Source organism: Veillonella faecalis, from assembly GCF_024677885.1.
In the GTDB taxonomy this organism is placed as follows: domain Bacteria; phylum Bacillota; class Negativicutes; order Veillonellales; family Veillonellaceae; genus Veillonella; species Veillonella nakazawae.
The window spans coordinates 461373-519043 of sequence record NZ_JALBWL010000002.1 but is presented as its reverse complement, the minus strand read 5'-3'; the positions used below and the strand labels follow the sequence as shown (position 1 = coordinate 519043).

The window sequence follows — 57671 nt, the reverse complement described above, 5'->3', positions numbered from 1 at the left end:
ATTGATAATGCGCAGAAATTATTATTCTGCAGCTTCTGCAGGTTGAGCTTCTGCAACAGCTTTGACAGCGTATGCAACGTTGCGAACAGGTGCTTGCAATACGGAAAGCAACATGGAAAGCATACCTTCGCGGTTTGGAAGAGATGCAATTGCTTTAACGCCTGCAGCGTCCATAACTTCGCCTTCAACGATACCAGCTTTAACTGTTACAACTTCTTTCTCAGTAGATTTGATGAATTGTTCAATTACACGCGCAGGTGCAACAGCATCTTCTTTAGAAGTAGCCAATGCAGTTGGACCTTCCAAATGCTCAGCGAAACCTTCAAGATTCAATTCATTTGCAGCAATGCGAGTCAAAGTATTTTTGATTACTTTGTATTCAACACCTTCAGCCAACATTTTGCGGCGAAGATCAGTTGCTTGCGCAACAGTCAAACCAGAGTAACCAATCAATACAGCGCCTTTTGCTTCAGAAAGAGTTTCTTTCATTTGAGCAACGATTGCTTTCTTTTGTTCAGTGACAGCCATTAGATTACCTCCTTGTAGATTTTTTGGTGCTCTATGTACTATCTTAGCGTAAAAAACGACCCCATCGCACGCGATGAGGTCGAACTAGTCCTAGATTGTTCTAGTGTCAGCCTCAGCGGGCGGATTTTCATCCATTATACATACCAGCCGTCTACAGCTAAGAGACATATGTGATTATTGCTCTTTTGTAACGTTGCTCAATTTGAACACGTTCAAAGGCACACCAGGGCCCATTGTAGCGGACAAGGTTACAGATTTAATGTATTGACCTTTAGCTGCTACAGGTTTAGCCTTGATAATAGTATCAACGATTGTACGGTAGTTGTCAAGTAATTTTTCTTCATCGAAGGACGCTTTACCGATGGAGCAAGAAATAATACCTGCTTTATCAGTACGGTATTCGATTTTACCAGCTTTGATTTCGTTTACTGCACGAGCAACGTCTGGAGTTACTGTACCAACTTTAGGGTTTGGCATCAAGCCTTTAGGACCCAAGATTTTACCAAGACGGCCAACTTGACCCATCATGTCTGGTGTAGCAACTACTACGTCGAAGTCGCTCCAACCACCTTGGATTTTAGCTACTAACTCTTCAGAACCTACGAAATCTGCACCAGCTTCTTCAGCTGCTTTAATATTGTCGCCTTTTGCGAATACAAGAACGCGTTTAGTTTTGCCAGTACCATGAGGCAATACTACTGCACCACGAACTTGTTGATCAGCGTATTTAGGGTCGACATTCAAGTTGAAAGCGATTTCAACTGTTTCATCGAAATTTGCAGTTGCAGTTTTCTTAACCAACTCGATTGCTTCTACTGGTTCGTAGAACTTACCAGCTTCAATAAGTTTTACTGCCTCAGCGTATTTCTTACCTACTTTTGCCATTATAATATCCTCCTTATGTGGTCAAACGGGAATTCCCTCCCACCGATTTGCGCTTATGCGCAAGTCGTACGCTTATTAGTCAACGATTTCAATGCCCATGCTGCGAGCAGTACCTTCTACCATGCGCATACCTTGTTCTACGGTATTAGCATTCAAGTCAGGCATTTTCAATTCAGCAATTTCACGAACTTTATCGCGACCTACTTTTGCTACTTTATCACGGTTAGGTACACCAGAACCTTTTGGGATACCTGCAGCTTTTTTCAATAATACTGCAGCTGGTGGAGTCTTAGTGATGAAGTCGAAGCTACGATCTTCATATACGTTAATAACTACTGGGATAATTAAGCCAGCTTGTTTAGCAGTACGTTCGTTGAATTCTTTTGTGAAAGCAACGATGTTAACACCTGCTTGACCTAGTGCAGGACCAACTGGTGGTGCTGGAGTAGCTTTAGCGGCTTCAATTTGTAGTTTTACTTGTTTAACTAATTTCTTAGCCATGGGTAATTAAACCTCCTATGCTTATACTGTGGTGGTAACGGATATATATCCTCCCACTGGCAACCAAAATCGATTGCTCTTTTTAGAGTCATAATATATATATTAAAGAGCTTTCTCAATTTGAGAGAACTCTACCTCTACCTCGGTATCTCGGTTGAACATTTCCACATTAAGTTTCAATGTTCCTTTTTCAGGGTTAAGTTCGGTAATAACACCTAGTTTATCTTCAAAGGCCCCGGACGTAATGCGTACCGTTTCACCAACTTCTACATCGATGTTGATGCTTGGTTTCTTATCCAAGCCCTGAGACTTAAGTATATGTTCTACTTCGGAATCAGAAAGTGGAACTGGTTTAGTGGCAGAACCAACGAAACCTGTTACACCTGGTGTGTTGCGTACAACATACCAAGAGCGGTCGTTAACTTCCATTTCAACCAATACGTACCCAGGAAATATCTTACGTTTTACTACTTTTTTAACCCCATCTTTTTCATCTATTTCGTCTTCAAGAGGTACCAAAATACGGCTAATCACATCTTGTAGACCCATAGACTGAACTTTAAGTTCAAGAGTGGTTTTAACTTTATTTTCGTAGCCTGAATAGGTATGAATTACATACCACTTCTTATCTGCTTCCATGAAATGGCCCCCTTATCCAACAAAGTGCAACAACGTATTAAAAAGTTGGGCAAAGACTGCATCAAGTATATAGATAATAAAGGCGATAAAAATCGTCACTAAAAATACTACTATTGTATAATTGATGAGTTCTTTTTTTGTTGGCCAGACTACTTTTTTAAGTTCAGCTTTCACACCGCGGAAGAATTTTCCAAATCCACCACGCTGCTGCACTGCTGAGTTAGACTTTGCCATTGTTTCACATCCTCAAATCAACAGGTAATGAATGATAAGAATTATTTTGTTTCACGGTGTAATGTATGTTTACCGCAGAATTTGCAATATTTCATCATTTCAATACGATCAGGATTGTTCTTTTTGTTCTTGTTCGTTTGATAGTTACGTTGTTTGCAATCTGTGCAAGCTAAAGTAATGGCATTACGCATCCGGATACACCTCGCTTTGTATTTACTAAATCTGTCTCTTGTACTCGAAAACGCTCGACTACATACTAAAGAAATATATCATACGTAGCAAGCTATGTCAAGAATTTTGAGCAACTCAAAAAAGCCAGGCACATGTACCTGACATGGATAGTATAACAAAAAATGGCGTTCCTTGTCTATAAAGGAACGCCATTAATATGGTACTAAATTATCACATATTTTTCATACAATTTATGCCGTTAATGCATAGAATTATATTATGTCTGTCAATTAGGATTTCTTCGGAAATAGAACTTTCACAATTTGCCAGAAGAATGCTACGGCACCAATGATTAGTATTGTATCACCAATCATACGAAGCCAACGTAAGTTTTGTAACAATGGTTGTTGCATAAATTCTTCGCTACGTGCAAACCACAAGCCATGTGTAATGCTTGCCCACGCTTGGATAAGACCAATCGGCAATAAGCTAATGAGCACCATTAAGGCAAGGCCTATATTGAGAGCCCAGAAACCGAACTTCATTAGCTTATCGTTAAATTCTACTTCAGGTCGGATATAGCGAGCAATAAGGAATACAAATCCTAGACTTAAGAAACCATACACACCAAACAATGCTGTGTGGGCATGTACTGCAGTTGTATTAAGACCTTGGATGTAGAACAAGGATACAGGCATGTTGATCAAGAATCCGAATACCCCTGCCCCCACTAGATTCCAGAAGGACACGGCAATGAAACAATACACAGGCCATTTTAGACGATGCATCCAAGGAGCACTATGAAGACGTGTATAGTTTTCAAAAGCTTCATAACCTAAGAGTACAAGTGGTACTACTTCTAACGCAGAGAAGGATGCGCCTGTTGCCACGATAGTGGATGTAACACCTGTGAAGTATAAATGATGGAATGTACCAGGGATACCACCGATGAGATAAATAGCCCCAGAAGAGATGGCCGCAACTGTACCAGCACGGTACGATACAAGCCCTAATGTAACAAAGATAAATGCCATCAATGTAGTGGAGAATACTTCGAAGAAGCCTTCAACCCAAAGATGGATTACCCACCAACGCCAATACTCCATAATCGCCAAATGGCTATGTTCACCATAGAATAACCCTGGACCATAGAAGATACCTACCATGATAACGGAGAATATGAAGGCTGCAATGAGGTTTTTATCTCCTTTTTGCTTGAATGCACCAATAATGCTACGTATCATGAGTACAAGCCAGAATAAAATACCAATGTATTCAATCCACTGCCAAATACGACCTAACTCGATATATTCGTAACCTTGGTGTCCGAGAAGGAAATTCCACGCTGCTGGAATTTGATGTGCTACGCCTAAATATGTACCAGCGAAGGAACCTACTACAAGAACTACAAGAGCCCAGAATAAGATGTCCACCCCAAGCTTTTGATATTTAGGATCTTTACCACCATTAATGATTGGTGCCAAGAATAGACCAGCACTCAAGAATGCCATCGCAATCCAGAACAAAGATGCCTGAATATGCCATGTACGTGCAATAGAATAAGGGAAATATTGCGCTAATGGAATACCATAGAACGCTTGACCTTCTACAGTATAGTGGGCAATAATCCCACCCATCCCCAATTGGAATAAGAACAATGCTAGGATTGTAAACAAATATTTACCTAATGCACGTTGAGATGGCGTTAACGTGATCTTGCTAATTGGATCTTCTGTTGGTGGAACCAATGCATGGTCATCATCCTTTTTACCAAAGGCCCATAACCATACAACTACACCAATGCCACATAATAAGATAATAACACTCACAACAGACCATGCGATACTTTCAGGTGTAGGATTATGATCCAACAAAGGTTCATGTGGCCAGTTGTTTGTATACGTTGCATCTGTACCAGGACGTTGTGTAGATGCCATCCAAGTAGTCCAGAAGAAGAAGCGTGCCATATCAATGCGATCTTGTAACTCAGGTAACGTGTTATCCTTCATCGCAAAATGATCACGAGTCAATGTTAAATCAGGATTATCACCGTACAACTCAACAAAATAACGACCAGTTAAATTCATTGCCGTAATTCGTTCTGGAGATAAAACAACAGTTCCATCTTCACGGACTGCACTACCTAAATACTCTTTTTTCACAACTTCTTTAACAGCTGCTTGTTGTACAGGTCCCAATTGGTCATAAAGAGCTCCAAAGGCCTCTTGAGATTTAATATCCAACATCACGGATACTTCTTTATGTAACCAATCTGCTGTCCAGTCAGGCGCTTGATATGCGCCATGACCTAAAACGGTCCCTACCGATTGACCACCTGTAGATTGCCATGCCGATTGACCATGTAAAATATCTTCCTTAGTGAACAAGACCTGTCCATCTTGAGATACATACGCAGTCGGCACTGGCGGTGCTTGATGATACACATCAGTACCTAGATAACCAAGAATAGAAAAACCAATAATAAGAACGGCTACTACGGCTATCCAATACTTTTTGTATTCACCCATCACATTACCTCCTTTTCTATAAAAACACAAAAGGAGAGCCTTTGCTCTCCTTGAGGTAATAATAGCACTATTAGTAGAATAATTCTGTATCTTTGGTTACAAATACAATAAACAATATATAAATTAATACAAAAATAGGACCCCAATTGGGGTCCTATTTACTACAAAGATTATGAATTAACCTTCGATTTCAGTTACAACGCCAGCGCCTACTGTATGGCCACCTTCGCGGATCGCGAAACGAAGACCTTCTTCGATAGCGATTGGAGTGATCAATTCGATATCCATTGTTACGTTATCGCCAGGCATACACATTTCTACACCTTCAGGAAGGTTTACAACACCTGTTACGTCTGTTGTACGGAAGTAGAATTGTGGACGGTAGTTGGAGAAGAATGGAGTATGACGGCCACCTTCTTCTTTAGTCAATACGTATACTTCTGCTTTGAATTTTGTATGTGGTTTGATGGAACCTGGTTTAGCCAATACTTGACCACGTTCGATGTCTTTGCGGTCTACACCACGAAGCAATGCACCAACGTTATCACCTGCTACTGCAGAATCCAAAGTTTTACGGAACATTTCAAGACCAGTTACTACGTATTGTTCAGCTTTTTCTTTCAAGCCTACAACTTCTACTGTGTCGCCTACGTTTACTTGACCACGTTCAACACGGCCAGTTGCTACTGTACCACGACCAGTGATTGTGAATACGTCTTCCACAGGCATCAAGAAAGGTTTGTCAGTATCACGAACTGGAGTTGGGATGTAGGAGTCTACAGCTGCCATCAATTCGTCGATTTTAGCTACATATTGAGCGTCGCCTTCCAAAGCTTTCAAAGCGGAACCTACAACGATAGGTACTTCGTCGCCAGGGAATTCGTAGGAAGAAAGAAGTTCACGAACTTCCATTTCTACTAATTCGATCAATTCTTCATCGTCAACCATGTCAGCTTTGTTCAAGAATACTACGATTGCAGGAACACCAACTTGGCGAGCCAACAAGATGTGTTCGCGAGTTTGAGGCATAGGGCCGTCAGCTGCGGAACATACCAAGATAGCGCCGTCCATTTGAGCCGCACCAGTGATCATATTTTTAACATAGTCAGCATGGCCTGGGCAGTCAACGTGTGCATAGTGACGGTTTTCAGTTTCGTATTCAACGTGTGCAGTGTTGATTGTGATACCGCGTTCACGTTCTTCTGGAGCTTTATCGATCATGCTGTAATCTTGGAAATCAGCTTGGCCTTTTTCAGCCAATACTTTAGTGATTGCAGCTGTCAAAGTAGTTTTACCATGGTCAACGTGACCGATTGTACCAATGTTAACATGCGGTTTCGTACGTTCAAATTTTTCTTTTGCCATTAGGATTGTATCCTCCTTCACAAAAACAAATTACATTCTAGTATTAATATAATATATTAACCCTAATTTATCAATGGAATATAAGATTCCCTTATACATTATTATACCATATATAGAAAAACTTCTAAAAATACAAATATTCTTCTAAAATAAAAAAACTGACAAATGTAATCCTTACACTCATCAGCTTCAATTTATATTTTATGGAGAAATAAAAAAATCCTCACCAATGTGAGGTTTAATGGTGGCGGCACACGGATTTGAACCGCGGACACACCGGGTATGAACCGATTGCTCTAGCCAACTGAGCTATGCCGCCATGTATGGAGCTAGTGACCGGGATTGAACCGGTGACCTTATCCTTACCAAGGATACGCTCTGCCGACTGAGCTACACCAGCACAATGAACGATCATTTCACTGTGAATTTTTGTGGTTGCGGGGACAGGACTTGAACCTGCGACCTTCGGGTTATGAGCCCGACGAGCTACCAACTGCTCCACCCCGCTATAAATGGTGGAGGGAGAAGGATTCGAACCTTCGAAGTCGAAGACGGCAGATTTACAGTCTGCTCCCTTTGGCCGCTCGGGAATCCCTCCAAAATAAAATGGAGCTGGCGATAGGAATTGAACCCACAACCTGCTGATTACAAGTCAGCTGCTCTACCAATTGAGCTACGCCAGCATCATTACGACAAGATGTATTTTATCATCCGTCCCACTAAGTGTCAAGAACTTTTTAAAAACTTTTTTGAAGTTTTTTCGTTCACTGCGGTATCCCTTAGTGCTTAATCATAATAACATGAAACGATACCCTATGCAAGTATTTTTTCTAAACTTTTTAAACTTCATTTTTTCCTCATTGGCAATCATAGATAAAGATAGATAATTGCTAATATAGCCACTATTATCCGATAATACCCAAAGGAGGATAAAGACTGGTACAGCCATGATAAACGAAAAATCAGCAGCAGCTCTTCGAGTACAACCGATTAACATGCCCCCTGCAATGGTAGCGCCAGACCGCGAAAATCCAGGCCACAAACAGAGCATTTGATAGAGCCCAATCTGGAAGCATTGGTATATAGATAAATTATTTACAGAATCTACCAGTCTTGTAGTCACTCGTCTTTTTTCTGCATAAATCATAAAAAGGGCGCCTACCAAAAGACCTATTATCACAGGAATCGGCCCAATAATAATCATATGCCCTGTACTAGATACAGGAATACATTCTGTTATACCTTCTATAACACCTAAAATGAGGGCAATTACATATTGGTCCATGATATCACCTGCCTTTTATATGCGGTCATAACTCATGGCAATATATAATGCCCTCAACAATCAATATAACTCTATTAATCAATAACCATAACACGATCAGGTTTAGTGATTGTCACTACCGCATGTTTTGGATCATTATTGTGTTCTAAGTATAATTGATCACCTTCGAGATGACCACGCCAACCTACAACAATCGGATATGTTTTACTAATAGTCTTTAATAGTTCAAGAGGATTTAAATTTAATATCGGTGCAAACAATACATTAATACCATCGATAAGAACAACTTCTGTATCACTGCGACTTAATGCACGACGAATTACTTCTTCTGCAAGTTGTGGTCTTTCATCACGAGGTACTAATAAAAACTCTTCTTCAATAAGTTGTTTTGCCTCTAAGTACTTCCAACCTTTTTGTTCAGATAACTCACGAATCAACAAACTTTTACCAGAACCAGGACCACCAACGATAAACAATATACGTTCATCATCACCTTGAATTTGTTCCCAACGTTCTCTTACATCTTGAACTGTAACCATATCCCTTGCCTCCTCGCTGTAACCGTTCCTACTTAACTGGACGGTCAGATAACATAACGGATTTGATATATTGGTTTTTATCATCTAGGGCAAACTGCAAATATGAGTCGCTTGCCGCTGGATTTTTATATTCATATACAGTAGATGTGCCCGCATTTGTTGTAGATTCAACAATACGAGTAGGCATACCATATACAAAGAGCAATAAGTATTTAGTATCCCCCATCGCAATGCCGCGACGAGTAGGTGTGTAAATATTTAATAGAACACGATTGATGAGATTTTTTTTATCAACACTCACGCCATATTCGTTATAGCCAATAAATGTGGACCCAAACAACATACCTTGATGTTTCCAATCATTATTGGGATCATTAACAAAATAATCATTTAATTTATAGCCACGCAACACAAAATCATCAGCAGTCAATTTACCTGCTTGAAAATCATATACTGGAGCTTTAGGCAATCCAAATCTTGGCCATACTTGCCCACTAATCATATCAACAGCCTCTACATTGCTTTGTTTGATGGTGAAAGCAATATATTCTTTCTGTTGTCCTAGCATAGATTGTTGTTGGCTATTATTATTTGTATTCTCTATCGAGCTATTAAATTCCTTTTTTCGAGACCATGAATTTTCGGAATGACCTTCATATAGGAAAATATAACTTTCATTTTTCAAATCACGCCACATCGCAATAGGGCTACCATAGGCAAATACCAATTCCATGCGCGTGCTACCAACACCAATATCGCGTACAGTGTGGATGCCTTTTTTCGTACTATGAATATTAGTAATAGTATTCGGTTCAAAGAAATAAGTAGCACCTTGACCGCGTAATTGATTATTTACTAAACGCTCTTGAGCAGGTCCCGTGTAAACGGTCACCTCCAAGTCTTTCATATAGTACGTCGTAAAGTTATCACGAACCACTGTTTTTTCTACATCTTTAGGCGCTACAAACTGATCTCCTAAGCGATACCCATCAATAGCATAATCATCTTCAGACCCTAAAGCTGGCAAATTATTAGCCGTATAAGACTTACCAATATCAGCCAAGTTATTTTGCGTTACGCTAGGTAATGGACCTTCATTTTCGCTAGCTGCTTGCCAAAACTGTATGGAATCACCAAACTCGGTAACTGCCATTTGTTCAGCTAGCCATCCTGTTTTAGTGTTTTCCTTTTTTGTCTTTGTATCGATTTTAACAGCTTTAATCGGTGCATTATCTATATACGCAACAGACTCAGCCGCATCAATTCCCGCTGCTTCTACAGTTGTCTTATCATCCGTATGTGCAACATCATTTGCATTCTCTGTAGATTCCACCGCAGTTTGTTTCACAGTCGAAATAGCCGGCTCTGCTGCATACCCTACCGATGTAGCAGATAAGCCTACTAAAAGTGCCGCTACGATACGGCTCTTAATAGAATGATTCATCGATTACTCTCCAATTGTGCACGCAACCATGTCAACCATGGCTCAAGTCCATTATGGGCCGTGCAACTTACTTCAAAAATCTCTCCTGTTGGATTCAAATTACGTATATCTTGTATGGCCTTATCTTTTTTGAAAGGTACATAAGGCAATAAATCTATCTTATTAATGAGGATAGCCTTTGACTCTTTAAAGATTAATGGGTATTTAAGAGGCTTATCCTCACCTTCAGTAACAGATAATACAGTTACCTTCATGCTTTCACCAATCTCAAATTCTGCAGGGCATACAAGGTTACCTACATTCTCGATAATGATCATATCCAGTTCATCAAGATTTAAATCACCTAGTGCATCTTGAATCATTTGTGCATCAAGATGGCAACCTCCCACTGTATTGATTTGAATAACAGGAACGCCTAATTCATGAATCCGTTCCGCATCCTTAGCAGTAAATAAATCACCTTCAATAACAGCAAGGCGGTAATCTTTTTTCAAATCATGTAAAGTTGCCTCTAACAGAGATGTTTTACCAGCCCCTGGAGAACCTAATAGATTGAATACAAAAATATTTTTTTCCTTAAACAACTGTTGTAAGGACTCTGCAATGGCATCATTTTTTGCCAATACATTAGTTTTAACTTGAACTTGCATGTCCTAACCTTTCTATCAATCGATATCCATGGAGGTCACTTGTAGTTCGCGGCCACCAATGGTTTGTACGAAATGACTGTCACAATAGGGACAGATAAACTTATAATTTTCTACAGGAAATGTTTTATCACAATCCAAGCACTTTCCTTCAATAGGAATCGTGTTAATTTCTATACGAGAACCTTCTGCGGCAGTCCCTTTTGTAACGGCTTCCCAGCAAAATAGGAGAGAATCTGGCTCTACTCCACTCATAAGGCCCAAATCGAGTTGAACGGAATGAATCACAGATGCATCGTGTTGTCGTAACGTATCGAGGGCTACATCAAGTATACCTTCTGCTATAGACATCTCATGCATGGTATGCCTCATATACAGCTTCAAGCATCATAGTAGTCGTTACAGAGCCTACACCACCAGGCACTGGAGTAATTGCAGACGCAATATCTTTTACCGCTTCATAATCAACATCGCCTACCGTCTTACCTTCTAGTTCATTAATGCCTACATCGATAACAACAGCACCTGGCTTAATCATATCTGCTGTAATCATATGAGCACGACCCGCTGCAGCAATAACGATATCGCCTCGTTTTACTTGCTCTGCCAAATCAGGAGTTCTAGAATGGCACATTGTAACCGTACCATGTGCACCGAGAGTCATAAGAGCTACTGGTTTGCCAATCACTTGGCTACGACCGATTACTACCACATGTTTCCCCTCTACAGGAATATCGTAGTGATTTAAAATTGCCATGCACGCCTTAGCAGTACAAGGGGCAAAGCCCCCTTTGCCAGCAGTTACAAGGCCAATATTATACGTAGTTAAACCATCGATATCTTTTTTAGGATCTAGCATATCGATAAGAGCCTCTGTATCAATGTGTTTAGGCATCGGCATTAACGGTAAAATTCCATGAACAGCCGCATCATTATTTAATTCTTGCAATGCTGTCACCACTTCATCCTGTGTAGCCGTTTCAGGTAATTGTTTTAATACAAAGCCATAGCCAAAATTCTTTGCTGTCTTTTCCATAAATGTAGCGTACATATGAGCACCGTGGTCTTCACCAACAAGTAATACTGCCATAGTAATTACAGAGTCCCCTACTGCTGCAACTTTTTCTTGTAAAATCGCCTTGTGAGCATCTGCTACTGCTTTACCGCGTAATTCGATCATAAGTATCTCCATTCATTTAAACTATCTATAAAATAAGGCGCCTCCGGAGAGGCACCTAAGTCTCTTATTCTATTATATAACGAACTGTCTATAATTTCTAATTATGACCGAATTCGTTTTATCTACGGAAATGAACAGTAATTGCTGTACCAGCCTGAACAGTTGTACCGCTACTTTCATCTTGAGATGTAGCCGTACCAGTTCCATCCGGTTTAAAGGCAAGTCCCGCCTTATGTAACCAATCACGCACTTCACCATAGGTAAAACCAGTAAAGTTAGGCAATGTAACAGAACCATCACTTCCCGGTTTTGGTTCAGGTAATGTATTAGCAGCTTTAACAGCTACTGGTGTACTTTCTTTAACATACGGACTCATTTGGTAATACCGTACAAGTTGAGATACGATGTCCTTAAATACAGGGGCTACAATTTGACTACCATAATAAGAACCCTTTTGTGGGTCATCAATAACGACAAGAACTACAAATTTTGGATCCTCTACAGGGCCAAAGCCAATAAAGGACGCAATGTATTGTCCGTCGAGATAACCGCCATGTTTGGTATCTAGTTTTTGCGCCGTACCAGTTTTACCAGCAAAGTGATAGCCTTCTACCATCGCTTTTGTACCGCCACCTTCAGATACTTCTTTTTCTAGAATATCTACGATGGTTTTAACAGTTTCCGCAGGAACTGGTTGGCCTACAACAGATGTTTCTGTCGTACTTGTCACATCCCCTTGAGAATTACTATAGGACTTGATAATATGCGGTTTCATCATAGCACCGCCATTAGCAAGGGCACCAAAAGCGCGAACCATTTGTAATGGTGTAACCGCAATACCTTGACCAATAGACATAGTCGCAACGTCTAGCTTACTCATATCCTCTGGATTATACAAAATACCTGCTCCTTCACCAGGCAATTCAATACCTGTTTCAGAACCAAAGCCATAATCACGTACATATTTCGAGAGAATATCTGCCCCTGTTAATGTACCAATTTCAGCCATACCAGTATTAAGAGAGTACTTCAAAATATCTAGCAAACGAACAGGACCATATCCCTCACCATCCCAGTTTCTAATGATATGTCCATTGGCAGCGAAGGCCCCTTTATCGTTATACACAGTGTCTAACTTCCATTTGCCTGCTGCAAGAGCTGCAGATGCAATGATAGGTTTGAATGTAGAACCTGGTTCATATAAATTGGTAACCGCAATATTTTTGAAAGCCTCTTCACCACTTTGGTTGTAGTTATTAGGATCATAACTTGGACGATTGGCCATCGCTAATATTTCACCGGTCTTTGGATCCATAACGATAACGCTGGCATGCTTAGCTCCTGTATCAACCATCGCCTTATCAAGAGCGCGTTCTGCAATAAATTGAATTGTTGCATCGATGGTTAAGGTTACGCTTTTACCCTTATCTGGTAAAAATTTAGATAGTACGGAACCAAAGATGGCATTCCCTTTATTATCAGTAGCTACAATTTCTTGTTGTACGCCCCCCTTTAATTCGTCATCGAGAACCATTTCTAGACCATCAAGCCCTTTATCATCAGTGCCGACAAAGCCTAATACTTGTGCCGCTAAGACACCATTTGGATAATAGCGCTTAGATTCTTCAACGAAATTAAGGCCTGCAATATTATTATCCTTAATAACTTGTTGTACCGCTTTTGATTTGTCTGCATCCATCACACGATTCAACCAGACAAAGGCGGTATCCTCTTGCAAAGCTTTTACAATATTCTCTTTTGACATCGTTACATACGGTGAGATGAGCTCCGCAATCTCTTGAGGAGACTGTTTAATCATCTTCGGATCCGCATATAAAGATTTTGTAACTACACTCATCGCCAATGGCTTGCCATTACGGTCATAGATTGTACCCCGCGGCGATTGTAATTTTCTATCTACTTGAACTTGTAATAAGTTTTTCTTCTCTAGGTCAAAGGTATCAAAGACCTGTAACTGTGCTAAACGCCCGATAAGGACGAAGGCAACGGTCATGAGTATGGCAAGGCACCACGTAGTGCGACTCCAATCACTCATGCGTAATAACGCTTTATTTAATAACTTCATCATTTCTCCACTGGACGGCGTAACTTATGGTCTAATGCATCATATAATGCATCTGGTTCATTGGGAATCACCCCATTTTGTACCTGACCTAATAAATACTGCAATCCTTCCCCCACTTTTTTCCCTGCAAGCTTAATAACTCGTTCGTCATAATTTAAATCCTTTGTATGGATAGGCATCTCTAGGCTAAGATCTGCCATACATTCACCAAAGGCTAAGGTGCCATCAGTCGATGCATAAGGCTTCCCACAGCCTAATACATCGGCAGCACAAACCTTAGATAATTGTTCCCATGCAATTCGCATAATTTGACTATCTCGAAACTCACCGCTGCGAGCCTCTTTACGGATCCACTTCTTCTCATTAGCTTCCCCATTTTGTACAAAATAGTGAAAGCGCATATGATTTTTTACAATCCAAGCTACACGGCGCACAAAACTCTTAGGGTAACCTAAACGAGTAAGTAATGTTTCTGTCATTTCAGCCCCTAATGTATCATGACCACGATCTGTGAGGCGACCATTCACCACAGCACGCACCGTAGGCATCCCCTTTGCTACATCGTGTAACAGTGCACCCCAACGTAATGTTAAATCTGGTTCTGTATGAGATACAACGGCTAATGTATGATACCAACCATCAAATTCGTGAAAGTCTTTTTCTTGTGGTAAATTCACAAGATGGTATAGCTCTGGTAAAATAGGCACTTCACGAGCGACGCCATTTTCTACAACGCGACAAGAACACTCGGCCAAGCGAGATTGTACTAATACATCAAGGCCCTTAGCCACAGCGGGCTCTAACATGAGTCGGTCCAGTTCACTACGAACTCTCTCGAGAGATAATCCGGGCACACGATGAAATGCCTTTGGCATAGCTTCTAATAAGTCTTCGGTAGGTAAGAAATCTAGCTTTGCCACAAAGCGGCATGCTCTAAATAATCGCAATGCGTCTTCTTCAAAGCGTTGCTGTGCATTGCCAATGGTTCGCAATGTCTTATGCTTGATATCTCGACGTCCCCCTACTAGGTCTATGACCTCACCAAAACGATTCATCGCCATGCCATTGACCGTAAAGTCGCGACGCAACACGTCTTCCTCCAAGGTATCGGCATAAGCGATTTCTTCTGGTCGATGACTATCCGCTCCATATCGTTCAGTGCGATACGTTGCAATTTCATATTGCTTTCCTTCTAGTGTAGCTACTACTACACCAAAAGATTTTCCTACTAAGTCTGTCGTTTGAATATCTTGACCGCGTAGGACTTCAATTACCGTATCAGGGCGTGCAGACGTCACAATATCAAAGTCATGAGGCTTTTGATGCATCAAAATATCACGCACTGCTCCGCCAATGATATAGGCTTCATAACCTGCTTCTTCTAATACAGTCAATATTCGATTGGCTTGTTCCATCATGCACACTCCTTTCTGAACTAGTCTAATCTTTATTTTACTACAAATGAAAGCATGAAAAAAGTGCAATCCTATAAGGATTGCACTCGTTCTGCAATAGCTGTACCCGTCGGTGTTACCGCAAGGCCGCCATCACTTGTTTCACGCAATGCGGCTGGCATAGCGCGACCGATATTATTCATTGCTTCAATAACTTCATCTGGTGGAATTTGACTTTCAATATTCATCAAAGCCAATTCAGATGCAGTAATGGCATGAACTGCATAGAAACCATTACGTTTAACGCACGGTACCTCTACAAGCCCTGCTACTGGATCACAGGCAAGGCCCAATAAATTTTTCATACACAATGCGATAGCATGTCCTACTTGACGTGGCGTACCGCCCATCATTTCTACAATGGCACCGGCAGCCATACAAGCGGCCGTACCAATTTCTGCTTGACAACCGCCAACGGCACCGGCCACACAAGCGCGATTCGCTACGACATTGCCAATGCCAGAGGCAGCCAAGAAGCCCTTTACCATAGTTGCTCTATCTAGCTTGTAATGGTCCGCTACTGCTTTCACCGCGCCAGGCATAACACCACAAGATCCAGCCGTAGGGCACGCAACGATGCGGAACATTTTTGCATTCGCCTCGTTTACAGCAATAGCATAGGTCATCGCCTTGTACGCAATATCACTCATAAATCTTGGTGCTTGGCCATTAAGCTGTGCCGCCTGACCACCGGACATACCAGAGGCCGTTTTTTCTGCATAGTCTATACCATCTTGAATAGAACCTTCAAAGATGTCTAAACGATGCTCTATTTCACGAATAACCGCTTCTTCACTGCGGTCATAATTCTCTAATTCATAACGCAGTACTACATCGCCAAAGGAAATGTTATTTTCCTCAGCTAGGCGAATAATATCTGCAATTGTATCGTATGCATAACTCATCATTCGCCCTCCTATAACGCTTCAAAGGTCATGACATCTTGAATGCCTGGACACTCGCGCATAAACTGAACGGTAATTGGATTTACCACCGTATCGGTAGTAATGACCATCACTGCATCCTTGTGCTTACCCTTCCGAAACACGCGCATGGTAGCGATATTAATATCGGACTCACTCAATGCTTGGCTCACCAAAGAGATGGCGCCAGGTCTATCTTCATGGAATACAACAAGAGTAAACTCATCGCCAGTAATAGACATATCATTGCCATCTACTTCGGTAATCATAATTTGACCGCCCCCAAGAGATCGACCAATCACAGTCATATGACGATTATGTTCATCGTACATATCAAAACGAACTACATTAGGATGACCTACATCAAGAGGAGACTCAATAAAATTATATTCCATGCCCTCTTTCTCAGCTAATTTATGAGCAACACGAATATTCGTATCATCCTCTTTAAAACCTAATAAGCCCCCAATCAAGGCACGGTCTGTACCATGGCCTTTATAGGTCTTAGCAAAAGAGCCATATAAGGTTAAATCTACCTTTTTAGGTGTGGAACGGAAAATGCACCGCGCCATCTTACCTAGCCGCGCAGCACCAGCTGTATGCGAACTAGACGGGCCAATCATAACAGGCCCTATAATATCAAAAATACTATTCATACACGCCTCTATATACACATGAACAATGTGAAAAAATCTTACTGTATCTATAGTATAACAATCGATATTTAAACATGTCTATATGCACATTAGAGGCATATTTGTTTGCCTACAGAGGACTACCACTCTTGTAAAAGCTGTTCTAAAAGCTTGTATATTGATGGGACTTATGTTCTACAAACGTTTTACTAATGGGCACCACCTATTGAGGGCCGACTTACGCGTCGTATGGAGGCATGAGATAGGTGGTGCCCATTAGTAATCTAGTTGTCGTAATAATGTCGGACCCCATCAATATACAAAATCTAATAGATAGCTTTTACAAAAATAGTAAAAAACGCACCTTAGGCGAACCTAAGGTGCGTTATTTATAACAACAGTCCTAAATCATAAAAGAGAGGGGAAGTAGGACTGTAGTTAATAAGTTAATGGATCCTATTAGCCCAAGATAGCTTTCATGTCAGCTTCTGGAGTTGTAATTGGATGTAATTGGAATTTTTCTACCAAAATGTTCAATACATTGCTGGAGAAGAATTTAGGCAAGGAAGGTCCGATGTAGATGTTGCGGATACCCAATGCCAACAATGTTAACAAGATACATACTGCTTTTTGTTCGTACCAGGACAATACCAATGTTAATGGCAAGTCATTTACGTCACATTCAAATGCACCAGCCAAAGCTACTGCTACTTGAATAGCGGAGTAAGCATCGTTACATTGACCCATATCAAGGATACGAGGGATACCACCGATTTCACCGATGTTAAGGTCGTTGAAGCGGAATTTACCACAAGCCAATGTCAATACTACAGTATCATCTGGAGTTTGTTTTACGAATTCTGTGTAGTAGTTACGGCCTACTTTAGCACCGTCACAACCACCAACTAAGAAGAAGTGTTTGATTGCGCCAGCTTTTACAGCGTCGATTACTTTATCAGCAATACCCAATACTGTACCGTGACCGAAACCAGTAGTTACTTCGTGACCACCGTTGATGCCAGTGAATTCTTGAGCTTCTTTGTAGCCGCCCAATTCGATTGCGCGTTCAATAACAGCGGAGAAGTCTTTAGTGCCATCAGCTTTTTCTTCTACGTGTGCACAGCCGTCGAAACCTACCATATCTGTAGTGAAGATATTAGCTCTGTAGTTTTCTTTTGGTGGCATAATGCAGTTTGTAGTGAACAAGAATGCGCCAGGAACGTCAACGAATTCTTTTTGTTGGTTTTGCCATGCAGTACCGAAGTTACCTTTCAATTGAGGATGTTTTTTCAATTCAGGGTAAGCGTGGCAAGGTAACATTTCACCATGAGTATAGATATTTACACCTTTACCATCAGTTTGTTCCAACAATTGATTCAAGTCGTGAAGGTCATGACCAGTTACAACGATGAAAGGACCTGGTTCTACAGTCAAAGGTACTGTAGTTGGTACTGGAGTACCATATGTTTCAGTGTTAGCTTTATCAAGAATAGCCATGCATTTCAAGTTGATTTGACCAAATTCCATCAACAAGTTCAACCATTCTTCAGCACTGTGGTCTTTAGCGAATTCTACCATGCCTTTGATGAACCAAGCATCAACTTCAGGATCATGGAAACCAAGGCGTGCAGCATGCCATGCATAAGCAGCCATACCACGCATACCTAACAATAATGTGGAACGAAGGGATACGATATCTTCTTCACCTTTCCACAATTGTTCCCAATCGAAGTTTTGAGCTGCGCTATCGATTTTTGCATGATAAGCGTTTACTTCGTCGATGAATTCTTGAACGCGGTCTTCAGAGAAGTTTACGTTTGTTACACACATGAACAAACCACGCATTAAATAGTCAACGCCTTCTTTAGTTTGGCCTTTTACGTCTAAAGCGCGTGCTAAACCAACTAAAGCAGCAGTTAATTCGTCTTGTAAGTTAGCAACTGGTGCAGTTTTACCACATACACCTTGTACAGTACAGCCGCCTGGTGCTGCAGATTGTTCGCATTGATAACAGAACATGCTCATTTAAAAATCCTCCTTTGCGAGACTTCCTCGCATTCAAGCTAGATAATATAAAACCTATACATTACACTGATGAATTATCAGGTGTCTGATTGATTACATTTGAAAGTATAACGTAAAGATGATACAATTTCTGTAGCTTGAGCAACAAATAAAAAACTTTTTCAAAATTTTTACCTGACTCCCCTTGTGGAACAGGTAGGTCATTTGACCTTATACTATTATTATACAATAATCATTTAAATTTACTATAGACTTCGTCACACCGGAGGTGCTCATGAAGCAAATACTTTCAAACGATATTATCAACCAATATCTGCCCACTCTTATACACTGTCCTCTATTCAATAAATTAGGTGAGCCTGAATTAAAAGGCTATTTACATAATGCAAAGGTTATTGTTCATAGCTATAAGAAAAATGACTTCATCGCCCTCTCTGGGGATCCGATGGAAGGCATTGGCGTTATTCTCGAAGGTAGCGCTTTACTGACACGAGAAAATGTTATGGGCCAACGCGTTATTATGGCTAACCTTGAACAATCTGATATTTTTGGTGAAGCATTACTATTTAGTAAGCAACCATTATGGCCTGCTACTATTAAGGCTACGAAGGCTACAAAAATTATGTTCATTCCGCTCGAAACATTTATTGATACATTGCCAGATTGCCAACAATGCCAAACTAAAATCTTATCTAACCTATTAGAGGACTTATCTGAAAAAGCTATTCTCCTTACAAGAAAGGTTCATTATCTTACCTTGAAAGGTATGCGCGAGAAGATTTTCGCGTACTTAACAGACATTTATAAACGTCAGCAGTCTACAACAATCCATTTGCCACATAACCGCGAGCAAATGGCAGAAGTACTCAATGTATCTCGCACAGCACTTAGCCGCGAACTCGGGCGCCTAAGAGATGAAGGCATTATCGATATTACAGGCCGTACAGTAATACTAAAAGACGTGGAAGGAATCGAAGAATTCGGTTTTAATAGCTTCTAGCATATCTTTTAACCTATAATAAAACTAATAATATACAATAAACGTAAAAAGGTCTCCCTATATAATCTAGGGAGACCTTTTAGTATACAGTTATTATTTCTTTAGTATTAGTTCTTTAGTATTAATTCTTTACAATTAATTTTACACATTAGAACCAATGAGATAAATCGAATTCTTCACCAATCGTAGCTTTCACATGAGCACGACCTAAATATAGGCCAAGTAATGTTAAACTGATTTTAGACATAGGCGTATGATCAAATACATCTGCTAAATCTAAGAGAACTGGAGAAATATCATCCATAATATCACGTGCTTCTTGACCTCTGAAAGCAGTCGGTTTACTCTTCATAAGAGCGATGAGATCTCGTTGTACCATAGAATCGGAAATGCGTGTTTGTCTAAAGAATCGTGGTGCTAAAGACTCATCAACCAAAGCCAATTTATATAGATTGGAGTTCAAGCTACGCACTACATAGCGCGGATCCACACCATGACCATCGGTAGCACGGAAGAGTTCCTCCTTGGAGAAACCACGATAATTGAACACGAATGGATAAGAATTGGATAATACTTGGGCTAATGTAATCGGTTCACGTTCCTCTTGTGTACAGCGTAAGTAATCTAATTGACGGTAGAAAGAATTATTTTGAGGTAAATCAGAAATAAATGGCTCAATATATTTCTCTACATAATGTTGGAAATGAATTAATCCATAATTATTAGAGTTTCTAGAATATTGTAGCAATAGTGTCAATGCCATGACTTGGAAATGACCTAATGTCAAGTGTGGCAATACACGTAACGCATCAAAGGCTACAAGGTACGGAGTACTAGACTTAGGTGATTGTACTACATCTAAGAACGCACCTAAGGCGGCGGATTTCATCCACTCTGTATTCGTCGCAGCATAAGCCTTTTGCATACTCATCAAGGCTTCTTGAATAACAATATTATCAAGAAGTGCATTGACTTCAGCTAACTTTGTAATATTAAGAGCTGCTAATGCATCTCTTGTAATAGATTCCACATAATGTTGTGTATCTCCATGCAATACGCCGAAGGCATGAATAAATGGCGCGATTGCCAATTCAATACATTTATCTTCATGTGCCGCTTTAGCCCATTGTCCTGTTGGTACCTCTTCTTCAACCATACTAGCGGCTGCCAATTGAGCCTCTATTTCGGAAGCATCAAACAAGCGCGTTTCATCCAATACAGATGGACCTTCTGCTGTTTTAATCTCATCGACACCACCGATCATTTGTGTAGCCTCAATATGTTCTGCTTCATCAGCTTCAAGAGCCTCTACAGATTCGCCCATAGCAATCGTATCCTCTACAGAATTAGCGCGATTGCGAAGTTCATCTGTAACAGCATCAAGAACAATAGTCTTATCCATCAATGGAGTGGAATGATGCTCACTATTAGAGCGTTTACCATCAGAAACTGCAGGCATTATAATAGTTTCATCATTACTATGTTCTGTTGGAGCAGATTCTGTCTTCTCTAGAGAACCAGAATTTACTTGAATAGATTCATGTGAAACAGATTCATGCGTAATAGAATCAGCAGAAACAGATGTATCTTGAACAGGTTCTTGTCCTTTTAAGTCAGCTTGACTTGATTTAGTCTCAGTCTCGCCTGCATGATGACCTAAGGCCAAGGAATATCCTGCTTCGGAGTCTTCCACATGTAATTGATTGCCATCTCGTCGGTTATAAGATGTATCTTCATCAGTTACCATAGATTCAGAAGCATTATAATCTTCATTATCCTCTAACACAGAGGCCGTATACACATTGGTTCCACCTTCATGTGTAACAGTTACATCGCCTACCCTAGATTCATTAACGGACTTTTCTCTATGATGTTCACCATCAAATTTAGTAACAGATCTATCATGGTGCTCATCTTTAGCTTGGCTTTCACTATCATTACGATTAAAAACGGCGTAACAAATGGCAAAAAATCCAAGCGCTACAACAGCTAATACAAAATATGGTATTACGTTTGACATACTATCCCCCTACATCAACGCTTCATTATATGCAGCACGTTCACCACCAATGCTCTTAGGTCGAACACGACAAGCAGTTACATGAGCCTCACCAATTTCTTTAATACTGAGGCGCACTGGTACAGTAACATGTTTCATATGCATACCTATGAAAGTGTCCCCGATGTCGATACCTGCATCAGCTTTAATAAATTCAACCATCACTGGATCGTCAAAACGTTCATAGGCAGTAACAGCCATGGCTCCACCTGCATGACGTTGAGGTACTACATTAACCTCTTCCTCCCATGTTACTGCACTACGTTCCATAACAAGAGCTCGATTAATATGCTCACAGCATTGAACGGCCAAATTAAGACCTTTAGCTTTAACAGCTTTATATATTTCATCAAATAGGATCTGAGCCACATCAATGTGGGAATCAGTGCCAATTTTCTTACCCATAACTTCGCTAGTGGAACAACCCACCACGAATAATTGACCTTCTCGAACCTTTGCCAAATCTAGCAATTCAGCCATCGCTGTACGCACTGACTGACGAATAGTTTCTACAGAAGTCATGATATCGCCTCACTCACTTTGAATGTATAAATCTATATGTATATTATCACAAAATGGACAGAATCGGTAGACTTTACTCTACTAAACAAAAGTGAATCTAACATAATAATATATAAACTATAAAAGTAATTTCATATATTACTATCATACTAATAAACAATGTAATGATCATTAAATATATACATGTACAGTGATAATTATTGAACCTCTATAGATAAAAAAGAGGCTTGCATTAGCAAGCCTCTTTCAATCACTCAACGGTGATATTAGATTTTTCTATAAGGTTTTTGGCCTTGTTCGTAGAAGTTGTTACCTTCAGTATCGCCAACTACGATGCAAGGGAAATCTTCAACTGTCAATTCAGCCAAAGCTTCTGGACCAAGTTCACCATAAGCAAGTACTTCGTATTTTTTGATGGATTTTGCAATCAATGCTGCAGCGCCACCAACTGCTGCGAAGTATGTGCAACCATTTTTCTTCATGGATTCAACTACTGCTGGTTTACGGGAACCTTTACCGATCATGCCTTTGATACCTTGATCAAGCATTGTTGGTGTATAAGCATCCATACGACCAGAAGTTGTAGGACCAGCGGAACCAATTGGGTCACCAGGTTTTGCAGGTGTTGGGCCAAGGTAGTAAACGAATTTGTTAGTCCAATCGATTGGTAATTTTTCGCCACGTGCTAAAGCTTCAGTCATAACTTTATGAGCAGCGTCACGAGCGGAGTAAATTTTGCCAGTGATAAGAACGCTATCACCAACTTTTAATTTACGGGAAAACTCTTCATTATATTCTTCAGTATTAATGCGAATTGTTTCAGCCATTGTAATTACCTCCTACCGATTAAAGTACTACGTGTTTATGACGAGCAGCATGACACATAATAGTAACAGCAACAGGAAGGCCGGCGATATGAGTTGCACCCCATTCGATGTTTACACCGATACAAGTTGTTGTGCCGCCCAATTGTGGACCGATACCAGTTTTGTTAACCATTTCCAAAATTTCTTCTTCCAATTTTGCATACTCAGGATCTTTGTGAGGAGTGCTAATATCGCGAAGCAAAGCTTTTTTGGACATAACAGCTGCTTGGTCCATAGTACCACCAATACCAACGCCAAGTACGATTGGAGGGCATGGGTTAGGGCCAGCATGTTTTACGATTTCAAGAACTGCATTTTTAACGCCTTCAACGCCATCTGCAGGTACCAACATAGCTACGTCAGATTTATTTTCAGAACCGAAGCCTTTAAGTTCTACGTTGATTTCTACTTTATCGCCAGGAACGATATCGATGTAGATGATTGCAGGTGTGTTGTTTTGAGTGTTTTTACGGTTGAACAATGGTTCTGCTACAACGGATTTACGAAGGTAACCTTCTACATAACCTTGAGCAACACCTTCATTGATAGCTTCTTTAAGATCGCCACCAACGAAATGAACATCTTGACCTACTTCTACGAATACCAATGTCATACCAGTATCTTGGCAGTATGGACGATCTTCAGCATCAGCAATTTCTGCATTTTTGATGATTTGATCGAGAACGATGCAACCAACTGGAGACTCTTCTGTTTCACGGCCTTTTTTCAAGCCTTCATAGATGTCTTTTGGCAAGTGGTAAGCTGCGTCCATACACATTTGACGGACTGTTTTTGTGATTTCAGATACTTGAATCTCGCGCAAGATAATCCCTCCTCAGGAACATAGTTGAATATTAATTCTAAATTACCGTGAGATAACTTTTAACTCTCAAGTGTATAAGACATATGTTTCTCATACACATCGAGATTAACTCTATGCATCAATCGTAACACACAACATACATGCTTTCAACGGCTTAACTATACAGTTTTCTCAATGCTTTTTCATGTTTTGAGAATTATTTTCATGAATATTGCTGTATATATTTCGGTATTTCAATAGTTCTTTTTCATCATATTTTCGACTATAAAAACTATATTTCCAATGTGATAAAAGTCATAGTTAATCATAGGTTGAAAGAATTTTTATACCCTATATATTAATCCACTTTTAGAGGCCAAAATTAGGTTGAAATCACCGTATAAATGCAGAGTATATCTAAGATGATAAATACACTTTCAGACTACTTGATATTATTTTTCAAATAAAAGGTTTAAACTTTTTTGTAATGCATATGTATACCGATTATATTCAATATACTTATATTGCTAACTCTTAGTAAAATATCCCTGAAGATATCTCTATAAACACAGTATTTATCTGTGTTTATTCATTTATATAGATTATATTAATTTTAATGACTTGCTTATCAAAATTTTTAATAATTGATTTTTTGTATAACGTTATGTGTTTTAGTCATAGTTAACGTCTTTTAATTTATAGTAATTTTAAAAAAAACGCTTGCTTTTATAATTAATCTAACATATAATAACAATCGTACCATTCCTCGATAGCTCAGTTGGTAGAGCAATCGGCTGTTAACCGATCGGTCGTAGGTTCGAGTCCTACTCGAGGAGCCATTCTGGCCCGTTGGTCAAGCGGTTAAGACACCGCCCTTTCACGGCGGTATCCCGGGTTCGATTCCCGGACGGGTCACCATATGGACGATTAGCTCAGCTGGGAGAGCGCCTGCCTTACAAGCAGGATGTCGGCAGTTCGATCCTGTCATCGTCCACCAAACCTAGAAGCAAGCATAAAGCTTGCTTCTTTTTTTTGTATATGTGATATAATAGTACCAGTTGTTTTGTTTGTGAATTTTAAAGAGTCTTATTTAGAGGAGGAACTATGTTTTATACATTCGGACGCTATAAACGTTCGCTACTTACAGTACTAGGTGTATTATTAGCATCTACACTCGCTACAGCAAGTGCTGCCACTATTAATATGAGCCAGTTAACATCAAATACCGCTCAACCGGTAGTCATTAACTCTATGCCATCCAATGTAGATACGACTACCCCTACATTACAAGCCGATAATAATGGTCAACCTATTTTGAAGGTTGCAAATACACCTGTTTCAACTCCAATTGTTGGAACACCTGAAAAAGCGACTATAAATACTTCTAATTCTAATTATGATGGTCACTTAGATAATTTCCCTAGTCGCAAAGTTACAATTGTTGTACCTGCAAAATTGCGCAACGAAAACACCGCCCAATTAGGTCGTTACATGACAGACCGTCTATCTAATACGCTTAAGTATCCATACTATGATACAGCAATCGTAAGTACTAATACGCCAACAGCTGAAATTAGAGCTGTTGACCTTGCACAAATTGCAGCTGCACAAAATTCTGAAATCGTTATTATGCCTGTACCATTACAAGACGTATATGTACAAATCAATGGTGTTAATAGCCCATATGCATATAATAATGATGATCGTGAAATGTATATCGCCGCAAAGGTAAATGCACTTTTATATTATTACGATGTGAATGATCAAGTAATTCACACTGTACGCAGTGGATTCAATCAAACTGATGATTCCTTAACAATGCCAACACATAAGGCTGTATGGAACAAAGTTATGACTGTATTACTTGATAAATTACCATACAAACGTATTCCAACAGACCGCGACCGCTATCAAGCGCCTGGCATCAACTCTGAATCTCCAGTTGTACTTGACTTCCAAGTAGAACAACCTAGAAATACTGCTTACTCCTTAAAAGGTGTTAGCGTATTATAAGAGACACTAAAAAGACCGTTAAGCAATTGCTTAACGGTCTTTTTGTATTCACCTATTAACGATACATAACTTAGTGAATCAAGCCGATTAATCTAAGTTGATGCTCTGTAAAACCAGCATTTCTTAAAAGTGCAGTAAATGAACTACGGAAGGAATCAGATAAATCGCTTACGTAATAAATTGAATCATCATCTTTTGCACTTGCTGTACTTGTATTAGTAGTCGCAGCATATTTAGCATTATCAGCTTCATTTTGTTTAACCATGTTAGCTCTAAAAGCATCATTTGTAGGAGTTTCTACTGGTGGACGAACCGAGTCAGTATATTTATAACCATAAGATGCGTCTACATGTGTTCCTAGTGTAGATGCACCAAAACAGCATGCTAATACAGCAAAAGCAATGAAAGATTTTTTTGATACGTTCATTAGAAAACCTCCAAATTAACACAATAAGTCATTAAATTTAAATGACAAATTTTAGTATAAGTAGATGACCTTAATGTTAGATGAGTGTTTCCTATAAACAAAATGAAATTCTATAGAAAAAGGCTAGCCCTATGGCTAGCCTTTTTCTTTATAGTTGTTTAGTTACATGCAAGCGCAATAATGCACGTTGCAATGCAGCTTCTGCTCTTTCTACATCAATATCTGGTGTAGGGTTGGATAACCTACCTTCTGCACGTTCTTTAGCTCGACGAGCACGTTCCACATCAATGGATGCTGGATCTTGGCAATCTGGTGTTACAATACTCACCTTATTATGTTCGATTTCACAGAAGCCACCAAATACGGCAAGTTCACGAGATGTTCCATCTGGTTGATCTATGCGTAACGGTGCTAAATCTAATGCAATAATCATAGGTGCATGATTTGGCAAAATACCAAATTGACCATCGATAGCTTTACCTACAAAGAATGTAGACTTGCCTTCAAAAACAATTGCATCAGGTGTGATGATCTGTAGGGTCATAGGTTCCGCCATGGATTATTCCCCCTTCTCTTGCATTTCCTTTGCTTTTTGAACGGCTTCATCGATGGTACCAACCATGTAGAATGCGCCTTCTGGCAAATCGTCATGTTTACCATCAAGGATTTCTCTAAAGCCTCTCAATGTTTCGGACAATGGTACGTATTTACCAGGAGAACCAGTAAATACTTCAGCTACGAAGAACGGTTGACTCAAGAAACGTTGAATCTTACGCGCACGAGATACAGTCAATTTATCTTCGTCAGACAATTCTTCCATACCAAGGATTGCGATGATATCTTGAAGATCTTTATATTTTTGCAATACTTCTTGCACGCCACGCGCTACTTCATAGTGTTCTTCACCAAGTACATGTGGGTCCAAAATACGGCTTGTAGAATCTAACGGATCCACCGCTGGATAGATACCAAGTTCCGCAATGGAACGAGACAATACTGTTGTCGCATCCAAGTGAGCGAATGTTGCCGCTGGAGCAGGGTCAGTTAAGTCATCGGCAGGTACGTATACAGCTTGTACTGAAGTAATAGAACCTTCTTTGGTAGATGTAATACGTTCTTGTAATGCCCCTACGTCATTAGCCAATGTAGGTTGGTAACCTACGGCAGATGGCATACGACCTAGGAGGGCAGATACTTCAGAGCCCGCTTGGATAAAGCGGAAGATGTTATCGATAAACAAGAGCACGTCTTGTTTCTTCACATCACGGAAGTATTCAGCCATTGTAAGTCCTGTAAGACCAACCCGCATACGTGCCCCAGGTGGCTCATTCATTTGGCCATATACAAGAGCTGTTTTGTTGATAACGCCGGACTCTTTCATTTCGTTCCACAAGTCGTTACCTTCACGAGTACGTTCGCCTACGCCGGAGAATACGGAGTAACCACCGTGCTCTGTGGCAACATTGTGAATCAATTCCATAATTAATACGGTTTTACCTACACCGGCACCACCGAAGAGGCCGATTTTACCACCTTTTACATATGGAGCGATAAGGTCAACGACCTTAATACCTGTTTCCAAGATTTTAGTATCTGGAGAAAGGTCATCAAATTTAGGTGCTGGACGGTGAATAGGCCATTTTTCATCAGCTACAACTGGAGCTGGATCATGGTCTACAGTTTCACCCAATACGTTAAAGATACGACCCAACACGCCTTCGCCTACAGGAACCGCAATTGCAGCACCAGTATCTTCGGCATCCATATTACGGGTCATACCGTCAGTAGAGCTCATCGCAACACAACGTACAGTATCGTCGCCTAAGTGTTGCATAACCTCTACTACAATTTTTTGTCTATCATGTGCCTTATGATCATGGTAGATGTTGATGGCGTTGTAGATGCTTGGCAAATGACCAGCATCGAAGCGCACGTCTACAACTGGGCCAATGACCTGCACAACTTTACCAATATTATTACTCATCGACAAATGTCTCCTTATTTATTGCAAGGCATTAGCGCCACCAACGATTTCAGAAATTTCGTTTGTAATGCTAGATTGACGTAACTTGTTATATTCAAGACCTAAGGAATCAATGAGTTCCCCTGCATTATCTGTAGCAGATGTCATAGCTGTCATACGAGCACCCAATTCACTTGCTGCAGATTGCAACAATCCATTATAAACAGTAATCTCTAAATATTTTGGTAACAACGCCTCCAAGACAGATACAGCAGATGGCATGAAATCATACTCTTCGCCCTTTACCTCATCTTGTGGTTGCTCTATCGGCAACAAGCGCTCAGCCTGTGCAATTTGCGTCATAGAATTTACAAAACGTGTATAGATCATGATGACTTCGTCAACTTCATGACGTTCGTATAGTGAAAGTGCTTCATGCATAATGGCACGGGCATGTTCATAAGAAGGTTTATCAGAGAAGCCTGCATAGGACTTATCGATATGAATTCCTCTAGATTTCATGCTGTCTCTAGGCTTTTTACCTGCCGTGATAACACGGTATGTATCGGAAGATTTACCATGCAATTGTTCCATAGCAAACTTCAACACATTAGACGAGAATGCCCCTGCAAGGCCCTTATCGGCACCTATTACGATATAGCATGTGCGTTTTATAGGGCGTACCTCTAACAAAGGACTGCTAAAGCCTTCTAAATCACTATTAGACATATGACGCAAGATTTGCCCAATCTTCTCTGCGTAAGGACGAGTACCTTCCGCTTTTGTTTGCGCCTTACGAAGACGAGCAGAGGCTACCATCTTCATCGCTTTTGTAATTTGTTGCGTATTGGTAACACTTTTTATGCGTTTTCGCAAATCTTGTGCACTAGCCATACATTACGCCTCCTTATGAGACACTAATGTATGCGTAGAACCAAATGCTTCTACACATTCTGGGATTGCTTGTTTCAATAGATTTTCAGTATCTTCGTCAATTTTCTTAGACGTTTCAATATTTGTGATGATTTCAGGATAGTTAGCTTTTATATAACGTAAAAGTTCAGCTTCAAACGCTAAAATATCATCCACTTGAATACTTGCTAAATATCCTTTTGTACCAGCGTAAAGATTAATAACCATTTCTGCTACGCTCATAGGTTCATATTGACCTTGTTTTAACATTTCAGTCAAACGTTCACCACGGTCTAATTGTGCTTTAGTAGCCGCATCAAGATCGGAACCGAACTGAGCGAAGGCAGCTAACTCACGATATTGAGCAAGGTCCAAACGCAATTGGCCTGCTACTTGTTTCATCGCTTTAGTTTGCGCACTACCACCTACACGGGATACGGACAAACCTACATCAACCGCTGGGCGGATGCCAGAGTAGAACATATCTGTACCCAAGAAAATTTGACCATCAGTAATGGAAATTACGTTTGTTGGGATGTATGCAGATACGTCACCTGCTTGTGTTTCAATGATTGGCAACGCAGTAATGGAACCACCACCAAGTTCTGGTGAAAGTTTCGCAGCACGTTCTAATAGACGGCTATGTAAGTAGAATACGTCGCCTGGATACGCTTCACGCCCTGGTGGACGGCGTAATAATAAAGACATAGCACGGTAAGCAGCCGCTTGCTTAGTTAAGTCATCATATACACAAAGTACATGTTTGCCTTTGTACATGAAGTATTCACCCATAGCAACACCTGCATACGGAGCGATGTATTGTAATGGAGCCCCTGTAGAAGCACTAGCAGAAACAACGATTGTATATTCCAACGCACCTGTTTCTTCCAATTTTTGTACTACACGAGCTACGGTAGATTCTTTTTGACCAATTGCTACATAGATACAAATTACATCTTTACCTTTTTGATTGATAATTGTATCAAGAGCAATTGCAGTTTTACCTGTACCACGGTCACCAATGATAAGCTCACGTTGGCCACGGCCAATTGGTACCATCGCATCAATCGCTTTCAAACCTGTTTGCAATGGTTCGTTTACAGATTGACGATCCGCAATACCAGGCGCTGGATGTTCTACAGGACGACGTTCAGTCGCTTGAATAGCACCCTTGCCATCGATAGGCTGCCCCAATGGATTTACTACACGACCAATAAGAGCATCACCTACTGGTACGTCCATAATTTTGCCAGTACGGCGTACTTCATCGCCTTCTTTAATCAAGAAGTCGTCACCTAATAGTACGGCACCAACATTATCTAATTCTAAGTTCAAAACCAAGCCATATACGCCGTGTGGTAACTCTAACAACTCACCAGCCATGGCTCTTTCAAGACCATAAATATGGGCGATGCCATCCCCTACGTCAAGAACAGTACCCACGTCATCGACATTGAGGTCAACATCATAGTCCTGAATCTGCTGTTTAATTATAGCAGTGATTTCTTCAGGCTTCATTTTCATATATACCCATTCACCCCTATCTAATAGAGTTCGTTCTTAATAAAGATTTTTCTAATTCCTCTAAACGGCGAGCTACAGAGCCATCGATGCGTTTATCCCCTACTTGGATAACGATACCACCCATAATGGATGGATCTTGACGCACGGATAAGATGACATCTTTTCCTGTTACTTCTCTTAGTTTAGCTTGTACAGATGCTTCTACATCAGCTGTAATTGGTTCAGCTACTGTTACAGTAGCTTCCAAAATACCACGTGCTGCACGTGATTTCTTAATAAACGCTTCGATAGTCGATGCTATATAGCGATAACGACCGCGCTTAATCATCACATAAATAAAGTGTAGAGCAACTTTATCGATACTAGAGTCAAAAATTTTACCAATAAGCTTAATCTTTGCATCTTCTGTAACGATTGGATTCTCTAGAAATGAACGCAACTCAGGTTGATCAACCATTACGGATGCTACATAACCTAATTGCTCCTCCATGAGTTCCAACTTATTTTGTTCTTGAGCTAATTCAAACATAGCCGAACTATATTTATCTGCTACAATTTCTATGCTCATCGTATCACAACCCTATCGTTTTACTATCAAGTTGACGAATAGCGTCTTCGATCAATTTCGTATTAGTTTCGCTGTTCATATCTTTAGCAACAACTTTACCAGCCATAGCTACAGATAAAGAAACAACTTCATTGCGCAAGCTGTTCATAGCACGATCACGTTCAATGGCAATATCTTGACGAGCACGATTTTTTTCTTGTTCAATTTGCTCGCGAGCTGTTGCTAATTGTTCACGTGTTGTATTTTCTGCTTCTTGAATTGCTTTTTCAACAATTTTTTGTGCCTCTACACGAGCATTAGAAATTTGAGCTGCATAATCAGCTTTAAATTCTTCTGCTTCTGCACGAGCTTTTTCTGCAGCTTCTAAGTCTTTAGCAATTCGTTCTTTACGTTCTGTCATCATAGCCAATAATGGTTTATATGCAAAACGAGCCAATAGCCAAACTAATATAAAAAAGTTCAACATTTGAGCAAGAATCGTTCCAAGGCTTAAGTCAACCAAGGTTATTCCTCCTCGTTATTATCTGAATAACAAAATAAATGCTACTACTACACCGATGATAGGCATCGCTTCGATCAAGCCAATCGCTACGAACATAGTAGACATCAATTGACCACGCAATTCAGGTTGACGCGTAATACCTTCAATTACTTTGCTAGATACAAGACCGTCACCGATACCTGCACCAATGGCACCACAACCTACTGCGATTGCTGCTGCTAATGCGAATAAACCTTGAGCTTCCATAATATATCCTCCGTAAAAAATTAATGTTCCTCACTAAGAGCCATCCCCAAGTAGGAGGCAGTAAGAACGGTAAAAATAAAGGCTTGAATAATACCAATAAATAAACTAAAAGCAATCCATACCCATGGTACCGGTACAAACCAAGGCAAATTGTACAATACTTCTAACAGAATTTCACCAGCTACGATATTACCAAATAGACGGAAGGCAAGTGTAACAGGTCTAGCAATCTCTTCAAAAATATTCAGTATTAGCAAAGCCTTATAAGGTCGTACGAAATGCTTGAAATAGGATAAGCCTTTAACTTTAATCCCCATAACCCATACTACTAATGTGCTACATAGAGCTAATGCTACAGTAGTATTAATATCGGATGTTGGTGATGTTAAAGCCTTAAACGTAGGCATTAAACCTAATTCGTTTCCTACAAAAATAAATAAGAAAAACGTAAATAACAAGGAACTCACCATCGGCCAATGACGACCTAAGTTCGGAGCTAATTGCCCCTCTAAGCCTTCCAATATAGATTCAACTATATTTTGCAAGCCTACAGGCACCAATTTTCGTCCCCGGGTGGCTAGTACTGTTATCAGTATTACAATAGCCATAGTAACCCATGTAGCAATTAGAGTATCCAAATTAAATGTCAACCCTAACCACTGCACGACTTCATGGTGTCCCGCATGTAATTCCACGTTCTCAACCCCTTCCATAGACATAATAAAAAACTAATATACTTACAATAAATATAAATATAATATATATGTATCATCATACATCGTTATAGATATATAATCAACACTTGAAAGGTAAACAATTCTAATTTCTCATGAATGTATTGTGTATAATGCATTATTGGAATGTATCTATAATTTAACACATCATAAGATTAGAAATGTCGACTAAGCCACCAGTAAACAACATATAATGCGGGCTGAATAAGTGCGACGCCAACAAACATGCTAATAGCCTCTATGCCGGGAATCTTTAATCCTAAGACTACTAATGAGCCTACTAACATAAGACGCCATATCATCTGTCTACGAGCTTTACGAACGGCTTTGTAAGGATCCCCTGATACAATGGATTGACCATGCAAAGCTAAACTTAGCAAGTAGAGTACCATTATAAAAATCCCCCAAAACCATCCCCATAGATACTGTTCTAGGCCACATAAAACTTGTATTATACCGCCTAAAAAGGCAATAAAAAAACAAGTTAGTAGCACACGCACTATGAATTTAATATATTGATTCATATATACCTCACTACTTAACTTGTTTATATAACATATAAAAACCTGTTATAGCTCCAATAAGACCAAATACAATCATACATAACGGTTCAGTTCTAAACCAACCATCCAGTGTATATCCAATCCAAATGAAACCACCTATACAGAAAACGAGTGTGAGCCCCGCCGATGTTGCCATGGCGAGGGCTTTCACAAGGTCCTTATCCATATTATTTACCAAACCGTTCAGGACGATTAGGATCGCCTAAGAACTCATGGCGCAACGCTTGAATAATGCGTTCAGATGCTTTGCCGTCACCATAAGGGTTAACGGAATTCGACATCAATTTATAAGCTGCTGCATTGCTCAACAATTCATGAGCCGCTGCGTGTACTGCATCTTTATCAGTACCTACTAGGCGAACCGTACCAGCTTCAACAGCTTCAGGGCGTTCTGTGGTATCACGCAATACGAGAACTGGTTTTCCAAGGGCTGGCGCTTCCTCTTGAATTCCACCAGAATCAGTAAGAATCAAATAAGATTTAGCCATTAAGTTCGCAAATGGTTCATAATCAAGTGGATCGATTAAGGTAACCCGTTCTACAGAACCGAGTTCCTCTTGTACAACTTGGCGAACCTTAGGATTCTTATGTACAGGGAAGACCACTTGAATATCTTCAAATTCATTAATTAAATCGCGAATAGCTTGGTACACATGGCGCATAGGCTCACCCAAGTTTTCACGTCGATGTGTAGTAACAAGAACTGTACGTTTTTTAGGATCTAATGCATTGATAGCAGCATCATCAAAAACATAATTATCTTGCACTGTTGTATCAAGGGCATCGATAACAGTATTGCCTGTTACATATAGATGATCTGTATTGATATTTTCTTTCTTAAGATTGCTTTCAGAACTAGCTGTTGGTGCAAAATGATAGGTTGCAATAGAGCCAGTCAATTTACGATTCATTTCCTCTGGGAACGGAGAATAAATATCTCCAGTACGAAGACCTGCCTCTACGTGACCTACAGGAATCTCTTGATAGAAGGACGCCAAAGCACCTGCAAAGGTTGTTGTTGTATCACCATGTACAAGAACTACATCAGGTTTAGCTTCTTCTAATACATCTTTAAGGCCCATCAATGCACGGTTTGTTACATCGTACAATGTTTGACCTTGGCTCATAATATTTAAGTCGTAATCAGGGGTAATATTGAACAAGTTTAGTACTTGATCGAGCATATCGCGATGTTGTGCCGTAACGGTTACAATCGGCTCCATATCTGGTGCTGCTTCTAGTGCTTTTACAAGAGGAGCCATCTTGATAGCTTCAGGTCTTGTACCAAAGATTGTCATAACTTTTAACATAGTTGCCTCCAACATAGTAGGATAGAAAAAATGGGGCGCCGTGCGCCCCACATATGGTTATTTCTTATGGGAATCATCAGAGTCCTCTAAAGCTTTTGCCAATTCTTCACGATCAAAGGAAATAGTTTCATCTGAATCGCTGCGTTCAATTGTAGGACGTGGTAATGGATGTCCAGCCGCATCACTATGGGTAATAACACCAAGGCGACGAGCCACAAAAATACTGCCTAAGAAGATAACGAGTACCAATGCAATACCAATCCAAGCATTGACCTCTGCTACGATGACGGACACGCCACCAAACAGAGCTGTTACGGCATACATCATTAGCACCGCTTGTTTTTGAGATAAACCTTGAGCTAACAAACGATGATGCACATGGCCTTTATCGGGCTTAAAAATTGGACGACCGCTAATTTTACGGCGTACGATAGCAAATAATGTATCCAGAATTGGTAAGCCTAGTACGATTGCAGGAACTACTAATGCAATAGTAGCTGCCGTTTTAACAGCACCCATTACAGAAATAGCTGCTAAAGTATAACCGAGGAGCATAGAACCCGTATCACCCATGAAAATTTTCGCTGGGTTAAAGTTATACCGCAAGAACCCTACTGTTGCACCTGCAAGTGCAAGAGATATACATGCTAAGTCAGTTTGGCCAAGTTGTAACGTCATAGCGCAAACAGCAATACAAGCAATGAAGGAAATCCCTGCTGCCAAGCCATCAAGGCCATCGATAAGATTTACGATATTCGTAAATCCTACGATCCAGAAAATAGTCAATGGAGCAGCCCAATATTTAAGGTACACTACACCACCCCAAGGAAGGTTGATAAAGTCCACCCGAATATCATAAGCCACCAAAATTGCAGCTGCTATGATTTGGCCCATTAACTTAGTCTTTGGCTCAATCTGTTTAATATCATCCCAAATGCCAACGAGCACAAGAATAACTGTACCAAGTACAAAGCCAAATAGTTTATGGTCATGTGGGATAGAGCCATTAAAGAGGACCGATCCTATATAACCAAGAAAGATTGCTAACCCACCAAGTCGTGGAATAGCACCATGATGCACCTTTCGGGCATCAGGTTTATCTATTGCCCCTACGGCAACGGCAAAGCGTTTTACCAAAGGGGTTAGTGCAAAGGTTATGATGAGCGCCAGAGCAAAGGCCCACACATAATCGAGCACATAATCACTCATAAGACACCTCCAACAACTGGGTTATAAACACAATTAATTAGTTAAGCTACGAATAGGTGCTGGAATACGACCACCACGGGCGATGAACTCAGCTGCACTATATGGACTCACTTCAATAATTGGAGCGTAACCTAAAAGGCCACCAAATTCAACAACCTCACCTACTGTTTTGCCAGGTACAGGAATTACACGAACCGCAGTTGTCTTATTATTAATCATACCAATAGCAGATTCATCAGCAATAATTGCAGAAATTGTATCCGCTGTTGTGTCTCCAGGAATAGCAATCATGTCAAGGCCAACGGAACATACGCATGTCATAGCCTCTAATTTATCGAGGGATAAACTGCCACAAGATACGGCATCAATCATACCAGCATCTTCAGATACTGGAATAAATGCACCACTGAGGCCACCTACGTGAGAGGATGCCATAAGACCACCTTTTTTCACCGCATCATTAAGTAATGCAAGTGCCGCAGTCGTACCATGACAACCACAAGATGACAAGCCCATTTCTTCAAGAACGTGAGCAACAGAATCGCCTACCGCTGGTGTTGGCGCCAAGGACAAATCGATAATGCCAAATGGTTTACCAAGACGACGAGATGCCTCTTGTGCTACTAATTGGCCTACACGAGTAATTTTGAAAGCAGTACGTTTAATCGTTTCTGCTACAACGTCAAAGGACTGACCACGCACAGACTCAAGTGCGTGTTTTACAACGCCTGGGCCAGATACGCCTACAGAAATAGCACTGTCACCTTCAGTGACGCCAAAGAAAGCGCCTGCCATGAATGGATTATCCTCTACAGGATTACAGAAAATAACGAGCTTAGCACATCCAAGAGCATCATTATCCTTTGTAAGTTCTGCCGTTTTCTTAACGATAATCCCCATGTCGCGAACTGCGTCCATGTTGATACCAGTTTTAGTAGAACCAACACCTACAGAGCTACATACGATATCTGTAGTTGCCAATGCTTCTGGGATAGAATCAATTAAGATGCGATCAGCTCGTGTAGCACCTTTTGTTACAAGAGCGGAGTAACCACCGATAAAGTTAACACCTACTGTTTTAGCAGCACGGTCCATCGCTTCTGCAATTGGTACATAGGATGTTAAGTCACTACCACCTGCAACAAGAGAGATAGGAGTTACAGAGATGCGTTTATTAATGATAGGAATACCAAACTCGCGCTCAATATCCTCACCAGTGGACACAAGATGTTCAGCTTCTTTTGTAATGCGATCATAAATGCGATCACATAGTTCTTTACCAGAACTAGATGCGCATTCTAGCAAGCTAATGCCCATCGTAATAGTACGAACATCAAGCTTGTTATCATGAATCATCTGATTCGTTTCTAAAATATTGTCGATAGATAACATAGTGCCTCCTATCCTACACGGTGCATGCTTAAGAAAATATCAGCATGTTGTGCACGGATTTCAACACCAAGTTCTTTACCAAGTGTAGTTAAAGCCTCTTGAATGGAGGTCAAATCTTTTATATCTTCAGACTTTGTTTCACACATCATAATCATATTGAAAACGCCGTCAAGAATGGTTTGATTAATAGACATAATATTTACACCGTGATTAGCAAGTACTGTACTAACCCCAGCAATGATACCAACGCGGTCAACGCCGACAACGGTAACAACTAATTTCATAACATCACCTTTTCTGAGCACTACAAACTATTTAACCCATATGGGGCATTCAATAAACTATATTAATATATTATATCATATTTATTACTTTTCTACGGTGAAATCTTCATGAGTTTTCACCCGAAGACGGTATTTTATACTTCGTCGGATAATGCAGCCGTTACAATAGCCTCTCCTGCTGTCAATAACGCAACTAAACCTTTATCCCCTTTATAGCTTTCACCATAGATTTTATATAAATCTTCTGTGCCAGACGGACGTGCTACAAACCAACCTGTTTCAGTTTCTACACGAACACCATCGATTGGCATATCCTTATACAAGGAAGTAGTACGTATATTAGTAATAGGATCTCCGTCTACCTCAGTAGCGGTAATGGAGCTTGCATTCAACTGCTTCAACTTAGCCTTTGCCGCCTTTGTGCACGCCGCATCAATACGACCAAAGCGAGGATCTCCACAGCCTTCAACAATATTGTTATACAGTCTATCAACAGTGGCTCCCATTACGGCATATATTTCCATCGCCAATAAAGCCATTACCATGCCGTCTTTATCAGTAGTCCATACGGTGCCATCCTTTTTGAGGAACGATGCACCTGCAGATTCTTCTCCACCGATACCAATCTCACCATCAAATAATAAGGAGCTAAAATATTTAAAACCTACTGGAACCTCATAAACAGGTATCTCTTTAAGGGCTGCCCATTTATCAATCATCGTAGTACAAACAACGGTTTTCCCTACCCCTTTATCAGTCCAACCACGGGTCGTAAACAAATAATCTGCAGCAACCGTAAGGAATGCATTTGGAGAAACAAGACCCTCTGCAGTAACGATACCATAGCGATCATAATCAGGATCATTGCCAACAGCGAGATCATAATTGCCAATTTGTTTAATTACATCCGCCATCGCATATTCAGAGGAACAATCCATACGCACCTTACCATCATGGTCATAAGTCATAAAGCTAAAGGTTGGATCGTACTCATCATTGATGATATCCATATTAAGATTATATCGTTCTTTAATAGCTCGCCAATAACCGAGACCACTACCACCTAATGCATTGACAAGGATCTTAGGATTAGCACTTTGAAGAGCCTCCATATTGATGATAGAAGATAACTCTTCCACATATAAACCCTTGTAGTCATACGGAACTTGTTGATCTGGTTCAATATTATCAACACTAATACGTTTGAACCCTTCTAATTCACAATAAGCACGAACGTACTCATTGGCGCGGGTTTCAATCCATTTCGTTATCAATGTATCCGCAGGGCCACCATTGGTAGCATTATACTTAATGCCCCCATTATCTGGCGGGTTATGGGATGGTGTAATAACGATACCATCCGCCTTATCAAAATGACTTTCATTATACCGAATGATAGCACGAGACACTGACGGTGTAGGCACAAAGTCCATATCCGCATCAACCATTGCAACCACGCCATTACCGGCAAGGACCTCAAGCACTGTTACTAATGCAGGCTGAGATAAAGCATGTGTATCTTGGCCCACAAAAATGGGACCTGTCGCACCAAATTGTCCACGACCATCACAGATAGCCTGCGTAATAGCTGCTACATGTAAATCTGTAAAGGTACCATTCAACGAGGTACCACGATGACCAGATGTACCAAAGGATACGAGTTGTGTCGGATCGGTTACATCCGGTGCATTATCAAAATATGCATCCACCAATGTTTGCACATCAATAATATCTTGTTCTTGTACAGGCATACCTGCTAATTTATGAGCCATAGGAACCTCCTAATCTCAACTGTATATATCATTCATAAAATATTATATTTACACATGATTAAGATGAGATGACAAATACTTACTTATTGATTGTGTACAATCTCTGTATTGTCCTCTTGTGTAGTACTCTTATCTTTCAACTGTTCACATACTTCAGTCGGTATAATAGGCTGCGTAAAGCCTTGACCAATAACCTCTTGCGCATCGGTTATCAAGATAAATACATTTGGATCGGCCTCTTGAATAACCTCTTTTAATTTATTTACTTGCAAGAGATTAACGGCTACCATAACGATTTGCTTCGGCGTCCGTGTATAGGCACCCACACCATTAATAATAGTGGCTCCACGGCCAACCTTTTTGATGATGCATTCGCAGATATCATCGGTACGATAGGTAATGATGAAAGCTACCTTTCGTTGATTAAACCCGATAACCACCTTATTCGTAATGATGGTATACACATAGACACTAATAAGTGTGACTGCTACGGCTTCAAGGCCAACAACACCAATTGCAGCAACAAGGATAGCACAGTTTATGGCACTATTAATGGACCCCATTTGAAGTCCATAATATTTGCGTACAATGAGTGCAATAGGATCAAGTCCACCTGTGTTACCGCCTACACGGTATACAATGCCAAGACCTACACCAGTAGTAATACCAGCCATCATGGAACTCAATAAAGGATCCTTAATAATCATGTCATATTGCAAGAAGTTAAATAAATCAACCATCCAAGACAGCATCAATGTGCCATACAAGGTTTTGATAACAACACGGGTGCCTAGCCACTTCCAAGCAGCCCAGAATATAGGAATATTTAAAATCATATTCCAAGAACCAACAGATAAGCCCGTTAAATAATACAAAATCAAGCCTACCCCACTAATACCAGTACTCACCAATTTGTGTGGCAATACAAAGGCATCAAGGCCGGCGCCAAATATGGCACATCCAAGAATGACCATAAGGCTTTCATAGATAACACTTTTATACTTAGCGAACATAGCTTCCTCCAAATTGCCATTTCACTATAAATATTCTATAATGAACTAACTAAAACATACGCTATTTACAATACATTTAGTAATAAAACAATATGCGTATACAAATTCATCATAAACCACTTAATGGTTATTTTCAATCACTTTATAAGAGTATAAAATAAACATATAAATTGCATATATTCTGTATGTTACAAACGAGGCTATCATGAGTAAAAGTTTTGAGCAACTCGGTTGCAGTAAAATCAATATTGGCCTTGCCATTACGGGCAAGCGTGAAGACGGATATCACGATATCGACTCTATCTTCCAATCCATTCGCCTTAGCGACTCCATTTATTTTGCGAAGCATCATTCCGTAGTTTTCTCTGGTGGCGCTCCAGAATTACCTGAGTATATGCAAAAATTAGTTACTTACGGGGAAGAAAATCTTGCCCTCAAAGCATTACGGGCAATACAAGCTTATACCGGTTGCAAAGCGGGAGCTGCCATTCACCTATTAAAACGAGTACCTATTCAAGCCGGTCTTGGCGGTGGTAGTGCTGATGCGGCTGCTATGTTAGTAGGTCTCAATCGATTCTGGGACTTACGACTCACCCAAGAGGAACTTTTACAAATCGGTGCTACTCTTGGATCCGATGTGCCATTCCTATTACAAGGTGGTACAGCACGTGGCACAGGGCGTGGTGAAATATTAACGTACGGAAAATCTCCAGATCCACATTGGTTATTGCTAGTAAAGCCAAAGGTATCTGTATCAACTGCAGCTGCTTATGGTCGCTTCACGAATAAGTCCGTAGCAACAAAACAAACCATCGATACAGTCCAACAACACCTAGAAAACAATGACTTAAAATCAGCATTCCTTACTAGTGCTAATACATTTGAAGAACTACTCTTCCCTGACCATGAAGAACTTGTCATTTGTAAAGAATTCTTCACTAGTCGTGGATATCCAACGATTATGACTGGTAGTGGTCCTACAATGGTGGTATTGCTGGATAAACCAATGGAAGCATTACAACTGCAAGAAGAGATCAAAGCAGCAGGCCATGATTGGCTATCGCTCATTACAAAAACATGTACACAGGAGGACTTACCATGACAAAACGGTTACAACCAATACGCTTAGATGCGTATAAACCTCTACGCGAAGTCGTAAGTGAAACATTACGTCAAGCCATTCAAGACGGCGTGTTAAAACCGGGCGAACGCCTTATGGAAATCCCTCTAGCTGAAGAACTCGGTGTGAGCCGTACACCAATTCGCGAAGCCATTCGTAAACTTGAGCTAGAAGGCTTTGTTGTCATGGTGCCTCGCCGTGGTACATACGTAGCCAATATATCCTTAAAGGATATTACCCAAGTATTTGAAATTCGATCAGCCCTTGAAGAGCTCGCAGCAGGCCTTGCTGCCGAACGCATAACCGAAGAGGAAATCGAAACACTAGAACGAATGCTTGTAGCGATCGGCGACCATATGGAGAATAAAGATATGGAGTCCGTCGTAACAGCAGACGTAGAATTCCATGAAGTACTATATCGTGCATCTCGTAACGAACGTTTAGCAGATATCGTACACAACTTGCGGGAGCAAACCTATCGATTCCGTAGCTTCTCTATGAATCAACCGGGCCGACTAAGAAAGACATGGGAAGAGCACCGTCAATTGGTGGAGGCCATTGCTTCACATAATGCTACTCAAGCTCGTAAGTTGGCAAGAATTCACATGGAACATTCCGAACAAACCTTATTACAAGGCATGGAGGAATCACCGGAATTCACTAAAGCTTAAAGAAACATCTTAGTTGCTATACAATAATAAACTATTAATAAAATCCTTCACTCTTGTGAGGGATTTTGTTTTACATAGTCTATAGAAATTGATACAATATTATTAATAATTATAAGAATTCTTTTTATGAGAAAGGAGCGTTTTTATGGAAGCAATGCTCAATGATGCTATTTCTACCATTAATGGCTATTTATGGAGTTATTTCATCATCTTTATCCTCATCGGCGCAGGTCTCTTCTTTACGATGACAACGAATTTTGTACAAATTCGTATGATCAAAGAAATGGTTCGCCTCGTAATCAATGGTGCAGGTAGTTCTACAGAAAAAAATCATGTATCCTCATTCCAAGCATTCTGTGTTAGTACCGCATCTCGTGTAGGTGTTGGTAATATCGCAGGTATTGCGATTGCTGTTGTACTCGGTGGTCCTGGTGCTATTTTCTGGATGTGGGTTATCGCTCTTATCGGTGCTGCTACAGGTTTCATCGAATCTACATTGGCACAAATCTACAAAGAACCTGTTGCTAAAGGCGGCTTTTACGGCGGCCCAGCATACTACATTCGCTATGGCTTAAACAACAAAGCATTATCTGTTTTATTTGCAATTTTGATCAGTATTACATACGGTTGGATTTACAACTCTGTACAAGCTAATACATTAGCTGCATCTCTTCAAGTATTCAACTTTGATGTATCCTATACAGGCGCTGTAGTAGCAATACTTCTTGGCCTCATTATTTTTGGTGGTATTCATCGCGTTGCAAAAGCATCTGAAATCATCGTTCCTATCATGGCGGTTTTATATATTGCTACTGCATTATTCGTAGTCATTATGAATATCACTCAATTCCCACATGTAATCTATACTATTATCTCCTCTGCTTTTGAACCAGTAGCAGCAGGTGGTGGCTTATTAGGTGCTACTGTAATGAATGGTATTAAACGTGGTCTATTCTCCAACGAAGCCGGTGAAGGTTCTGTGCCTAATGCAGCGGCTACTGCGGCTGTTAACCATCCTGTTGAACAAGGTCTTGTACAAGCATTCGGTGTATTCCTTGATACATTTATCATTTGTACAGCTTCAGCATTCATTGTACTCATGGTTGGCGACTATAGCACAACAGGTTTAACTGGTGTTGCTCTAGTACAACATAACCTCGAACAACAACTTGGTTCTTGGGCACCAACAGCGGTAGCAATCTTTATCGTAATGTTCTCCTTCAGTTCCTTAATTGGTAACTATTACTACGGTGAAATTAATATTAGCCACTTAACAGAGAAGAAATTCTATCTTCATTTATTCCGTATTGGTGTAATAATCATGACATTCGTAGGCTCCATTGCCTCCCTTGATTTAGTATGGAATTTAGCCGATTTATTCATGGCCTTCTTAGTATTAACTAATATTAGTTCCATCGTACGTATGGGACGTACTGCAGGTCTTGCTCTTGATGACTATATCAAACAACGCAAGGCAGGCATCGAAACACCTGTATTTAACCGTTCTGTTCTTAATCATACATACGGTATCGTATGGTGGGGTGACGGTCAAACTACAGACTCTTCTGTACCTCCTACTCCAGTGGAAGCTACAATGGAAAAATAAAATATATTCTCTTTAGAGATCGGTGAAAGTATATTTCATCGGTCTCTTTTTATTTTTGTAAAAGTATCCATTTATACTGTAAAAACTACGATTTATATCTAACTCCAGGAGTGACTATAATCACAGTAAATATCTATATTCTATACACTTTTCAAGCATTAAAAACTATAGAATATAGTTATAAAATTATAAAGGGTATTATGTATACAACGTCGAATACTACAGTATGTCTAAAATTAGCAAAACTTAATTTACTCTTATATACAGGAGGTTATTATGAGTGGTTATAATCCTTATGAAAACATGCTAAATACGTTAGATGTAGCAGCAGAAAAGCTCGGTTATTCTCGTAGTGAGTACGAAGTATTACGTCATCCTGAACGAGAACTAAAAGTAGCTGTACCTCTTCAACTAGACAATGGTGAAGTTCGCGTATATGAAGGTTACCGTTGCCAACACTCCACGTTGCGTGGTAGCGCTAAAGGCGGTCTTCGCTTCCATCCTGACTCCGACGAAAACGAAGTTCGTGCATTGGCAGCTTGGATGACTATTAAAAACGCGATTGCTAACATCCCTTACGGTGGTGGTAAAGGCGGTATCAAAGTTGATCCTAAAACTTTGAACCCTCGCGAATTAGAACGCTTGACTCGTAACTTTGTACGTCGTATTGCTCCTATCATTGGCGTAAATACTGACGTGCCTGCACCAGACGTAAATACAAACGCCCAAATCATGAGCTGGATTGCTGATGAATACAGCACATTAAAAGGCGAATGGAGCCCTGGTATCGTTACTGGTAAACCTATTGAAGTAGGCGGATCCTTAGGTCGTAATGAAGCGACTGGTCGCGGCTGTCTCATCGCATTACAAAGTTACTTAGCTAAGAAAAACTTAGACATCAAAAACCTTACTGTAGCAGTTCAAGGCTTCGGTAACGTAGGTTCCGTAGGTGCTCGTCTCATTGCGCAAGCAGGCGCTAAAGTTGTTGCTATCGGCGACGTAAGCGTTAATATCTACAACCCTAATGGTATTGATGTGGAAAAAGCATACGAATATGCTAACTCCCATGGTCGTTCCCTTGAAGGTTACAGCGAGCCAGGTATGACTACAATTGGCGCTCAAGAATTATTGGCTCAACCAGTTGATGTATTGTACATGGCAGCTCTTGAAAACCAATTGAACAAAGACAACATGGAAAACATCCAAGCTAAAATCATCTTGGAAGGTGCTAATGGCCCTACTACTAATGATGCAGATAAATACTTCTATGAAAAAGGTATCGACATCATTCCTGACGTTCTTGCAAACGGCGGCGGCGTAGTTGTATCCTACTATGAATGGGTCCAAAACAAAGCTAGCTTCTACTGGACTGAAGAAGAAGTTAACGAACGGTTAACTAAAAATATGCAAAATAGCTTTGAAGCAGTTTGGGAAATGCAACATAAATACAATGTACCTCCTCGTCAAGCAGCGTACATGGTTGCCCTTGAACGCCTCGTAGTAGAAACTAAATGGCGCGGCTACAACTGCTAATACCTTCAACCTCCATAACATTTAGCCATAAGAAAGGCGTAAGCTCACATCGAGCTTACGCCTTTTTATTTACCTATGTACTTTTTATTTGAAAGCACCTAATAAAGCAGCCATGCTAGGGCGGCTGATCAATGCTTTCACCAAAACAGAGCCAAGCACTGCTGGAATTGTTTGACCTACGATGAGGTTCAATACCAATGGCCAGTATGGAAGGCCAAGTAATGGGCTGAGCCATAACGGTACACATAATGCTGGAACAAAGATAATTGGTAGAATCGCCCACCAAGCACTAAGGCCAAGCTTACGCATACCTACGATTATACCTGTTGTTAAAATACCAACGCCAAAACCTCCCATCATATCGAGGATACCAAGACCACCGAATAGGAAGTTAGAAATGAGGTTACCAATCCCCATGGGAATTACCAAAAACGGAAAGGCATAAGCAAGTGCATATAATGATGTTGCTATACGAATTTGATACGCTCCGAAAGAAACGCTTTGCGTTAAATATAGTACGACGATGTACAATGCCACAACCATGGCAGAAATAGTCAATTTACGTGTAGTAATCATAACACTCACCTCCTCAAATAAAAAAAGCATGGCAAAACTACCATGCTATAAATGCTTATGAATTTCCGTAGTTTTGTTTAGAGACAGGATGGTTTCAAACTGTCTTATTTAGTTGTCGCCTTTAGGCAGTTCTAATATTAACATATATCTAATATTTTCGCAATCAATTTGGTTGTAGGCGGACTTATATGTAAATCTACTATTAGTGTTAAGTTGGTAAGGACGGGGTGTCAGGAGATACCTTTCCTCATCGCTCCACTGGCTATACGGTCATCGGCCTAGGGCCTCGACCTGCCAAAGTCGCTCTTTGAAAAGGTATCTCCTGCCACTGCGAATTTAGTTAATCAACTTAATCCTAATACTAGTGACATATAAGTCCACCTAATCCCCAATATACTATCTTATCTATTAGAATATATAGCAAAGTAGCCGCCTAAATGGCGGCTACTAATATAATCCAGTTTTAGTGGATGTAGAGAAGTTCTATTATTGTGCTGGGTCTTTAACGCCATTTGCTTCAAAGGCAGCTTGTCTGTCGATACAGGTGCCGCAGTGTCCGCATGGTTTGTCTCCGCCTTCGTAGCAGGACCATGTTAGGTGGTATGGTACGCCGAGTCGTAGGCCTTCTTTTACGACGTCTGCTTTGTTATGGTTGATAAATGGTGCTTCTAAGGAGCATTCTTTGCCGGATCCTTCGAAGATAGCATCACCCATGGATTTATAGAATTGTTCTGTACAGTCTGGGTATGCGTTACCAGCCGCATCATCGCTATGGGCACCATAGTAGATATAGCCACAGTCTAGAGATAAGGCTAAGGAAGCCGCCGCAGATAGGAATAGACCATTTCTAAATGGCACATAGGTACTAACCGTACCTTCTCCTTCTGTTTCTTGTTGTTCCTTGTATGAACCTTGAGGTATTGCCTCTGTGGATTGGGTCAATAAAGAGCAATTGCTGAAGGCAAACAATTTAGTGACATCCATCGTTTTACCTTCAATTCCATAATAAGCGAGAATAGATGCAGCAGCCTCTAGTTCTTTACTATGTTTTTGACCATATTGAATGGATAACGGCACTACATTGTCTTTGCCAAATCTTTCAATAGCTAGCGCTAAACATGTAGTACTATCTACACCACCGCTGAATAAGACAACAGCCTTTTGTTTTTGTGCCATAAGGTCTCCTTTCACCTATTACAACAGCCCCATCCTAAGATGAGGCTGTAGATTATACTTTCAATATATTATAAATCGATATCTAATTCTACTGGGCAGTGATCAGAGCCAAAGATTTGTTGGTGAATTTTAGCTTCTTGAATTTTGTCGTCAAGACGTTTAGAGGTGATGAAATAGTCAATTCTCCATCCCGTATTTCGTTCACGAGCCTTGCCCATGTAGGACCACCAGCTATATTCCTCAATTGCATCTGGATAGAGGTGACGGAATGTATCTGTAAAACCAGCACCTAACAGTTCGGTCATTTTTGCACGTTCTTCGTCGGAGAACCCTGCATTTTTACGATTTGTCTTAGGATTTTTAAGGTCGATTTCTTGGTGAGCCACGTTAAGGTCACCACAAAGAATAGCTGGTTTTTTCTTATCTAATTCAAGCAAATAGTTGCGGAATGCATCTTCCCAAGTCATGCGGTACTCAAGACGAGCCAATTCACGTTGGCTATTTGGCGTATAGCAGCATACTAAATAGAAATTGTCATATTCAGCAGTAATAACACGGCCCTCTTGATCATGTTCTTCAATGCCAATACCATTAGTTACGGATAACGGTTTAATGCGTGTGAATACAGCCGTACCACTATAGCCTTTTTTCACAGCACTATTCCAATATTGCTCATAACCTGGCAATTCCAAAGAAATTTGATCAGGTTGCAATTTTGTTTCTTGTAAACAGAAAATATCTGCATCCAGTTCGTTAAAGGATTCCATAAATCCTTTTGTTACAGCGGCACGAAGGCCGTTTACATTCCAAGAAATTAATTTCAATGCTTACTCCTTATTCTAATAGTTCTTTTACATACCAATATAGTTTGTGAAAGCCTCTATTTCAACATTTTCCTTATATTTCAACATTTTCCTTATATTTCAAAAATATTCTTATTTATACTAGCAATTATAGTATGTTATACAGTTTAGCCAGAAAATTGTACATTACTATTGTTTGTGTTTCTTTGCATGTCTTGCTTCCGCACGAGCCTTTCGAGCGTTTTCGTTTGCTTTAAGATCACTTTCACGTTTTTCACGGAAATAATTAGCTATGGAAGATAAAACAAGAATTACCAACACCGTAACATTAAACATGCCAGGCCCGAAGGTATAGATGTGATAACACAAATAACCAAACGCAACAAGGGTTAGTAGATGTTTTAAAATTTTCATTTGCCCTCCTGTATTATCGTAATGTTTCTACACCAGTCTTAAGTGGGAAACCGTCATAGGTTACCCAATCACTAGAGCTACCAACATATAAAGCCGATTCAAGCCCTACTTCGCTCATAGTTAACATCGCATTACAAGCGGTTACCCCTGAGCCACAGTAAGTCACAACAGGTCTATTTTGGTAGATTTCATTATAGTACTCGGCTTCTAAATCTTTTACAGACTTAGGACCATCTACGGTATAACCACTTTCATAAAAATGATTAACAGCACCAGGAATGTGACCAGTCATGCCATCCATCGTATCTACTTGAGACCCATCGTAGCGGAACGGCGCACGGGCATCAATGATAACATGGTCACCCGTTTCACTAGCCTTGAGAACCTCATCACGACTCATAACCATGTGAGTTTGCAATTCATAATTAAAAACTGTTGGTTCTGTAGGCAACGGAGTAGGATCTTTAGTAAGAACATGACCTTCTTTAACCCAACGTTCAATACCGCCCGACAATACGCGCACATCAGATAACCCCATATAGCGCAAAGTCCACCACAGGCGGCCCGCCAAAAAGAGCCAAGAATCATATACAACGATCTTGGAATTGCGAATGATCCCGTAAGACTCAAATGTATGAGCCAACTGCTCCATATCTGGTAATGGATGACGACCGCCATGCTCACCTACAGGGCCTGTTAAATCCTTATCTAAATCTACAGGAAAAGCCCCCTTAATATGACCTTGTTTATAATCTTGATAGCCTCGAGCATCTAAGATGATAACCTCATCGAGACAAGCTAATAATTCTTTAGGAGTGATGAAATTTGACATATGAACTCCTTTCTTTTTATTATATCGAAAAATACAAATTTGATAATATTATTATATAACGTTTCATATTTTAGAAACAACATATAAAACTCTAATATGTAAAGTATTAACTTCAAAAAGGTGGTACTTGATTTTAGTAAAACAACCAAAATCAAGTACCACCTTTACTTTATATAACTTCTAAAACAAACAATCATAAGTAAATTTATTGTCTTTATTTTTCAAATTCCATTGTGATAATGCTATAATCCTACCTACACTATTTAGGGATAAATGACTTAAAGGATGGTTATTCCATATTATCGCCATTTCTTTTAATTGAGGGTTTCCAGCAACATAGCTATCATAATCATTATTATCATTATTCAATTTTATATTATTGGTTTCTATAGTAGTTCCAAAGAAACCAGAAAAAGCTGTAATCCCTACGCCATAACTAAAAACACATCCGGTATACAACAAATGCGCTATATCCATATTGGTAATATTTAATAGTTTTAAATCATTAATCACTTCTTCATAATAACTTATAACTCTTTCTAAATCACCATTTTTTGGTCTCATAAAAGTCATCTCTAATAATATTCTTAATGCTTCTATTTGATTTGATGTTATCAATCCGAGTTTATCTATAGCCTCTGATAATAATATTTGTTTCAACTCATTATCTTGAGTATTTAATTTTTCTTGTAATAACTCTATTAAATATTCCTGATTAAGTTCACCATTTAAGACATATGCTCGTTGCGCTAGATAAATTGCATTCTGCATTGAGGGGCTTTTTAGATTCTTAATATGTAATGAACTATTTATATTGATAACTTGTAAAAATAATGTAATAAATTCATCAATTCTAGCATTTACAATTTGTGATGCTTCATCTCTTAATTTAATAAAATTATCCGCCATTAGTTCTCTGCAGAGGGCTTTTATTGCATCTTCGGATGCTCCCACTTGAATTATAGAATTTTGGAAATTATAAGTCTCTGCTGCAGAAGTGCTAGCTATTCTGTTTGACTTATCAATATAGGTTCCATCATTAAATTGAGTATTATTAGATTTTTCTCCGGCTATTATTTTTTGACTTTTATCATTACTATTATCTTTTTTATACTTATAATACGTCCATCCAAAAAATACTATTATAATAACTACTAACAAAATGATAGACGGAATTCCATATTTATCTTGTATATCAAACAGTAATCTAGAGATGATATCCATATCACTATGCTCCTAAACTATTTTTTGAAGCTCATCACCAATACGTTTTACGATGCCAGTCACAAGCGCATTACCCATGAAGAACATACGCATGCGATCAGAAACTTCTACAACTTCACCTTTTGTATTACGTTTATAACGTGTCCAGTCATCAGGAAAATCTTGTAACCGTTCAGCTTCGATTGGGGTAATAAGTCGATATTTACCATCAATTTTCAAAAGATGTGTAGATCGATTAACACTACCTTCAGAGGTAAGCATTGTGCGACCTGGTAGTTCAAGGGAGTCATATTCACTCATACCACCTTCAGAGAAGGTATAAGTATGTCCATTTGCTGCAGTCCGTGTAATTTTCTTCGGACCACGAAGATATTTAAACTTCTCTAATTTTTCACCATCAATATAATACTCTTCCGGCACCAGTTCAGGTGAAACCACAATATCTTTCATAGGTATTGGTTCTTCATCACCTTTAGGTTCAGTTTCAATCGTATAATAGTACCCATTAGTCATAAGACCAGAGTTCCACATTTTACCATCAGAGAAGTTAGCAGATACTTCTGCAATATCTTCATCAAGCTTATTAGCATTAATACGTTTTTTTACAGCTTCATTCTTAACTGGAAATTGACGGCCAAAGAGACCATCTTCAAAAATATATGGTGCATAACAATCTAAACGAGCATTTAAGTTCGCATCATTAGACAATGTAGCTTCATATTTAGTATGTAATCGTTCTCCCCACTTTGTATCATTTCTAAATACAAAGAAGAATACACGACGTCGACGTTGAGCACGACCATAATCAGCAGCATTGATAACACGCCACTCAACAGAATAGCCTAATTGGTTAAAAGCGGCTAACATAATTGCAAAATCACGGCCACGTTGGTTAGACGGAGCTTTCAACAAGCGGTCAACATTTTCTAACACTAAATACTTAGGTTTAATGACCTCTGTAGCACGGATAATTTCCCAGAATAGAACCCCTTTTTTCCCTTCGATACCAAGTTCATTCTTCTTACTACGTGCAACCGAATAATCTTGGCAAGGAAAGCCTCCAACAATCATATCTACTCCATTAGCTTTCATTTCCTCAAACTTTTCATTAGGAATTAAAGCTACATCGGTTGGGATATGTTCTATATCGGGAAATCTATATAAACCTACTTCATAGGCATCTTGAGTCTTACGAGATGGCTCATATTGGTTTGAATATAGCGTTTGAAAAACCTCTTTAGAGGAATTTTCTAAACCTACTATAAATCCACCTACACCATCAAACATGGAGAATATTTTCATCACTTTACCCCTTAATTTATCACCTTCATAGATCATTATTATAGCAGAAATTCTAAAAAAGATCAAGATCAATTATTGAATTAGCCAAACCTAGAAAGGGTTATTTCAGACAATTGTAAACTGATATCATTTCCAAGATTGTTAATGATGATATCCCGTAGTTCTGTGTAGTCCAACTCATCTATATTCGATATAAGATAATTATATATATATTCTGATAATGTATTAGCCTTTATTATAACAATTGCTTCGCCCTTTATATCATATTTAACACTAGGCACATATCTCGGTGTAACTACAATTGTGTATTGCGCATTAATAAGAGCTCTATGTCGATGTAACCTACCCGCATTAATATTAGCCAATTTTTTAGAGGTTGATTTAGCTTCAACAGCAAACTTTTCCTTTATATCAAACTGAAGACATTCTATATCTGTATTTCCCGATCCAGATATACGTTTTGCTTCAACATTAGAGAATAAATTAAAGGTAGTTTCTAATACCTCTTCAAATAATTCCGCTGTTTCATTATTAGGATTTAAAGAGTATGCTTCTATATATTTTGGTAATGATAATATCTCAGCTTCAATATTATCTTTTCCTATTCCTAACTCTTCCAATAATTCATTAGGATAAAATGAATATATCTCTTTTACAATATCATCGGATAATCTATTAGTTAAGCTAAAGTCTAGTGGTTCATCAAAAGGGCTATATTCAGATATTAAATTATTAACAAAATCTATTACATCTTTATTCAAACTAAAGTAACCATTATTTGCTTTCCTTTTTGTTGCGAGAGATTTACTATTTGGTTTTTGAGGATGATATAATTCAACAAATTCATCCCCTTTATTATGATCAAAAATATTAATGCTCTCTAGTAAAGATAAAACATAATATTGCCACTCATAAACAGACTTTACGATTTTATATTCTTTATTCTTCAATCTAGAAAACTTAGAAGAAAAGGACTCTTTCCTCGATTCTAACAACGTTGATACTAATACTTCATACGAATCTTCATTAATTGATTGTATATTAATAAGAAATTCATAAACCTCATAATTATATAGTTTATGATTCAATCTCTTATCCAGTAATAATTTAAAAATTAGCCTAAAAGGATAGAGTTTCAATGCATAACTAGTTCTACTCCCAGGATGTGGAAATTGAATTCCAACGAGCATTGTTATAAATATTTTTGTCAGATAATTTGTATTGGATAAATTAGATAAAAATAAATTTCCTAATGGACTAAAAATAAACTTATCGACACCTTCGATTCTATCTGAGTATCCAAACATATAAAATCTTAACCCATCAATTTTATGATTAATTGCATCAGTAGGTTTTTCACGTTTAGATTTTCTAGGATTATACAGATTTGTTTTACTAAAATCTATATACATTTGTTGTTTATCAGTGACAGATACATTAGAATTATGCTGCTTCAAATAAAGAGCTACATCAACTAATAATCCAATACTATTTGTATGTTTCTTAAACACCCAATGAGTTGTTGGGTCTTTTAGAAAATTAATATTTTCCATAATCTATCTCATTTATAATTTTAAACAATAATTTAGGAGGAATTGCCTCTCCTATAACAGTTCTAATAAAATTATCTGTTATGCCTTCAGGAAAAATGATATTTTCACTAATAGAAGAAACTATAAATGTTTCCAACAAAGAAAGTACTCTAGGATCAGAATACGTTCCATCTTTAAGTAATCGTCCCGGATGGATATTATTATGAGAACTTACACTGCCACTATATGTAGTTCGTGCAGGTGCCGGCTTATCCCAAACCATTCTTTTGTAGGTATTGTGAAATCCTTTAATTCTCTCACCATTCTTTTTTTTAGGATAAAAAATAGGATTATTTAATGCACTCTCACCAGGCTTTGTATGCCGTAAAGATTCTGTTATCTCTAATCTATTAATCTTTGCATAGTGCCATTTAATATCTGAATACTCACCTGGTTCCAAAGATGGTAAGTGACCAATTGCTTGAGATAATGGAATTTCTGGCTCTGTTTTAGGCCACGGCCACGACAAATAAGGCTTATACATCTTAATTATTGCACGAGGTCGGGATTGACAAATCCCATAATCTTTAGCATTAATAACATCCCCTTCTACTATATAATCAGTTCCATATTTTTTCTTCAATATATCGATCAAAAGACTCATAGATTCTTCATATGGAAAATACATTTCTAGAAATCGAGGCACATTTTCTATCAAGATATAGTCTAAATCTAAATTATCAATAAAATAAAAAATCTCCATAACTAAAAAATTACGTCGATCACGAACAAATGAATCTTGTACTTTATTTTTTCCAACAGAACTAATACCTTGACAAGGTGGTGTTGCCAATAAAAACTTTACGTTCTTTTCTTTAGAATATGTAAGAATCTCTGACTTTAACTCATCCGAAGTAATATCACCTTTAAACATCATAGTTTCAGGATAAAAGTAAGAATACAGGTCTGCCCTTTTATCAATCAACTCATTCGCAGCTACAACATTAATAAATGTATTATGTAGACTAAGCTCACCTATACCAGCACTAGCAAACAAACTAAGAGCATTCAATTTCATAATCAATCTCCTTAACTAGAGCTTCTATTAATAATGGAGGTATACATTCTCCCAACACTTGTCGTACTAACAGCTCACTAGTACTATCTGGAATTATCCAATCATCAGGTAGTCCTGTTAAACGCATTAACTCAAGAATACTAAGAACTCTAGCATCAGAATACAGACCATTATCCATTAGTCGACCAGGATGTACATTTCGTTGAGAACTAATTGCATCATTTCTTATCGTTATTGTAGGTGCAGGCTCATCCCATTTTATACGTCGATAACTAGAATTATATCCTTTTATTCTAGTTCCATCAGATTTTACTGGATAATATTCATTATTATCAAATGCACTACAACCAGTTGGCGTATGTTGCATCCATAGCACTTGATTATCAGTATGTTTTCTCGCAAAATGCCATTTAATACTGGATTTCTCACCTGACTCTAAAGAGGGTAAATCTCCAATAGCTTTCCTAACACTAATTTTCTTTTTCCATTTCTTTGGCCACGGCCAAACTAATCCTTTTTTCTGCAATTTAATTATTGCACGCCGTCTATACTGTGGTGTTCCATAATCCGCAGTATCAAGTACATCATAAGAAATCTCGTATTTATCTGATAACTCTTGATCCAATAAATCTAATATAGACAGCAATTTATTATTAATATATAAATGTAACTTCAATAAAAGTGGGACATTTTCAATAATGATATATTTAGGTTCAACTATACCTATCATTTTAATAACATAAGTAATTAAATAATTTCTGCTATCACTAGCCATTGCATCAATATCTCTATTTTTACCAGCAACACTGATACCTTGACAAGGTGGAGAAGCTAGCATAAATTCTACTTTATTTTGAACAGCAATCTCCCTTATTTCATTAAATACTAATTCATCAGTGATATCACCTATAACCATAGAACAGTCAGGGTATATAGATTTATGCAAATTTGCGCGTTTCTCTATAAGCTCATTTGCTACTACAATATTAATACCATTTCGTTGTAAATAGTATTCGCCTATACCTGCACTTGAAAATAATGACATCCCATTCATACTTTTCATCATTCTGTATTTCCATATAATATAACTTAAAATTTCTAATTATTTAAATAATACCATTCTATCTTATATTATAGAATATAAATAACAAATTTTATGAGTAAGAAATTTCCCTTTATAGAAGCTCATTTATAATTTCTGCTATATACTCTCTATTTAACCAATAGCATTGTTTTGTTATACGTTGTCCATCTGGTAATTCTACTTGATCCTTTCCATCTCTAGCCTTAGGTCGAATATGACAAATCCCATTAAAGCTAGCACCTGGCAAGTTATTTGACACACCATTACGTACAGGAGTAAGTTGAACCCCTTCTTCCAGAATAGCTTTTGTTGTTTTCCAAAGTTCTTTGAGCTCATGCTCAATTACAACCTCTGGCATATTCCACAGCATAATTCCTTTTAAGTAAGGTTCTCTATTTTTATTTTCCTTCTCAGTCTCATCATACTGAAATACTACAAATAGATATTTTGTATACTCAAATTTTTCATAAAGCTGAGAGTCTTCCCATGCATCGTTAAGCCAACGATGAAAGTCTATTTGTTCAAAGGACATGTGTTCCTTTGGAATTCCAGTAGGCTCAAGCCGTATCGTTTTAAACTTAATATTTGCTTTACTAAACTCTCTAAGTGATTCTAACTTGGTCCCTTTTACACCCAAAACCGCACTAATAAGATTGGCATTAAAAGCCTTATTTTTAGTTACTGGAATATCTACGAGTTTTGCAATTTCAGATACTCGTTTACCAATATATGGAGCGAATCGTTCTTGTAATAATTGTAATGTAGTCTTACTTTTAAGTTCATCAACATTAAATAGTGATGGTATTAATTGTCTATCAATAACACGGCGAGCAAAGGCAGACATGTAAGAACTTTTAAGAGAAAATGCACGTTGTTTAGCTGGTATATTAGAAAATGGTTGTTTTCTTATGGACTTAGCATTAGCCCCTTTAGTACAGGCAGCCAAATACATCGTATCTCCCTCCGAAATATTATGGGCCTCACCAGCTTTAATCTTATCTATAATAGTTTGCCAATCCTGTTTTATAATTTCTAAATCCACAGGATCAAAATTATGTAAAACCGACTTTATGATAGGAAAATCCTTTTTATCTATTTCATCTTTATATAAGTAGAAAATAATTAGTAACTTCTTATTTTTTTGCCAAAATGATGATTCTTCAAAAGAGTCTTTATAATCCTCTTCATAGTTAATAATATTTAAAACTAACCGTTCTTTTGCAGAGAAGTCATTCTTTTTATTTTCTTTTATAGCAGTAACTTTTAGCTCCAAACCTAAATCAACAAAGTCTGCTTCTGCTCTGCTATTAACAGCCATTTTAAATAAGCCTTCTTCTAAAACCTGACCAATACCGCCCTTGTTTCCCCTACTATCCAGGCGATTATTTATATCAAACTCACCAACCGTTTTACCCTCTGCAGATTCAGCTATATCTAATACTTCTTCAATGGAGTTATAAACCTTATCCGTGCTCATTAGAATCCCCTCCAATCATATATATGTAAATTATATCAAAGGTATTAAGAAATATACTAATTTAACTTTTACAGAGTATATTAATCTATAAATAGCGAATTATAAATATTAATATATGTTCACATCGAATAATTTCATCTATTCCTTATGATTCTCCGCTCTATACGTCTTTTTTGGGACCTAAGTTTATGATATAATATAACTAATTACTCTTAGGGGCGTAGTCCGCCCAAATGGATCCAAAAAGAGTTAGTGTGTTTTCAAGGAGCGTGCGCAGTTGAAAAAGGGGTACATCAAGTTAATAGCAGCCGTTATACTTGGCATCGCTATTATCGGTGGTGGGATCTACGGGGTGTATACACTCTTGTCATCCAATACAACGACAATTTTATATCGATCAACCGTTGACGACAAGATCAACGCTATCCGACCTTATATCGTCGCATTAGACTCATATAACGCGTACAGTGTAGCCTATGCAAATCAATTACAA

Annotated in this window: 58 protein-coding genes and 8 tRNA genes (1 of these 66 only partly in view); 10 read left to right on the top strand and 56 right to left on the bottom strand. The window is 39.1% G+C overall.

What is annotated here, in order from left to right; genetic code table 11:
- Positions 1 to 21: 21 nt before the first annotated feature.
- The 24 genes from rplJ to hcp all read right to left on the bottom strand — a co-directional run bounded on the left by rplJ (position 22) and on the right by hcp (position 19069).
- Positions 22 to 528 carry a 50S ribosomal protein L10 gene (gene rplJ / locus MOQ65_RS06170; RefSeq protein ID WP_105084930.1) on the bottom strand — a complete coding sequence of 169 codons (507 nt, stop codon included), beginning with the start codon at positions 526 to 528 and terminating at the stop codon, positions 22 to 24.
- Positions 529 to 702: 174 nt separating this feature from the next.
- Positions 703 to 1413 carry a 50S ribosomal protein L1 gene (rplA, locus tag MOQ65_RS06165; RefSeq protein WP_005385473.1) on the bottom strand — a complete coding sequence of 237 codons (711 nt, stop codon included), beginning with the start codon at positions 1411 to 1413 and terminating at the stop codon, positions 703 to 705.
- A gap of 75 nt (positions 1414 to 1488) precedes the next feature.
- Positions 1489 to 1914 (bottom strand): 50S ribosomal protein L11, encoded by a 426-nt coding sequence (gene rplK / locus MOQ65_RS06160; RefSeq protein ID WP_004693535.1) that lies wholly within the window; start codon positions 1912 to 1914, stop codon positions 1489 to 1491.
- Positions 1915 to 2016: 102 nt separating this feature from the next.
- Complete coding sequence (gene nusG / locus MOQ65_RS06155) at positions 2017 to 2553, bottom strand: transcription termination/antitermination protein NusG (RefSeq protein ID WP_005385471.1); 537 nt, start codon at positions 2551 to 2553, stop codon at positions 2017 to 2019.
- Between the two features lie 12 nt (positions 2554 to 2565).
- The gene (gene secE, locus MOQ65_RS06150) at positions 2566 to 2787 is read right to left on the bottom strand and encodes a preprotein translocase subunit SecE (RefSeq protein WP_060924347.1); all 222 of its coding nucleotides are present in this window, start codon (positions 2785 to 2787) and stop codon (positions 2566 to 2568) included.
- A gap of 41 nt (positions 2788 to 2828) precedes the next feature.
- Positions 2829 to 2978, bottom strand: coding sequence for a 50S ribosomal protein L33 (rpmG, locus tag MOQ65_RS06145; protein ID WP_004693530.1), 150 nt, complete (start codon positions 2976 to 2978; stop codon positions 2829 to 2831).
- A gap of 270 nt (positions 2979 to 3248) precedes the next feature.
- The gene (locus MOQ65_RS06140) at positions 3249 to 5486 is read right to left on the bottom strand and encodes a nitric-oxide reductase large subunit (RefSeq protein WP_257846976.1); all 2238 of its coding nucleotides are present in this window, start codon (positions 5484 to 5486) and stop codon (positions 3249 to 3251) included.
- Between the two features lie 177 nt (positions 5487 to 5663).
- Positions 5664 to 6851 (bottom strand): elongation factor Tu, encoded by a 1188-nt coding sequence (tuf, locus tag MOQ65_RS06135; RefSeq protein WP_105084932.1) that lies wholly within the window; start codon positions 6849 to 6851, stop codon positions 5664 to 5666.
- Positions 6852 to 7093: 242 nt separating this feature from the next.
- Positions 7094 to 7170 (bottom strand) — tRNA-Met (locus MOQ65_RS06130).
- Positions 7171 to 7175: 5 nt separating this feature from the next.
- Positions 7176 to 7251: transfer RNA gene (locus MOQ65_RS06125), tRNA-Thr, on the bottom strand.
- Between the two features lie 32 nt (positions 7252 to 7283).
- A tRNA-Met gene (locus MOQ65_RS06120) sits at positions 7284 to 7359 on the bottom strand.
- 5 nt (positions 7360 to 7364) lie between these two features.
- Positions 7365 to 7449, bottom strand: a tRNA-Tyr gene (locus tag MOQ65_RS06115).
- 9 nt (positions 7450 to 7458) lie between these two features.
- Positions 7459 to 7534, bottom strand: a tRNA-Thr gene (locus MOQ65_RS06110).
- 107 nt (positions 7535 to 7641) lie between these two features.
- The gene (locus MOQ65_RS06105) at positions 7642 to 8136 is read right to left on the bottom strand and encodes an undecaprenyl-diphosphate phosphatase (RefSeq protein ID WP_257846975.1); all 495 of its coding nucleotides are present in this window, start codon (positions 8134 to 8136) and stop codon (positions 7642 to 7644) included.
- A 74-nt stretch (positions 8137 to 8210) separates the two neighbouring features.
- Complete coding sequence (gene brxF / locus MOQ65_RS06100; RefSeq protein WP_005379848.1) at positions 8211 to 8675, bottom strand: BREX-3 system P-loop-containing protein BrxF; 465 nt, start codon at positions 8673 to 8675, stop codon at positions 8211 to 8213.
- A 28-nt stretch (positions 8676 to 8703) separates the two neighbouring features.
- Positions 8704 to 10119, bottom strand: a complete 1416-nt coding sequence (locus MOQ65_RS06095; RefSeq protein ID WP_257846974.1) for a hypothetical protein — start codon at positions 10117 to 10119, stop codon at positions 8704 to 8706.
- Positions 10116 to 10769 carry a hydrogenase nickel incorporation protein HypB gene (hypB, locus tag MOQ65_RS06090; RefSeq protein ID WP_005385456.1) on the bottom strand — a complete coding sequence of 218 codons (654 nt, stop codon included), beginning with the start codon at positions 10767 to 10769 and terminating at the stop codon, positions 10116 to 10118. The genes MOQ65_RS06095 and hypB overlap by 4 nt, the downstream gene beginning before the upstream one ends.
- A gap of 15 nt (positions 10770 to 10784) precedes the next feature.
- On the bottom strand, positions 10785 to 11126 hold the full coding sequence (gene hypA / locus MOQ65_RS06085) for a hydrogenase maturation nickel metallochaperone HypA (protein ID WP_005385455.1): 342 nt from the start codon (positions 11124 to 11126) through the stop codon (positions 10785 to 10787).
- Positions 11119 to 11946, bottom strand: a complete 828-nt coding sequence (locus MOQ65_RS06080; protein WP_060924355.1) for a bifunctional 5,10-methylenetetrahydrofolate dehydrogenase/5,10-methenyltetrahydrofolate cyclohydrolase — start codon at positions 11944 to 11946, stop codon at positions 11119 to 11121. The genes hypA and MOQ65_RS06080 overlap by 8 nt, the downstream gene beginning before the upstream one ends.
- A gap of 118 nt (positions 11947 to 12064) precedes the next feature.
- On the bottom strand, positions 12065 to 14032 hold the full coding sequence (locus MOQ65_RS06075) for a penicillin-binding transpeptidase domain-containing protein (RefSeq protein ID WP_257846973.1): 1968 nt from the start codon (positions 14030 to 14032) through the stop codon (positions 12065 to 12067).
- Entirely contained in the window at positions 14032 to 15450 is a 1419-nt protein-coding gene (locus MOQ65_RS06070) for a CCA tRNA nucleotidyltransferase (RefSeq protein ID WP_156720015.1), read from the bottom strand. Before MOQ65_RS06070 ends, MOQ65_RS06075 begins: the two co-directional genes overlap by 1 nt.
- A 68-nt stretch (positions 15451 to 15518) precedes the next feature.
- Positions 15519 to 16391, bottom strand: a complete 873-nt coding sequence (gene sdaAA / locus MOQ65_RS06065) for an L-serine ammonia-lyase, iron-sulfur-dependent, subunit alpha (RefSeq protein ID WP_178886035.1) — start codon at positions 16389 to 16391, stop codon at positions 15519 to 15521.
- An 11-nt stretch (positions 16392 to 16402) separates the two neighbouring features.
- Positions 16403 to 17065, bottom strand: a complete 663-nt coding sequence (sdaAB, locus tag MOQ65_RS06060) for an L-serine ammonia-lyase, iron-sulfur-dependent subunit beta (protein WP_005385446.1) — start codon at positions 17063 to 17065, stop codon at positions 16403 to 16405.
- A gap of 438 nt (positions 17066 to 17503) precedes the next feature.
- Positions 17504 to 19069: a hydroxylamine reductase gene (gene hcp, locus MOQ65_RS06055; protein WP_005377073.1), complete on the bottom strand. Its 1566-nt coding sequence runs from the start codon at positions 19067 to 19069 to the stop codon at positions 17504 to 17506.
- 274 nt (positions 19070 to 19343) lie between these two features.
- Between hcp and MOQ65_RS06050 the strand changes: the two genes are divergently transcribed.
- Positions 19344 to 20069 carry a Crp/Fnr family transcriptional regulator gene (locus MOQ65_RS06050; RefSeq protein ID WP_105084936.1) on the top strand — a complete coding sequence of 242 codons (726 nt, stop codon included), beginning with the start codon at positions 19344 to 19346 and terminating at the stop codon, positions 20067 to 20069.
- Between the two features lie 148 nt (positions 20070 to 20217).
- On the opposite strand, the gene MOQ65_RS06045 is transcribed toward MOQ65_RS06050, so the two are convergent.
- From MOQ65_RS06045 to MOQ65_RS06030, 4 genes are all read right to left on the bottom strand, one after another.
- Complete coding sequence (locus MOQ65_RS06045) at positions 20218 to 22089, bottom strand: LPO_1073/Vpar_1526 family protein (protein WP_257846972.1); 1872 nt, start codon at positions 22087 to 22089, stop codon at positions 20218 to 20220.
- Positions 22090 to 22098: 9 nt separating this feature from the next.
- Positions 22099 to 22650, bottom strand: coding sequence for a TIGR01440 family protein (locus MOQ65_RS06040; protein WP_105094198.1), 552 nt, complete (start codon positions 22648 to 22650; stop codon positions 22099 to 22101).
- A gap of 266 nt (positions 22651 to 22916) precedes the next feature.
- On the bottom strand, positions 22917 to 23477 hold the full coding sequence (locus MOQ65_RS06035; protein WP_005385442.1) for a Fe-S-containing hydro-lyase: 561 nt from the start codon (positions 23475 to 23477) through the stop codon (positions 22917 to 22919).
- 19 nt (positions 23478 to 23496) lie between these two features.
- Positions 23497 to 24339, bottom strand: a complete 843-nt coding sequence (locus tag MOQ65_RS06030; RefSeq protein WP_009660830.1) for a fumarate hydratase — start codon at positions 24337 to 24339, stop codon at positions 23497 to 23499.
- Positions 24340 to 25081: 742 nt separating this feature from the next.
- Here MOQ65_RS06030 and MOQ65_RS06025 point away from each other — a divergent pair.
- The 4 genes from MOQ65_RS06025 (at position 25082) to MOQ65_RS06010 (ending at position 26331) form a co-directional block, all read left to right on the top strand.
- Positions 25082 to 25157: transfer RNA gene (locus tag MOQ65_RS06025), tRNA-Asn, on the top strand.
- Between the two features lie 4 nt (positions 25158 to 25161).
- A tRNA-Glu gene (locus tag MOQ65_RS06020) sits at positions 25162 to 25236 on the top strand.
- A gap of 3 nt (positions 25237 to 25239) precedes the next feature.
- Positions 25240 to 25315, top strand: a tRNA-Val gene (locus MOQ65_RS06015).
- A 107-nt stretch (positions 25316 to 25422) separates the two neighbouring features.
- Entirely contained in the window at positions 25423 to 26331 is a 909-nt protein-coding gene (locus tag MOQ65_RS06010; RefSeq protein ID WP_156720012.1) for a hypothetical protein, read from the top strand.
- Positions 26332 to 26401: 70 nt separating this feature from the next.
- Here the strand turns inward: MOQ65_RS06010 and MOQ65_RS06005 are convergent, their stop codons facing one another.
- From MOQ65_RS06005 to MOQ65_RS05925, 17 genes are all read right to left on the bottom strand, one after another.
- The gene (locus MOQ65_RS06005) at positions 26402 to 26758 is read right to left on the bottom strand and encodes a hypothetical protein (RefSeq protein WP_105084941.1); all 357 of its coding nucleotides are present in this window, start codon (positions 26756 to 26758) and stop codon (positions 26402 to 26404) included.
- A gap of 148 nt (positions 26759 to 26906) precedes the next feature.
- Positions 26907 to 27314 (bottom strand): ATP synthase F1 subunit epsilon, encoded by a 408-nt coding sequence (gene atpC / locus MOQ65_RS06000; RefSeq protein ID WP_156720011.1) that lies wholly within the window; start codon positions 27312 to 27314, stop codon positions 26907 to 26909.
- Between the two features lie 3 nt (positions 27315 to 27317).
- Positions 27318 to 28742 carry a F0F1 ATP synthase subunit beta gene (gene atpD, locus MOQ65_RS05995; protein WP_105084942.1) on the bottom strand — a complete coding sequence of 475 codons (1425 nt, stop codon included), beginning with the start codon at positions 28740 to 28742 and terminating at the stop codon, positions 27318 to 27320.
- A gap of 18 nt (positions 28743 to 28760) precedes the next feature.
- Positions 28761 to 29615, bottom strand: coding sequence for an ATP synthase F1 subunit gamma (gene atpG, locus MOQ65_RS05990; protein ID WP_105094202.1), 855 nt, complete (start codon positions 29613 to 29615; stop codon positions 28761 to 28763).
- A 3-nt stretch (positions 29616 to 29618) separates the two neighbouring features.
- Entirely contained in the window at positions 29619 to 31157 is a 1539-nt protein-coding gene (atpA, locus tag MOQ65_RS05985; RefSeq protein WP_105094203.1) for a F0F1 ATP synthase subunit alpha, read from the bottom strand.
- Positions 31158 to 31173: 16 nt separating this feature from the next.
- Positions 31174 to 31725 carry an ATP synthase F1 subunit delta gene (gene atpH / locus MOQ65_RS05980; RefSeq protein WP_105094204.1) on the bottom strand — a complete coding sequence of 184 codons (552 nt, stop codon included), beginning with the start codon at positions 31723 to 31725 and terminating at the stop codon, positions 31174 to 31176.
- A gap of 4 nt (positions 31726 to 31729) precedes the next feature.
- Positions 31730 to 32227 carry a F0F1 ATP synthase subunit B gene (gene atpF / locus MOQ65_RS05975; RefSeq protein WP_105089726.1) on the bottom strand — a complete coding sequence of 166 codons (498 nt, stop codon included), beginning with the start codon at positions 32225 to 32227 and terminating at the stop codon, positions 31730 to 31732.
- 18 nt (positions 32228 to 32245) lie between these two features.
- Entirely contained in the window at positions 32246 to 32473 is a 228-nt protein-coding gene (atpE, locus tag MOQ65_RS05970) for a F0F1 ATP synthase subunit C (RefSeq protein WP_004695064.1), read from the bottom strand.
- A gap of 20 nt (positions 32474 to 32493) precedes the next feature.
- Positions 32494 to 33192, bottom strand: a complete 699-nt coding sequence (gene atpB, locus MOQ65_RS05965) for a F0F1 ATP synthase subunit A (protein WP_105084946.1) — start codon at positions 33190 to 33192, stop codon at positions 32494 to 32496.
- A 170-nt stretch (positions 33193 to 33362) separates the two neighbouring features.
- A complete protein-coding gene (locus MOQ65_RS05960) occupies positions 33363 to 33731 on the bottom strand; it encodes an ATP synthase I superfamily (protein ID WP_024065896.1) in 369 nt (122 codons plus the stop codon).
- Positions 33732 to 33741: 10 nt separating this feature from the next.
- Entirely contained in the window at positions 33742 to 33936 is a 195-nt protein-coding gene (locus MOQ65_RS05955) for an AtpZ/AtpI family protein (protein ID WP_024065895.1), read from the bottom strand.
- A 1-nt stretch (position 33937) separates the two neighbouring features.
- Positions 33938 to 35080, bottom strand: coding sequence for a non-hydrolyzing UDP-N-acetylglucosamine 2-epimerase (wecB, locus tag MOQ65_RS05950; protein WP_257846969.1), 1143 nt, complete (start codon positions 35078 to 35080; stop codon positions 33938 to 33940).
- Between the two features lie 57 nt (positions 35081 to 35137).
- A complete protein-coding gene (locus MOQ65_RS05945; protein ID WP_257846968.1) occupies positions 35138 to 36289 on the bottom strand; it encodes a glycosyltransferase family 4 protein in 1152 nt (383 codons plus the stop codon).
- Positions 36290 to 36322: 33 nt separating this feature from the next.
- On the bottom strand, positions 36323 to 37681 hold the full coding sequence (locus tag MOQ65_RS05940; protein WP_024065892.1) for a PFL family protein: 1359 nt from the start codon (positions 37679 to 37681) through the stop codon (positions 36323 to 36325).
- Between the two features lie 8 nt (positions 37682 to 37689).
- Positions 37690 to 37965: an ACT domain-containing protein gene (locus MOQ65_RS05935; protein ID WP_024065891.1), complete on the bottom strand. Its 276-nt coding sequence runs from the start codon at positions 37963 to 37965 to the stop codon at positions 37690 to 37692.
- Between the two features lie 134 nt (positions 37966 to 38099).
- The gene (locus MOQ65_RS05930) at positions 38100 to 39737 is read right to left on the bottom strand and encodes a phosphoglucomutase (RefSeq protein WP_257846967.1); all 1638 of its coding nucleotides are present in this window, start codon (positions 39735 to 39737) and stop codon (positions 38100 to 38102) included.
- 83 nt (positions 39738 to 39820) lie between these two features.
- The gene (locus MOQ65_RS05925; protein WP_119208975.1) at positions 39821 to 40750 is read right to left on the bottom strand and encodes a YitT family protein; all 930 of its coding nucleotides are present in this window, start codon (positions 40748 to 40750) and stop codon (positions 39821 to 39823) included.
- A 205-nt stretch (positions 40751 to 40955) separates the two neighbouring features.
- On the opposite strand from MOQ65_RS05925, the gene ispE reads away from it, so the two are divergent.
- The 4 genes from ispE to MOQ65_RS05905 all read left to right on the top strand — a co-directional run bounded on the left by ispE (position 40956) and on the right by MOQ65_RS05905 (position 45680).
- Positions 40956 to 41852 (top strand): 4-(cytidine 5'-diphospho)-2-C-methyl-D-erythritol kinase, encoded by an 897-nt coding sequence (gene ispE / locus MOQ65_RS05920; RefSeq protein ID WP_156720005.1) that lies wholly within the window; start codon positions 40956 to 40958, stop codon positions 41850 to 41852.
- Positions 41849 to 42541 (top strand): GntR family transcriptional regulator, encoded by a 693-nt coding sequence (locus MOQ65_RS05915; protein WP_024065887.1) that lies wholly within the window; start codon positions 41849 to 41851, stop codon positions 42539 to 42541. Before ispE ends, MOQ65_RS05915 begins: the two co-directional genes overlap by 4 nt.
- 145 nt (positions 42542 to 42686) lie before the next feature.
- Positions 42687 to 44147 carry an alanine/glycine:cation symporter family protein gene (locus MOQ65_RS05910; protein ID WP_024065886.1) on the top strand — a complete coding sequence of 487 codons (1461 nt, stop codon included), beginning with the start codon at positions 42687 to 42689 and terminating at the stop codon, positions 44145 to 44147.
- A gap of 276 nt (positions 44148 to 44423) precedes the next feature.
- Positions 44424 to 45680 (top strand): Glu/Leu/Phe/Val family dehydrogenase, encoded by a 1257-nt coding sequence (locus MOQ65_RS05905; protein WP_005385406.1) that lies wholly within the window; start codon positions 44424 to 44426, stop codon positions 45678 to 45680.
- Positions 45681 to 45764: 84 nt separating this feature from the next.
- On the opposite strand, the gene MOQ65_RS05900 is transcribed toward MOQ65_RS05905, so the two are convergent.
- The 11 genes from MOQ65_RS05900 to MOQ65_RS05850 all read right to left on the bottom strand — a co-directional run bounded on the left by MOQ65_RS05900 (position 45765) and on the right by MOQ65_RS05850 (position 57178).
- Positions 45765 to 46256, bottom strand: coding sequence for a QueT transporter family protein (locus MOQ65_RS05900; RefSeq protein WP_024065885.1), 492 nt, complete (start codon positions 46254 to 46256; stop codon positions 45765 to 45767).
- A 486-nt stretch (positions 46257 to 46742) separates the two neighbouring features.
- Positions 46743 to 47432: a 7-cyano-7-deazaguanine synthase QueC gene (gene queC, locus MOQ65_RS05895; RefSeq protein ID WP_257846966.1), complete on the bottom strand. Its 690-nt coding sequence runs from the start codon at positions 47430 to 47432 to the stop codon at positions 46743 to 46745.
- 68 nt (positions 47433 to 47500) lie between these two features.
- Positions 47501 to 48256: an exodeoxyribonuclease III gene (locus MOQ65_RS05890; protein ID WP_257846965.1), complete on the bottom strand. Its 756-nt coding sequence runs from the start codon at positions 48254 to 48256 to the stop codon at positions 47501 to 47503.
- A gap of 168 nt (positions 48257 to 48424) precedes the next feature.
- Positions 48425 to 48649 (bottom strand): hypothetical protein, encoded by a 225-nt coding sequence (locus tag MOQ65_RS05885; protein WP_024064459.1) that lies wholly within the window; start codon positions 48647 to 48649, stop codon positions 48425 to 48427.
- A gap of 13 nt (positions 48650 to 48662) precedes the next feature.
- Positions 48663 to 49481, bottom strand: a complete 819-nt coding sequence (locus MOQ65_RS05880) for a sulfurtransferase (protein ID WP_257846964.1) — start codon at positions 49479 to 49481, stop codon at positions 48663 to 48665.
- Between the two features lie 180 nt (positions 49482 to 49661).
- Positions 49662 to 50705, bottom strand: a complete 1044-nt coding sequence (locus MOQ65_RS05875; RefSeq protein ID WP_257846963.1) for an LPO_1073/Vpar_1526 family protein — start codon at positions 50703 to 50705, stop codon at positions 49662 to 49664.
- A 12-nt stretch (positions 50706 to 50717) separates the two neighbouring features.
- Entirely contained in the window at positions 50718 to 52007 is a 1290-nt protein-coding gene (gene dcm, locus MOQ65_RS05870) for a DNA (cytosine-5-)-methyltransferase (RefSeq protein ID WP_257847018.1), read from the bottom strand.
- Between the two features lie 80 nt (positions 52008 to 52087).
- Entirely contained in the window at positions 52088 to 53560 is a 1473-nt protein-coding gene (locus tag MOQ65_RS05865) for a hypothetical protein (RefSeq protein ID WP_257846962.1), read from the bottom strand.
- Positions 53547 to 54617, bottom strand: coding sequence for a DNA cytosine methyltransferase (locus MOQ65_RS05860; RefSeq protein WP_257846961.1), 1071 nt, complete (start codon positions 54615 to 54617; stop codon positions 53547 to 53549). The genes MOQ65_RS05865 and MOQ65_RS05860 overlap by 14 nt, the downstream gene beginning before the upstream one ends.
- Positions 54598 to 55671, bottom strand: a complete 1074-nt coding sequence (locus MOQ65_RS05855; protein ID WP_257846960.1) for a DNA cytosine methyltransferase — start codon at positions 55669 to 55671, stop codon at positions 54598 to 54600. The genes MOQ65_RS05860 and MOQ65_RS05855 overlap by 20 nt, the downstream gene beginning before the upstream one ends.
- A 121-nt stretch (positions 55672 to 55792) precedes the next feature.
- Positions 55793 to 57178 (bottom strand): Sau3AI family type II restriction endonuclease, encoded by a 1386-nt coding sequence (locus MOQ65_RS05850; RefSeq protein WP_257846959.1) that lies wholly within the window; start codon positions 57176 to 57178, stop codon positions 55793 to 55795.
- Positions 57179 to 57455: 277 nt separating this feature from the next.
- Here MOQ65_RS05850 and MOQ65_RS05845 point away from each other — a divergent pair, with 277 nt between their 5' ends.
- On the top strand, positions 57456 to 57671 hold the beginning of the coding sequence (locus MOQ65_RS05845) for a YiiG family protein (RefSeq protein WP_105084960.1). 720 nt of this gene lie beyond the right edge of the window; the window shows 216 of its 936 coding nt (coding positions 1-216); it begins with the start codon at positions 57456 to 57458; its stop codon lies off the right edge, out of view.

Excerpts from the sequence above, each read along its gene's own strand:
- sdaAA (WP_178886035.1), bottom strand. The coding sequence starts at position 16,391 with ATGAGTTATGCATACGATACAATTGCAGATATTATTCGCCTAGCTGAG.
- MOQ65_RS05860 (WP_257846961.1), bottom strand. The coding sequence starts at position 54,617 with ATGAAATTGAATGCTCTTAGTTTGTTTGCTAGTGCTGGTATAGGTGAG.
- MOQ65_RS05885 (WP_024064459.1), bottom strand. The coding sequence starts at position 48,649 with ATGAAAATTTTAAAACATCTACTAACCCTTGTTGCGTTTGGTTATTTG.
- MOQ65_RS05940 (WP_024065892.1), bottom strand. The coding sequence starts at position 37,681 with ATGTTATCTATCGACAATATTTTAGAAACGAATCAGATGATTCATGAT.
- atpG (WP_105094202.1), bottom strand. The coding sequence starts at position 29,615 with ATGGCTAGTGCACAAGATTTGCGAAAACGCATAAAAAGTGTTACCAAT.
- MOQ65_RS05930 (WP_257846967.1), bottom strand. The coding sequence starts at position 39,737 with ATGGCTCATAAATTAGCAGGTATGCCTGTACAAGAACAAGATATTATT.
- MOQ65_RS05915 (WP_024065887.1), top strand. The coding sequence starts at position 41,849 with ATGACAAAACGGTTACAACCAATACGCTTAGATGCGTATAAACCTCTA.
- rplA (WP_005385473.1), bottom strand. The coding sequence starts at position 1,413 with ATGGCAAAAGTAGGTAAGAAATACGCTGAGGCAGTAAAACTTATTGAA.
- MOQ65_RS05935 (WP_024065891.1), bottom strand. The coding sequence starts at position 37,965 with ATGAAATTAGTTGTTACCGTTGTCGGCGTTGACCGCGTTGGTATCATT.
- MOQ65_RS06075 (WP_257846973.1), bottom strand. The coding sequence starts at position 14,032 with ATGAAGTTATTAAATAAAGCGTTATTACGCATGAGTGATTGGAGTCGC.
- secE (WP_060924347.1), bottom strand. The coding sequence starts at position 2,787 with ATGGCAAAGTCTAACTCAGCAGTGCAGCAGCGTGGTGGATTTGGAAAA.
- MOQ65_RS05865 (WP_257846962.1), bottom strand. The coding sequence starts at position 53,560 with ATGGAAAATATTAATTTTCTAAAAGACCCAACAACTCATTGGGTGTTT.
- atpB (WP_105084946.1), bottom strand. The coding sequence starts at position 33,192 with ATGTCTATGGAAGGGGTTGAGAACGTGGAATTACATGCGGGACACCAT.
- atpC (WP_156720011.1), bottom strand. The coding sequence starts at position 27,314 with ATGGCGGAACCTATGACCCTACAGATCATCACACCTGATGCAATTGTT.
- MOQ65_RS06070 (WP_156720015.1), bottom strand. The coding sequence starts at position 15,450 with ATGATGGAACAAGCCAATCGAATATTGACTGTATTAGAAGAAGCAGGT.
- atpH (WP_105094204.1), bottom strand. The coding sequence starts at position 31,725 with ATGAGCATAGAAATTGTAGCAGATAAATATAGTTCGGCTATGTTTGAA.
- atpD (WP_105084942.1), bottom strand. The coding sequence starts at position 28,742 with ATGAGTAATAATATTGGTAAAGTTGTGCAGGTCATTGGCCCAGTTGTA.
- MOQ65_RS06140 (WP_257846976.1), bottom strand. The coding sequence starts at position 5,486 with ATGGGTGAATACAAAAAGTATTGGATAGCCGTAGTAGCCGTTCTTATT.
- MOQ65_RS06050 (WP_105084936.1), top strand. The coding sequence starts at position 19,344 with ATGAAGCAAATACTTTCAAACGATATTATCAACCAATATCTGCCCACT.
- atpA (WP_105094203.1), bottom strand. The coding sequence starts at position 31,157 with ATGAAAATGAAGCCTGAAGAAATCACTGCTATAATTAAACAGCAGATT.
- MOQ65_RS06080 (WP_060924355.1), bottom strand. The coding sequence starts at position 11,946 with ATGATCGAATTACGCGGTAAAGCAGTAGCAGATGCTCACAAGGCGATT.
- tuf (WP_105084932.1), bottom strand. The coding sequence starts at position 6,851 with ATGGCAAAAGAAAAATTTGAACGTACGAAACCGCATGTTAACATTGGT.
- MOQ65_RS06095 (WP_257846974.1), bottom strand. The coding sequence starts at position 10,119 with ATGAATCATTCTATTAAGAGCCGTATCGTAGCGGCACTTTTAGTAGGC.
- atpE (WP_004695064.1), bottom strand. The coding sequence starts at position 32,473 with ATGGAAGCTCAAGGTTTATTCGCATTAGCAGCAGCAATCGCAGTAGGT.
- hypB (WP_005385456.1), bottom strand. The coding sequence starts at position 10,769 with ATGCAAGTTCAAGTTAAAACTAATGTATTGGCAAAAAATGATGCCATT.
- nusG (WP_005385471.1), bottom strand. The coding sequence starts at position 2,553 with ATGGAAGCAGATAAGAAGTGGTATGTAATTCATACCTATTCAGGCTAC.
- MOQ65_RS05850 (WP_257846959.1), bottom strand. The coding sequence starts at position 57,178 with ATGAGCACGGATAAGGTTTATAACTCCATTGAAGAAGTATTAGATATA.
- MOQ65_RS05960 (WP_024065896.1), bottom strand. The coding sequence starts at position 33,731 with ATGAATCAATATATTAAATTCATAGTGCGTGTGCTACTAACTTGTTTT.
- sdaAB (WP_005385446.1), bottom strand. The coding sequence starts at position 17,065 with ATGAATAGTATTTTTGATATTATAGGGCCTGTTATGATTGGCCCGTCT.
- MOQ65_RS05880 (WP_257846964.1), bottom strand. The coding sequence starts at position 49,481 with ATGTCAAATTTCATCACTCCTAAAGAATTATTAGCTTGTCTCGATGAG.
- wecB (WP_257846969.1), bottom strand. The coding sequence starts at position 35,080 with ATGTTAAAAGTTATGACAATCTTTGGTACAAGACCTGAAGCTATCAAG.
- rplK (WP_004693535.1), bottom strand. The coding sequence starts at position 1,914 with ATGGCTAAGAAATTAGTTAAACAAGTAAAACTACAAATTGAAGCCGCT.
- hypA (WP_005385455.1), bottom strand. The coding sequence starts at position 11,126 with ATGCATGAGATGTCTATAGCAGAAGGTATACTTGATGTAGCCCTCGAT.
- dcm (WP_257847018.1), bottom strand. The coding sequence starts at position 52,007 with ATGAAAATATTCTCCATGTTTGATGGTGTAGGTGGATTTATAGTAGGT.
- MOQ65_RS05955 (WP_024065895.1), bottom strand. The coding sequence starts at position 33,936 with ATGGATAAGGACCTTGTGAAAGCCCTCGCCATGGCAACATCGGCGGGG.
- MOQ65_RS06005 (WP_105084941.1), bottom strand. The coding sequence starts at position 26,758 with ATGAACGTATCAAAAAAATCTTTCATTGCTTTTGCTGTATTAGCATGC.
- MOQ65_RS05905 (WP_005385406.1), top strand. The coding sequence starts at position 44,424 with ATGAGTGGTTATAATCCTTATGAAAACATGCTAAATACGTTAGATGTA.
- MOQ65_RS05925 (WP_119208975.1), bottom strand. The coding sequence starts at position 40,750 with ATGTTCGCTAAGTATAAAAGTGTTATCTATGAAAGCCTTATGGTCATT.
- MOQ65_RS06010 (WP_156720012.1), top strand. The coding sequence starts at position 25,423 with ATGTTTTATACATTCGGACGCTATAAACGTTCGCTACTTACAGTACTA.
- MOQ65_RS06040 (WP_105094198.1), bottom strand. The coding sequence starts at position 22,650 with ATGACTTCTGTAGAAACTATTCGTCAGTCAGTGCGTACAGCGATGGCT.
- hcp (WP_005377073.1), bottom strand. The coding sequence starts at position 19,069 with ATGAGCATGTTCTGTTATCAATGCGAACAATCTGCAGCACCAGGCGGC.
- rplJ (WP_105084930.1), bottom strand. The coding sequence starts at position 528 with ATGGCTGTCACTGAACAAAAGAAAGCAATCGTTGCTCAAATGAAAGAA.
- MOQ65_RS06045 (WP_257846972.1), bottom strand. The coding sequence starts at position 22,089 with ATGTCAAACGTAATACCATATTTTGTATTAGCTGTTGTAGCGCTTGGA.
- rpmG (WP_004693530.1), bottom strand. The coding sequence starts at position 2,978 with ATGCGTAATGCCATTACTTTAGCTTGCACAGATTGCAAACAACGTAAC.
- brxF (WP_005379848.1), bottom strand. The coding sequence starts at position 8,675 with ATGGTTACAGTTCAAGATGTAAGAGAACGTTGGGAACAAATTCAAGGT.
- MOQ65_RS05945 (WP_257846968.1), bottom strand. The coding sequence starts at position 36,289 with ATGAGTGATTATGTGCTCGATTATGTGTGGGCCTTTGCTCTGGCGCTC.
- MOQ65_RS06035 (WP_005385442.1), bottom strand. The coding sequence starts at position 23,477 with ATGGCTGAAACAATTCGCATTAATACTGAAGAATATAATGAAGAGTTT.
- queC (WP_257846966.1), bottom strand. The coding sequence starts at position 47,432 with ATGGCACAAAAACAAAAGGCTGTTGTCTTATTCAGCGGTGGTGTAGAT.
- MOQ65_RS05910 (WP_024065886.1), top strand. The coding sequence starts at position 42,687 with ATGGAAGCAATGCTCAATGATGCTATTTCTACCATTAATGGCTATTTA.
- MOQ65_RS06105 (WP_257846975.1), bottom strand. The coding sequence starts at position 8,136 with ATGGACCAATATGTAATTGCCCTCATTTTAGGTGTTATAGAAGGTATA.
- MOQ65_RS05855 (WP_257846960.1), bottom strand. The coding sequence starts at position 55,671 with ATGAATGGGATGTCATTATTTTCAAGTGCAGGTATAGGCGAATACTAT.
- MOQ65_RS05875 (WP_257846963.1), bottom strand. The coding sequence starts at position 50,705 with ATGGATATCATCTCTAGATTACTGTTTGATATACAAGATAAATATGGA.
- MOQ65_RS05900 (WP_024065885.1), bottom strand. The coding sequence starts at position 46,256 with ATGATTACTACACGTAAATTGACTATTTCTGCCATGGTTGTGGCATTG.
- ispE (WP_156720005.1), top strand. The coding sequence starts at position 40,956 with ATGAGTAAAAGTTTTGAGCAACTCGGTTGCAGTAAAATCAATATTGGC.